Below are 56,076 nucleotides of genomic sequence, written 5' to 3'. Positions count from 1 at the left end.
AGGACACCGATCCCGCTCACGAATCCACCATGTCGCAGCTGATCAAGGCGGGCACGCCGGACGCCCTCGGCGAGATCGTCTCCCGCTTCGCCGCGCCGGTCAGCACCCTCGTCCTGATGATGATGGTGCTGCCGATGTCGAAGCAGGCCCCGCGCGACGCCCGCTACGGCCGCCTGCTGATCGCCGTGCTCACTTACTTCCTCTATGTCATCTGGCAGCTGATCGCCCGCGCCCAGATCATCAAGGGCCACCTGCACACCTCCGTGCCCGTGTGGATCCTGCACCTGGTCGTATTCGGTGTGGCCGCCTGGTACTTCTGGAAGCAGAACACGCCGCGTCGCGTTAAGGGAGCCGCGTAATGGCCACCCTCACCGTCAAGCGCGCCGACCGCCTGATCGCCATGAGCGTGCTCGGCACGCTGCTGCTGGTCTGGCTGGTACTGGCGGGTTTCGATTCGCTGCTGCAGTTCGTGCGCCAGCTGGGCAACATCGGCAAGAACGGCTTCTCGCTGTACGACGCCATCGCCTACATCATGCTGACGCTGCCGCGCCGGCTGTATCAGATGTTCAGCAATGCCGCGCTGATCGGCGGCCTGCTCGGCCTGGGCGGACTGGCCGCCACCGGCGAGCTGACCGCCCTCCGCGCGGCAGGCATGTCCAAGCTGCGTATCGCGGGATCGGCGGCGGGCGTCATCGCCGTGCTGACTCTCGCCGTCGTGGTGATGGGCGAAACCGCCGCCCCCTACGGCGACCAGCATGCGCAGGCCATCCAGGTACGCATGCGCTCGAGCAATCTCGGCTCGACCAGCAGCGGCCTGTGGGCGCGCGACGGCGGCAGGATCATCAACGCCAAGTCGGCCATCGCCGTGCAGGACGGTGACCGCACCACCGTGAAACTCGTCGACGTGCGCGTCTACAGCTTCACGCCGGACGGGCAGCTGTCGGTCTTCTCGCATGGCGATAGCGCCACGCATGACGGCAACAAGTGGATCATGAGCAAGGTCCGCACGACGACGCTCGACGACCAGGGTACGCACTCGACCAACCAGGACACGCAGACCTGGGCCTCGCGCCTGAATCCGCATGTGCTGGAGCAGTCGGTGATCCACCCCGAGTATCTGTCCATGGCCGATCTGCGGCGCAACATCCGCTACCTCGACAACAACGGCCAGAACTCGGGCGTGTACGCCGTCGCGTTCTGGGGTCGCGCGCTGTTCGCCCTCAACACGCTGGTGCTGGTGTTGTGCGCCATGCCGTTCGCCTTCGGCTCGCTGCGTTCCGGTGGCCTCGGCAAGCGCCTCTTCATCGGCATCATCCTGGCGATCGGCTGGTACTTCCTGCAGGGTGCGATGGTCAACTTCGGCACCGTCTACGGCATGCCGCCGCTGCTGGCCAACCTGTTACCGACGACGCTGCTGGTCGCAGGCGCCCTCGCCTACTTCAGACGCTTCGGCTAGCGAACCACACCTCAGGACGCCGCCGCGAGCGGCGTCCTGCACACACGCTCGAGCACGGCGTCCATCTCATCGCCACTCATGGGTTTGCGTAGCAGCGCGTCCATGCCCGCCTCGCGTATCGCGCTGACCTCATCCCCCGCCGAACGTGCCGTCACGGCGACGATCGGCAGGCTCGCCATCGCCTCGATACGGCGGACCATCCGGGCGATCTGAAAGCCATCGACCAGCGGGAGGTCGAGATCGAGCAGAAGGACGTCGTAGCGTCCGGCCGACAATTCGCTCATCGCGGCGAGGCCATCGCTCACCGCGGCGACCAGATGGCCGCGCGCCCGGAGCAGGTTCGCGATCACTTCCGAAACCACGGGGTCGTCCTCGACGAGCAGCACGCGCCATCCGCCCGGCGTGCCAACCGACGAAGGCGCGGGCATGCAGGTGTGACCCGCACAGGCGCACGGCTGCATCGGCAGGCTCACCGTGAAACGGGTGCCGCAGCCCGGTTCGCTCGCCACCTCGATCGATCCATCCATCAGCGCGACCAGCTCCTGGCAGATGGCGAGGCCGAGTCCCGATCCTTCCGCGCGCCGCGGGGAGGCACCCTGCTCGAACCGGGAATACAGCCGGGCGCGAAGTTCAGCCGACATGCCCGGCCCGGTGTCGGACACCGTCATGATGAGCGAGCCGGCGCATGCGGACAGCACGACGGATACCCCACCCGCTTCCGTGAACTTCACCGCGTTGTTCACCAGATTCTGCAGTACCTGACGCAGGCGGACCGCGTCGCCGCGCAGCGTCGCGGGCACGGCGGCGTCCACACTGACGGTCAGTGCGAGTCCTTTCTCACGCGCTCTCGTCGCGGCGAGGGCCACCACCTCGTCCGCGACCGATCGCATGGACACGCAGTCCGACTCGAGCACCAGTCGCCGCGATTCGATGCGGGCGATGTCGAGCGCATCGTTGACCAGACGCAACAACGTGTCGCCCGAGCGCCGCACCGCATCGACATAGCCGCGCTGCGCGTCATCGAGCGGCGTACGCGCCAGCAGCTCGGCCATGCCGAGCACGCCGGTCATGGGAGTGCGTATTTCATGACCCAGGGTCGCCATGAATTCCGTCTTCGCCGCGCTCGCCTCCTCGGCCATGCGTCGCTGATGTTCGGCAAGCCGCATGCGCATCGCCTGACGCACACGCCTCCGGGTCCCGCGCAGCACCGCGACGACCGCGGCTGTCGCGAGCAGCGCGTATCCGACCCATGCCCACCAGCGCTGCCATGGCGGCGCTTCCATCACCACGACAAAGGCGGCGGGAAGCGCCGGGCTGAGCTCGTCGCGGCCGGCGCCCGTGATCGACATGGCATACCTGCCTGCCGGCAAACCCTCGAAAACGCGCTCCCCGTCGCTGGCCACCCGAACGGGCGAGGCGTCATCGTCGCGGCGAACCTCGAACCTGACGTGGTTGCGATCCGGGTGGACGAACGAGAGGACGCGCGCGGAGAGACGCGGCTCGCGATCGTCCCACGCCAGGTTCAGGGTGCCGTTTTCGATGGGCAGGACTTCACGTCGACCATGACGCGACACCGTCGCGCCCAGCACGGTAATGGTCGGGCGGCGGACGTGATCGCGCTGCGCGTCGGGACGAAACCCGACGAGGCCGGCGAGCGTCCCGCCATACATGCTGCCGTCGTCGAGCAGCACCGTGGTGGCGTGAGTGAACTCCCCGCTGGCAAGGCCGTCGGCCATGCCGAACGAGCGGAAGCGGCCATGCTCGGGGTCGAAACGCCACACGCCTGTCTGACCGTACAACCAGAGCCGTCCGCCACGGTCACGACGCAGGTTGAGGATCTCGGTGGAGGGGAAGCCTTCGGCGCCACCGATGTGTCTGTCGCGTACGGCGCTCGCGCCCTGCCAGTGGAACCGCTCGAGCGCGTCGGGCCGGACCACCCAGAAGCCGTCGCCGTCCGGTTCGAACGCGTTGATCCTCCCGCGCGCGACGCCTTCGATGAAACGCATCTCTCCCGTCGCGCGCTCCTGCCTGGCCAGGCCGGCCAGGCTCGCCTGCCAGAGATCGCCGTCGACCATTTCGATCTGGCGCGTATCGGCCCAGCCCCTCGGCGTCTCGGCGAAGCGAACGCGCGCTGCATGGCCGAGGTCGGCATCGACCCGGAACAGGCCGGCATCCAGTGCGGCGACGAAGACGTCACCGCGCGGCCCGGAAGCCATGGTGGTGACCGGGCGGTCGATCGTGCTGCGCAGAACGGGCTGGGCGGATCGTCCGCGGCCGACGGTGAGACCGTCCACGGTACCGATCAGCAGCCGCTGCCCCGGCAGCGCGAGCAGCGACTGGATGCGCGGCGCACCGAGTTCAAATCCGGGCGATGTGTGACCGGTCGCCGGATCGAAGCCGCGGATCCACCCACGCAAGCCGCCCACCCACAGGCCTCCCCCTTCGCGCGCCGCGACCGCGGTCACCGTGCGGCCGGGGAAGGTGTGCGGGTCGGTGGCGACATGGGAAAAACGGGTGAAGTCGTCCCACGAAGGGCCCAGATACGCCAGTCCGCCATCGCTCAGCGCGAACCAGAGGCCGTGCTCCCGGTTCTCCAGCATGCCGCGCACGGTGCGGCCAGGGAGACCGCCTGCGGCGGTCCAGGAACCAGCCACGTCATGCATCCGGTCGAAACGGTCGAGCATCGAGAGACCCTGCGCCGACGCGATCCAGAGAATGCCGTGACTGTCGGCCAGCGTGCCGAACACCCTGCCTGCGGCGACACGGCGTTCGCGCACGGGACGCGCGTCGGCGGTCAGACGAAACAGGCCGCGATCGGTGGCGATCCGCAGTTCCGCCGGGCCGCCCCCGATACCCTGCACGCGCACCGGGCTGCCGTCCGTGAACGCGCGTGGCGACACCCTGCCGTCGCTGTCCGCCACGAACAGGCCGGTATCCGCGCCAATCCACAGGCGCCCGTCGTCGGCGACATGCAATGCGTTGACCGCGCCGCCCCGGAGGTCGCCCACTCGCTCCGGGGCGCTCCCGTCGGCGCGCATGCGATCGAGACCTTTCGCCGAACCGACCCAGATAGCGCCATCGGGCGTCTGCGCGATGGCGCGGACGTCGTCGCTGGTCAACCCGTCGCGCCACTGCACGAAGACGCCGGTGTCGGGATCGTAGCGGCCCAGACCCGACTCGGCTCCGCCCATCCAGATCCTGTCGTCATGGTCGACGAAGAGCACCGACAAGCCGCCCGTCGGCATCGCGTGTTCCCGGCGAGGCCCGATGCGCGGGACGGTGAATTCCACGCCGTCGAACCGCGACAACCCGGCGGCGGTGGCCACCCAGATGAATCCGCGCGCATCTTGCACCACGGCCTGCACCTTGCTGCTGGGCAAGCCCTCGTGCAAGCCGTAACTGCGGAACTGGGGGGTGGGGATCGGCGCCGTCGTGAGGCCTGCCGATGTGGGGATGGCCACGCCCATGAGGATCGTGGCCACGAGAATCCATCTCGCGAAGAGCGTGTGGTGCATACGCCGGGTTCCTGGTTCGAACCCGATCATGGCATGCGGCTGAAGCTCTCCGCACGACTTGACGTCCCGACGGACTGTAGGCATGAACCGCTGCGCTTGCCCGTAGAATGGCCGCATGTCACGCCGCCTGCGCCTCCTCATCGCCGCCATCGGCTTCGCCGCCCTCGCCTGGTTGCTGCTGGCGGCGATCGACCGCGGACTGGCGCTGGCCCAGCGTTTCATGGGTTTGCCGGAGGGCTTGCGCTGGCTGCTGGGCATCGCCATCGCGCTGCTCGCGGGGGGCGGCATCGCGGTCGGCTTCTGGTGGCTGCGTCCCCGCAGACCTCGTGGACCGGTGGTCGCACCGGACCGTGCATCGCTGGAAGCGCGCCTGCAGACGCTTCGTGAATCCGGCTCCGAGGTTGAGGAAATTCGCAACGAACTCGGCGAACTCGACCGGCGTCGCGCCAGCGAGAAACTCTACGTCGCGGTCTTCGGCGAGATATCCACGGGCAAGTCGTCGCTCATCGCCGCGCTGATACCGGACGCGCGCCCGGACAGCGACGTGCGCGGCGGCACGACACGTGAGGTGACGCACTTCGAGGGGGCCATGCCTCGCGGTGGGGAATGGACGCTCGCGGACGTCCCCGGTTCGGCCGAAGCGGACGGCGACGCACGCGAACGCATGGCACGCGACGAGGCGTTGCGTGCGCACGCCGTCGTGTACGTCTGCGCCGGCGACCTCACGCGCACGCAGGGCGACGAACTGCGCTGGCTGGGCGACTTCGGCAAGCCGCTGGTGCTTGCGATCAACAAGGCGGACCAGTGGTCGCCGGAAGACCGTGAGCGCATCGTGCGGCAGGTGCGCAGCCAGACGACCGGAATTCCCGACGCCGTCGTCGCGATCAGTGCGGGGGGCGAGGAGCGCTTCACCCGCCGTCTCGCCGATGGCACGACCGAGGACGTCACACGCCGACGCAAGCCTGACGTCGATGCCCTCGTGGATGCCATCGCGCGGCTTGTCGCGCCGGGTGCGCAGGGCCTCGAGGCGCTGCGCGAAAACGCGGTGCTCGCACGTGTACACGAACGTACCGGTGAGTACGAAAAAGCCCACCGAGCCGCGGAAGCCGATCGTATCGTCGCGCGCTACGCGCGACGCGCCATCGTGGGCGCGATGGCCGCCGTCGCACCCGGCACCGACCTCGTGATTCAGGGCGCTCTGGCGGCAGGCCTCGTGCGGACCCTGGCGGACCTGTACGGCGTCAACGTTACCGACGTCGACGTCGACAATCTCCTGCGACAGGCCCGCATGACCTTGCGAACCGGCACATCGATCGTGCTTGCGGTGGCCGGAAACGCGCTCAAGGCGTTTCCGGGGCTGGGAACGCTGGGTGGTGGCGTGCTGCACGCCTTCGCCTATGCCCTGATCTTCGACAGCCTCGGCCGTGCGCTGGCCGCCACGCTTGCCGAACGCCATACCCTCGACCAGGCCGATGCGGGCGAGCGCATGCGTGAGTTGCTCGGCGACGCCAGCGGCTCGCGGCTCCGCCGGCTGGCCGAACTCACCGGCGACGCCTTGCGGGATCGTTAAGTGAACGATGCGTTCGCGACGGGCGGGCTGACAAGCGACGCCCGCTCGGCCACACTGCCTCGTATCGGCCGCGGCGCGGCCCTCGTCCGGAACCGGCTCCCCTCATGCGAAACGCCCGCTTCCTGCCAGCTGTCCTCTTCGCGATCGCGCCTCTGTATGCGCATGGCGCGACCACGGCTTACCGGATCGATCCGGTGCACAGCCAGGTCGTGTTCAACGTCGAGCACAACGGCTTCTCGCGATCCTTTGGCCGACTGAAAGTCACCGAGGGCATCGTGCGCTTCGATCCGGACGACTGGTCGAAGTCCTCGGTCGACGCGACCATCGATCTCGCCTCCGTCGACATGGGCGACGCCGAGTGGAACAAGGCGGTACGTGGTACGTCACTGCTCGACAGCGACCGAGCGAAAACCGCGCATTACGTCAGTGACTCGGTCGAAAAGAAATCCGACGACGAAGGCACCGTCCACGGCAAGCTCACCCTGCGTGGCAAGACGCTGCCCCTCGACCTTCCGTTCCGGGTGAACCGTATCGGCAAGACCATTTACGGCTTGCATACCGTGGCCGGCTTCTCGTCCACCGTGACGCTCGATCGCGCGGCGTACGGAATGACTTCGAACAAGAATTCCATCGGCAACGACGTCAGTGTATGGCTCGAGATCGAAGCCATCCGTGGCGGCGACGCCCAGACCCGCTCCGACAAGGAAACCCCCGATGCCCCTGCGCAGTGACACCTCCCGTTGGAGCACCGTCGCCAAGACCTTTCACTGGGTCATGGCGCTGCTGATCCTCGGCAACGGCGCGTTCGCCCTCTGGATGGACGGCCTGAAGCCGTCGATGCAGAAGATCAATATGTTCGCCCTGCACAAGTCGATCGGACTCACCGTGCTGGCGTTGTTCCTGCTCCGCCTGATGTGGCGCGCGGTGGACCGTCGCCCACCCGATGAGCCGGCACCGCACTGGCAGAAGATCGCCGCGCATGCGGTACATGGCTTGCTCTACCTGCTCATCGTCGCCATCCCGCTGTCGGGCTGGGCGTTCAATTCGGCGCACGGTTTTCCGTTGCAGTACTTCAAGCAGTTCAACCTGCCGGCGCTGGTGGAAAAGAATCCCGGACTGTCCGACACGCTCGGCACCGTCCACGTCTGGTTGTTCTGGTTCCTGCTGGCCGTGCTCGTCGCCCATGTCGGCGGAGCGCTCAAGCACCACCTCATCGACCGCGACGACACACTCCGCCGCATGCTGCCGTTCGGCCGTGCAAAGCGGAACACCTCTACCCCTCCCGGAGATACGCCATGAACCCGATGATCCGCCGCCTGTCCGCCCTCACCGTCGCGCTGGCCCTGCCGTTCGCCGCGTCCGCCGCGGATTACAAGGTCGGCCCCGGCAGCACGCTCGGTTTCAGCGGCAAGTTCCAGGGCCAGCAGTTCGACGGCACGTTCGGCAAGTTCGATGCGGCGATCAGCTACGACGCCGCGAATCTCGCCGCGTCGAAATTCGACGTGACCGTCGATACCGCCACGGCGAAGACAGGCGACAGCGACCGCGACAACGCGCTGCCGGGGTCCGATTTCCTGGACGTCAAGAAGTTCGCCACGGCGCACTACGTCACGACAGGCTTCAGCAAGGACGTCAAGGGCAACGTCATCGCCGACGGCAACCTGACGCTGCACGGCGTGACGAAGCCGGTCGCACTGAAGGTCGTGTTCTCGCCCAACGCCGGCGGCGCACGTCTTTCCGTCACCGGTACCCTGAAGCGCCTGGACTTCGGCGTGGGCAGCGGCGATTACAAGGACACCTCGACCATCGCCGACGAGGTACTGGTCAACGGTTGGCTCAACCTGTTGCCCAAGTAAGGCGACGGTGGGTAGCTTCCGCGATCGCCTGCGCGGTCTCTCCGACCGTTTCCGGCGCGGCGTGCCTCGCGCTGCGGCGACGGACGAGCGCGGCGGCGCCGTCGCGGCGAGCCTGCGCGGACTGCTCGACGATCCGTCGATTCCATCAAGCGTGCGCGATGCGATGGCGGCGGACTTCCGCCGCATCGAAAGCATGCTGGATCGTCTGGAACGCGACGAACTGCATGTCGCCGTGTTCGGCCGCGTGTCCGCGGGAAAGTCGGCGCTGGGCAACGCATTGCTTGGCCGCGAGGCGTTCACCGTCGGCGTGCTGCACGGTACGACGACGGAAGCCGACGCGGCCCGCCTCGACGAGGCCGCCAATGCGGGACTCGTTCTCATCGACACGCCCGGCATCAACGAGCTGGGCGGCGAGGCGCGCGAGAAACTCGCCTTTGAAGTCGCCGAGGTCAGCGACCTCATCGTCTTCGTTGCCGACGGTGACCTCACCCGGGACGAACGGGATGCCTTGCGCACGCTCGCGACCACCCGTCGTCCGCTGCTGGTCGCACTGAACAAGGTCGATCGCTACAGCGACGACGAGCGCGACGGCCTGCTGGAGAGACTGCGCCAGCACACCGCGACACTGGTCCGGCGCGAGGACGTGATCGCCGTGGCGGCCCAGCCGTCCTCCCGGTCGGTCGTCGAACTCGACGCCAGCGGCCACGAGCGACTGTCGTCCGAGCCGCGCCCGCCCGATGTCACGGCGTTGAAATCACGCTTGTTGGCCATCGCCGAACGGGAAGGCAAGACGCTTTCGGCGATCAACGCCGGGCTGTTCGCCGGGCGGCTCACCGACCAGATCAGCGAGCGCGTCGCCGCGACGCGTCGTGAGGTCGCGTCCGGGGTCATCCGCCAGTATTGCGTCGCCAAGGCGGTGGCCGTGGCCCTGAATCCGGTACCGGTGGCCGACCTGCTGCTGGCGGGCGGCCTGGACGCGGCCATGGTCGTGCAGCTCGGCCGGGTCTACGGCCTGCCCCTGACCCGGAGCGAATCCGGAAAACTCGTCGCGACCATTTCGGTGCAGCTGGCCGCACTGATGGGGGCCGTCTGGGGCATGCAGCTGGTCGCCTCGGCACTCAAGGGCCTCAGCGGCGGCGTGTCCGTCGTGGTCACCGCCGCGGCGCAGGGCGCGCTCGGCTGGTACGCGACGGTGCTGATCGGCCGGGCGGCTGAGCATTATCTCATCGCAGGAAAATCATGGGGTGAGCACGGGGCGAAGCGCGCCGTCGCGGAGATCGTGGCCGGACTCGACCGCGATTCCATCCTGCGCGAGGCGCGCGAGGAAATCCTCAGGCGCCTGCACCGGTAGGAGCCAGCCCCGCTGGCGATTCAGCCCGCGAAAGCCCTGACTCGCGCCACATCGAACGGCCAGTCCAGCTCCATCCCGTCGCCCCGGCGCAATACGGGCACACGCGTCCCATACCTGCTCTCCAGCGCCTCATCCTCATCGATCCACACCGACGAAAAATCCGGCAACCGCGCCTGCGCCAACACCTCCAGCGCCTGATCGCAGAGGTGGCAGTCATCTCGCTGGAACAAGGTGAAGTCGGACATGCGCGGGTGTATGGGGCCAGGGGCGTCGCGGCGTAGAATAACCGGCTATCCCCATAGCCAACCTTCCCCAGCCATGGCAGTCAGCGTTTTCGACCTTTTCAAGATCGGCATCGGCCCGTCCTCCTCGCACACGGTGGGCCCCATGCGCGCCGGCGCGCGTTTCGCCGAACACTGGCTGGAGGAAAAAGGTGTACTGGAGCGCGTAGCGCGCGTGCGTTGCGAGCTGTTCGGCTCGCTGGCCATGACCGGACGCGGCCACGGCACCGATAAGGCGGTATTGCTCGGTTTCGAGGGCGAGTGGCCCGATCGCGTCGATCCGGACACCATCCCGGCGACCCTCGAGCGCATCCGCGGAACCCGGCGCATCCGGATCCTCGGTCGCCACGAGATTCCCTTCGACGAAAAGGTCGACCTGGTCTTCAACAAGCGCCAGAAACTGCCGTTCCACACCAACGGCATGCGCTTCTCGGCCTACGATGCGGACGGCAACGAACTGGCCACACGCGACTACTACTCGGTCGGTGGCGGTTTCGTGGTCAATCCGGACGAAGCCGCGGAAGACCGCATCGTCGCCGACACCAGTGAGCAACCCTTCGCCTATTCCACCGGCGACCAGCTGCTCTCGCTGTGCAAGGAGCACAACCTCACGATCGCCCAGCTGGTCATGCGCAACGAGGGCATCTGGCGTCCCGAGGCGGAGACCCGCGCGGGTCTGCTGACCATCTGGAAGGCCATGCAGGACTGCGTGTCCCGCGGCCTGCGTTCGCCCGGCGTGCTTCCGGGCGGTCTGAAGGTCAATCGCCGTGCCCCCGCCATGGCCGCCGAGCTCCGCGCGCAGCCGGAAGCCGCGCTGCGCGATCCGCTCACCATCCTCGACTGGGTCAACCTGTACGCACTGGCGGTCAACGAAGAAAACGCGGCCGGCGGCAGCGTGGTGACGGCGCCGACGAATGGCGCCGCGGGCATCGTCCCGGCGGTGCTGCATTACTACCGCCACTTCTGCCCCAACGCATCGGAAGACGGCGTCATCCAGTTCCTGCTCACCGCAGGCGCCATCGGCATTCTCTATAAGGAAAACGCGTCGATTTCCGGCGCCGAAGTGGGCTGCCAGGGCGAAGTGGGCGTGGCCTGTTCCATGGCGGCCGGCGGTCTGACGGCCGCGCTGGGCGGCAGCGTGACCCAGGTCGAGAATGCCGCGGAGATCGGCATGGAGCACAACCTGGGCCTGACCTGCGACCCGATCGGTGGCCTCGTCCAGATTCCCTGCATCGAGCGCAACGCCATGGGTGCGGTGAAGGCGATCAACGCCAGCCGCATGGCGCTCAAGAGCGACGGCAAGCACCACGTTTCGCTGGACAAGGTCATCGCGACCATGCGCGACACGGGGCGCGACATGAAGGACAAATACAAGGAAACATCGCGCGGCGGTCTGGCCGTCAACGTCATCGAATGCTGACGCGGCCCAGGTAGGAGCGCGCCCCGCGCGCGAAAAGCCAACAAAGCGATGAAGCGGGAAAGTCCCTAGCGAACCGGACAATCCCGCGGCAGCCGGTCGACCGTTTCGACTCTCACCGGCTCGTCTTCGCCCCACCAGTTGGCGACGGCGGTGTAGCAAATTCTCAATTTTCCGCGGCGCGTATCGAAGCGCTGTTTGCTCGTGTACGCAAAGCACGACACCGACGCCAGATGACCCAGTTCGCGCATGGTCATGGCGCAGCGCCGCACGGACTCCACCGGGTCTTCACCGGGGTACAGCGTGAAGTAAAAACCCTTGGCGGTGCGGTCGTAGGACTCGGAATCGATCAGCCGGCCTTTGTCGGTCCACGCCTCATCGGCTGCGGCAATGCCACATACCGTCAAGGCAAAGAACAACATGCCGCTGGCGACCACCTTCGAACGCATCCGAACCCCTTTAGCCCTACCGCGTCGGCCAGTGTATATCGATGCGGCGCCCCGTGTACGTAGGGGAACGATGGCTGACAGTTGCGGCCCGGGCTGTCATTATCCGGCCCTTGTGCCGCCCCGGGGTGGATTCTCGCCGCCCCGTCCGACCGGAGTCTGTATGTCACATCACCATATCCGCCGCGATGTCGGCGCCTTCGCCCTGATGCTCACCGGCCTGGGCTCGATCATCGGCTCGGGCTGGCTCTTCGGCGCCTGGCACGCCGCCCAGCTCGCCGGCCCTGGCGCCGTCTACGCCTGGATCATCGGCGCCGTCATCATTCTCTTCATCGCCCTGACCTACGCGGAACTGGGTGCGATGTTCCCCGAATCCGGCGGTATGGTTCGCTACGGCCACTACTCGCACGGCTCGCTGGTCGGCTTCATCGCCGGCTGGGCCAACTGGATCGCCATCGTCTCGGTCATCCCGGTCGAAGCCGAGGCCTCGGTCCAGTACATGGCGTCATGGCCCTGGGAATGGGCGCAGTGGACCAAGGGCCTGTACGTGGTCACCGCCGGTCACGGTGAGCTGACACCGCCTGGCCTGGCGATCGCCGCGGTGCTGGTGATGGTCTACTTCTTCCTCAACTTCTGGAGCGTGAAGCTGTTCGCCAAGAGCAACACGGCGATCACGGTATTCAAGCTCGTCGTTCCGGCCGCGACCGGTATCGCGCTGATCGCCACGAGCTACAACCCCGGCAACTTCGACATCGGCGCGCATGGCGGCACTCACGCGATCGACATCTCCTCGATCCTGACCGCCGTGGCCATCTCCGGCATCGTCTTCAGCTTCAACGGTTTCCAGAGCCCCGTGAATCTGGCGGGTGAAGCGCGCAATCCCGGCCGCAGTGTGCCGTTCGCGGTGATCGGCTCGATCCTCCTGGCCACCGTGGTCTACGTGCTGTTGCAGGTCGCCTTCATCGGCGCGGTACCGCCCGATCAGCTCGGCAAGGGCTGGGCGGGTCTGGAATACGCTTCGCCGTTCGCCCAGCTCGCCACGGCGCTGATGATCAACTGGATGGCGATCCTGCTGTACGCCGATGCGTTCGTCAGCCCCAGCGGCACCGGCGCCACGTACACCGCCACCACCGCACGCATGATCTACGCGATGGAGCGCAACGGTCAGCTGCCGAAGATCTTCGGCCATATCAACCCGCGCTTCGGTATCCCGCGCCCGGCGATGTGGCTCAACCTCGTCGTGAGCTTCATCTTCCTGTTCTTCTTCCGCGGCTGGGGCACCCTGGCCGCGGTGATCTCGGTGTCGACGATCATTTCGTACCTCACCGGTCCGGTCAGCGTCATGACCCTGCGCCGCACCGCGCCGGAACTGAAGCGTCCGCTGCGCATCGCCGGCCTGCCCATCCTCGCCGCGCTGGCCTTCATCTTCGCGACCGAGCTGCTGTACTGGGCCAAGTGGCCGCTCACCGGCGAGATCATCCTGCTGATGGTCGTGGCCCTGCCGATCTACTTCTACTACACCGCCAAATCGGGCTGGGAAGATTTCAGCCGCCACCTCAGGGGTGCCTGGTGGCTCATCGTCTACCTGCCGGTCCTGGCGCTGGTGTCCTGGGCGGGCAGCAAGACCTTCGGCGGCCGCGACTTCATCCCCTACGGCTACGACCTGGCCGTGGTCGCCGTCATCGGTGTGATCTTCTACTTCTGGGGCGTCGCCTCCGGCTGGCGCACCCCGATGGTCGAGGCCGCGCGCTTCCACCATGACGAGGACTCCGGCGGCGGCCCCGTCCTTCCGCCCAGCGCGGATGAGGCCGAAGCAGTCACCGGTCGCCGGTAACGAAAAAACGCCCCTCGGGGCGTTTTTTTTGATCCCGACTACCGGGCGGAGAAAAACGATCCGACGGGATTAAAGTGCCAGCACATCGCCCAGCAGCGCCTGCGCCGTGATTTCGGGGCCGGCGCCCGGACCCTGGATCACCAGAGGCGTCGCGTGATAGCGCGTTGTCGTCAGCGCGAACTGGTTGTCGGTGCCGGACAGGCGGGACGCGGGATGCTCCGGGCCCACTTCCACGAGGCCTACACGAGCCCGGCCGCGCTGGTTGAGGCGTGCCAGGTAGCGCAGCACCTTGCCGTTGGCTTTCGCCTGCTCGTGCCGGATGCGCAGCGGTTCATCGAGCTCGCCGAGCCGTTCGAGGAACGTGGCGGTATCGAGATCGCGAAGCGCCTCGGGCACGAGGCTCTCAACCTCCACTTCTTCCGTACCCAATGCGAATCCCGCGTTGCGCGCGATGATCAGCAGCTTGCGCGCGACATCCTCGCCCGAAAGGTCCGAGCGGGGGTCGGGCTCGGTAAAGCCCAGCCGCCGCGCGTCCGACAACAACGCCGAAAAAGGGCGGCTGCCGTCGTACTGGTTGAACAGCCAGGACAGCGAACCGGAAAATACGCCTTCCAGTGTCAGCAGGCTGTCGCCGCAGTTGCGCAGGCGCCTTAGCGTGGACAGCACCGGAAGACCGGCGCCCACCGTCGCGGCGTCGCCATAAACGCTGCCGTTCGCGGTTGCGCCCTGAAGCGCACGCCAACCGGACAGATGGCCCCCGGCCAGCGCCTTGTTGGCGGTGACGACGTGGTAACCCGCCGCCAGCCACTCGGCGTGGCGGCTGGCCTCGATCGAACACGCCGTCGCGTCGATGACCACCTTGCGTTCGGCGCCCGTGGCGTCGAGCGCGGCCAGAAGTGGCGCGTTTTCGCGACCATCCCTGCCCCTGGCGAGAAACGCCGCGACATCGGCAGGGACCAGGCCGTCAGCATGCGTGTGCTGACGCTTCGAGTTCGCGGCGCCAACGAGGCGCAGGGAACGCGCCGCCGGTGTCGCGAGCAGGGTCAGCAAGGCACGCCCCACCACGCCGGTGCCGAGCAGGACGACCGCCGTGCGCGGCGCCGTGTCCACGAGGGGAGCGGCGACCACGGCGCTCACGCGCCGACCTTGCGTTTCGAGGTGACCGACGCCACCGCCGCCGCGCGCGCCAGCGCGGCTTCGAGATCCGCCAGCAGGTCGTCACCATCTTCGATGCCGACCGAGAGACGCAGCAGGCTGTCGGAAATACCGGCGACCTTGCGCGCTTCCGGCGCCATCGACGCGTGCGTCATGGAGGCGGGATGAGCGACCAGGCTCTCGACGCCACCCAGCGACTCCGCCAGCGAGAAATAGCGCAGGCCATCGACGAAGGCTTCGATCGCGTCGGTACCGCCGGCGATCTCGAAGCTGAGCATCGCGCCGAAACCTTTCTGCTGGCGCTGCGCCAGCGCGTGGCCGGGGTGCGACGCGAGACCGGGATAGAACACACGCGACACGGCGTCGTGTGCGTCGAGGCGGTCGGCGATACGGCGAGCATTTTCTTCGTGGGCACGAAGGCGTACGGCCAGCGTCCGCACACCACGCAGCGTGAGGAAGCTGTCGAACGGCGACCCCGTGAGCCCGTTGCAGTTGCCCCACCACTTCAGCTGCTCGGCGACCGCCTGGTCCGCGGCGATCACCGCACCGCCGACCACGTCGCTATGTCCGTTGATGTACTTGGTGGTCGAGTGAACGACGATGTCGGCGCCGAGTGTCAACGGCTGCTGCAGGGCGGGCGAGAGGAAGGTGTTATCGACGACGACGAGTGCGCCGACGGCATGCGCGGCCTGCGCGACGTGACGCACGTCGGTGATACGCAGCAGAGGGTTGGACGGCGTTTCCACCCAGACCAGTGCCGGCTTCTCCGCGAGGCCATCCGCAAGCGCGGTCGGATCGGTGAAGTCGACGAAACGCACACGGAAGCGCCCCTTCTTCGCCCAGGCATCGAGCAGGCGCCAGGTGCCGCCGTAGCAATCGTGCGCGGCAAGCACCAGAGCACCGGAGGGTACGAGTTCCAGCGCCAGCGCCACGGCGGACATCCCACTGCCGGTGACGACCGCGCCCGCCCCCTCTTCCAGCTCCGTCAGTGCTTCACCGAGCAGGTCGCGGGTAGGATTGCCGCTGCGTGAGTAGTCATAGGCGCGCTTGCGGCCGAAGCCCTCGAACGCATAGTTGGTCGACAGGTGCAGCGGCGGCACGACGGCGCCGTGCTGAGTGTCGGATTCGATGCCGGCGCGGACGGCGCGGGTACACAGACGGGATTCGTGGGTGGTCATGATTCAGCGGTCTCCGCGACAGTCGTTGAGTGCGTGACGCAGCACGGGAGCGAGCTGCACGGTTTCTTTGAGGAAGGCGTCGTGACCGTACGGCGAGTCCACGACTTCGAGGGTGGCGGTGCCGCCGAGACGGCGCTGCAGTTCGCACAGGTCCGACAGCGGAACGAGGCGATCGGAAGGGAAGCCGACCAGCGTCGTCGGTGCGGAAACCCGTTCCGGCGAGATGTCATGCAGGTCGATGGACTCGGAAAGGGCGAGAAAACGCGACGGGTCGAAACGTTCGACGAAGCGACGGCCGGCATGCTCCAGGTAATCCTCCACGGGGAAGTGGAAGCGGCCGTCGCGCAGTTCGGGGCCGGCGGCGAAACGGCGCGAGAATTCCTCGCTGCCGCGGTACGTCGTCATCGCCAGCTGACGGGCCAGGGCGAGCGCTTCATCCACCCGTCCGGACTCGATGCCGAGGCGGACGATGCCGCGCTGCACGGAGCGCTGCGCCGTGGACAGCGGGTGCGGACGGTGCGCGCCGGCGAGCAGTACCAGCGAACGCAGCTTGTCCGGATGGGCGGCCGCGAAGGCCAGGCCGGTCATCGCGCCGTATGAGGAGCCCACGAAGGCCTGAACGCGACCGATGCCCAGTTCGTCCACCAGCGCGGCCAGCGCGGATGCCTGATCCTCGCTGGAGACCGAGGCCACGTCGTCGCCCAGGTCGCCCGGGACGAGCCAGTCGATCGACAGCACGCGGCATTCGGCGAGGTCGATCGCGGCGCCCTGCCCCACCAGCTCCTGCCACCAGCCAGTGGCGCGGTCGCGTCCGGCACAGACGTCCCGGTCGGCCGAGATGCCGCCCTGCACGATCACCGTCGGCGCATGAGGCGCGCCGCACCACAGGTAACGGACGTCCACATTGACCGTTTCGCTGCCGTACTTCGGGACGAAGGAGACGCGGCGCACGCCACGCTGCTCGGTGAGGTCGGCGGCGCAACGCGGCGCGGCAACACAGGCCGTTTCGGGGAGGGAAATCACGGTGAAGGGCTCGGCTGACATATCCAGATTCCTGCGTTCGGGATCGAGCCCTGCGGGAACACCGGTATGCGGATTGCCGGCCACGGCTACGCGAATGCGTGCCCGCAACGGACATCCCATCTATCGGCTGACGTGCGGAAGCACGACCCGCAGGAGTTGGCACCGTCGCGGAAATCCGCAGGTTGCCCCGGCTTCAAAGGGCCTGTCCCTCAGCCGGTCTCGATGAGTGAAACCGACGATACGCCTCGATCCAAAACGTGTCAACAGCCGTTTAGACGTCCAGATGTCCAGATGTCTGAACGTGTGAGATGTGCGAATCATCGGGGAAACCGTTGGCACAGGCGGGCTGCGGGCTCCGGACTGCAAGCGCATAGCGGATGGCGACGGCACGGGTCAGAGGCTGTGGGATCGTGGACGTGGGGAGAACGTCGCCGGAAAGGCCGGACCCCATCGGGCGCGGGCCGATGGCGTCGCGCTGACGCCCAGCCGGGCCGGGTCACCGGTGGGGAGAGGCGTCGGGCCGCCTCAGCCAAGCCTCCTAACCCCTGCTAGAATAGGGGGTTAGCCTTCACAGCGACCCTGCCCATGTCCTCACACCTCACCGAAACCCGCCGGCGGCGCAGTTTTGCCATCGTCAGCCACCCCGACGCGGGCAAAACGACCCTGACCGAGAAGATCCTGCTGTTCGGCGGCGCGATCCAGATGGCCGGCTCGGTGAAGAGCCGCAAGGCCGCCCGCCACGCGACGTCCGACTGGATGGCGCTGGAAAAGGAGCGCGGCATCTCGGTGACCTCGTCGGTCATGCAGTTCCCCTATGACGACGCCATCGTCAACCTGCTGGACACACCCGGCCACGCGGACTTCTCCGAGGACACCTACCGCGTGCTCACGGCGGTCGACTCGGCGCTGATGGTGATCGACTGCGCCAAGGGCGTCGAGGAGCGCACGATCAAGCTCATGGAAGTCTGTCGGCTGCGCGACACGCCGATCATGACCTTCATCAACAAGCTCGACCGTGAAGGCCGCTCGCCGATCGAACTGCTCGACGAAGTCGAGTCCGTACTCGGGATCGCCTGCGCGCCGGTGACATGGCCGATCGGCATGGGTTCCCGCCTGAAGGGCGTTTACCACGTGGTGCTCGACGAAGTGCACGTGTTCGAGCCGGGCAAGAACTTCACCCGCCAGGACTCGACGATCTTCAAGGGCCTGGACGATCCCGCACTCGCCACGATGATCGGTCAGGCCGCGCTCGACGAACTGCGCGAAGAGCTCGAACTGGTTCTCGGCGCATCGAATCCCTTCGACATCGACGCCTACCTCGCCGGTAAACAGACACCGGTGTTCTTCGGTTCGGCGGTCAACAACTTCGGCGTACAACTGCTGCTCGACTTCTTCGTCGAGCACGCACCCTCGCCGCGCAGCCGCGAGACGCTGACGCGTGAAGTCAAGCCGGAAGAAGAGAAGCTCACGGGCTTCGTTTTCAAGATTCAGGCGAACATGGACCCGGCGCATCGTGACCGCGTCGCTTTCATGCGTGTCTGCTCGGGCACCTACACCGCCGGCATGAAAATGCAGCAGACGCGTACCGGCAAGGAAGTGCGCATCGCCAACGCGCTCACCTTCATGGCATCCGATCGCGAAATCGTGGAGCGGGCGTACCCTGGCGATGTCATCGGCCTGCATAACCATGGCACGATCACCATCGGCGATACCTTCACCGAAGGTGAGCCGCTGTCGTTCACCGGCATCCCGAACTTTGCGCCGGAGCTCTTCCGTCGTGCGCGTCTCCGTGACCCGATGAAGATGAAAGCGCTGCAGAAGGGCCTCGCGCAGCTGTCGGAAGAAGGCGCGACGCAGTTCTTCCGCCCGCTGATGTCGAACGACCTGATTCTCGGCGCGGTCGGCGTGCTGCAGTTCGATGTGGTCGCTTATCGTCTGAAGGACGAGTACAACGTCGACTCGAGTTTCGAGCAGGTCGGTGTGGCGACGGCGCGCTGGATCCATTGCGACGACGCGAAAAAGCTCGAGGAATTCCGCGAGAAGAACGCGGGTAATCTGGCGATCGATGCGGCTGGCGAGCTGGTTTACCTCGCCCCGACGCGGGTCAATCTGCAGCTGGCGCAGGAGCGCTGGCCGGGAGTCCGGTTCTCGGCGACGCGCGAGCATGCGGCGTCGGTCGACGTCTGAGGCTCAATAAAGCTTAGGCTCAATAAAAAAGTCCGGCCTGGCCGGACTTTTTTTATGGCGCGAAAAGGAGGCGTGCTTTCATCCAGCCTCAGACCGGCGACGGATGCAGATACCGGTGAATCGCCTGCACCACCACGGATCCTTCACCCACGCCTGAAGCCACGCGCTTGATCGATCCCGACCGCACATCGCCCACCGCGAACACGCCGCGCAGGGTCGTCGCGAACGGCGAAGGCGTCGCGTAACCATCGGCATCGCGGCCGGTAAGCACGAAACCCTTTCGATCCAGATCCAGGCAGCCGTCCAGCCAGGCCGTATTCGGCTCCGCGCCGATCATCACGAAGAGCGCACCGATCTTCTTGCGCGTCTGTGTGCCGTCGTTGCAGATCCAGCCCACCTCTCGCAGATAGGCATCGCCATCGAGGTGATCCACCTTGCAGTGCGTATGCAGCGTAATGCGCGGCGACTGGTCGATACGCTGCACCAGGTAATCCGACATGGTCGCGGCGAGCCCGCTGCCACGCACGAGGATATGTACGTGCGCCACGGTGCGCGCGAGGAAAACCGCCGCCTGACCCGCGCTGTTGCCGCCGCCGACGATCACCACTTCCTCGCCGGCACAGAGCGTCGCTTCCATCGCCGTCGCCGCGTAATGAATGCCCTGGCCCTCGAAGCGCTCGTAGTCGACGTGATCGAGCTTGCGATAGCGCGCACCCGTCGCGATGACCACGGACTTCGCCGCGACGACGGTGCCGTTGTCGAGCTTGAGACGGAACGGGTGCGCCGAGCAGTCCAGGCCCTGCACTTCACGCGCGATGGCCATGTGCGCACCGAACTTCATGGCCTGTACCTGGGCGCGGCCGGCCAGGGCCTGCCCCGAAATACCGGTGGGAAAGCCGAGGTAGTTTTCGATCTTCGAGCTGGTGCCGGCCTGACCACCCGGCGCCAGCGATTCCAGCACCAGCGTGTCCAGTCCCTCCGACGCGGCGTACACGGCCGCGGCGAGTCCCGCGGGCCCGGCGCCGATGACCGCGACGTCGTGCACGTGATCGGTATCGAGCAGGATGGAGATGCCCAGTTCGTCGGCCAGCTGGGAAGTCGTCGGGCACTTGAGTACCGTTCGATCAGGCAGGATGACGACCGGACACTCCTCCGGATCGAGGCCGAACCCGTCGATCAGGTGGCGCGCGTCTTCATCGATATCCGTGTCCAGCAAGCGGTACGGGTAGCCATTGCGAATCAGGAAGCTGCGCAGGCGCACCGTGTCCGCCGCGTGGGCGGAGCCTGCCAGGATCACGCCGCCCTGCCCGCTCTGAATGAGACCCACGCGGCGCAGGATGAAGGCACGCATGATGATTTCGCCGATATCCGGCTCACCGGACACCAGCTTACGGAACTGTAGGGGATTGAGCCGGACAAGACGCGTATCGACGGCCGTCCGGCCATTGACCATCACCTGGCGCTCGCTGAAGAGGTCGACCTCACCGGTGAACTGGTTCGGACCGTGGACGACGAAGATGTTGGGCGCGCCGTCCTCGTGGAAGTCGTAGACCTCGATACTGCCCTCCAGCACGAAGAAATAATCCACGCGCCGCTGCCCACGCTCGAACAGCAGCGTACCGGCCGGGACCGTCTCTTCCACTCCGTACCTGACCAGCCGCGCCGCCATCTCTTCGCTAAGGTGGGGGAAGGTCTGCTCACGACGGTTCATCGGGCTCGACGGATCGTTTTCTGACGGTATGGCCATGCAGCGGATTCCAGGGGGTTGGGGCCGTATGCCCTCGTGGGAAGATAGCCGATGTGGCACGGGACGATCTTGTATCGGAGCACCATCATGCCTGCGTAGACTCTGCCCGCAAGCCCATCAGGATACTGTTCATGTCCGTGCCGCCCACTGTCGTCAACCGCCCCTCGCTGCCGTTGCGCCTCCTGCGCTCACCGGTCGGTCGCATTCTCGTTTTCGCGGTGACGCTCAGCGCACTGGGCTTCATCGCCGGCCGCATCTACAACGGCATCGGTCTGCCCCGGGGCAGCCTGCCATTCGATCAGGTCACACCCCTGATCGAGGCCTTCCGGCTGCTGCCCATCGTGATCGCCTACTGGCTGCTGGTGCGGACGATCGAGCGACGGCGGATCGACGAGCTCGCGCCACGCAAGGCCATACCGCATCTGGCGCTCGGCCTGATCGGCGGCGCGGCGTTGTTTTCGCTGGTCGTGGGAACCCTCTACGCCCTGGGCGTCTTCGTCGTCGACGGCGTCAACCACGACGTGGCCTGGCTCGGTCCCATCCTGGTCACGGGAGTCGGTGCCGGCGTGGGAGAGGAAATCATCAGCCGCGGCGTGCTCTTCCGCATCGTCGAAGAAGGCCTGGGGACCTGGGCTTCGCTGATCATCTCCGCGGCCTTCTTCGGCGGCGTGCACATCTGGAACCCCGGCGCCACCGCCTGGAGCGCCATCGCCATTGCGCTGGAAGCCGGGCTCCTGTTCGGGCTGCTCTACAACGTGACCCGCTCCCTCTGGCTCTGCATGGGCGTCCACGCCGCCTGGAACATGGCCCAGGGGCCGTTCTACGGCATTCCGGTGTCCGGCTTCGAACAGCACGGCCTGCTGGCCTCCCATATGCAGGGGCCCGAATGGCTCACCGGCGGCGCGTTCGGCGCCGAGGCCTCCGTCGCGGCCCTTTGCATCTGCTCGATGGCGACGGCCGTATGTCTCGCCGTGGCGATCCGCCGCGGCACACTGGTCCCACCGCCGTGGCGTCGCGTCCCGCAGGCTCCAGTCGTGTGACGTATCGCCGATAATCAGTATGACGCCATGGAAGCCCGGCCCGGTTTGGGTGTAGTACCTGAACGGGCCAGACGCGGCACCCTTGTCCCACTACCGGTCTTCGCATGTCCTCTCACGAAAAGAAGCGCAACTGGCTGGCCGACCAGCCCCTTCAGCGCAAGATCGTCTTCGCCATCGGCGCCCTTCTGGCCCTTTTCGTGGCGGCCTGTGTCGCCAACCTGGTGTCGCTCTACCGGGAGAACGACACGCGGGCCTGGTCGACGCATACCTACGTCGTCCTGCTGACCCTGGCCAATACGAGCGACGACGCGCAGGCCCGGCAGGTGGCGGCGCGTGGTTACCTGCTCAACCAGGCGGAAACCGAATGGGCCGACTTCGACCGGGCCGACCGCAAGATAACCCAGGACATCGCCCAGATCCGCCAGCTGACGGTCGACAACCCGCTGCAGCAGGCGCGCCTGGACCGTGCCCAGGAAATGCTCGACCGTTGGAAGACCGAGGTCACCAAAGCGGGACTGGAGCCGATGCGCGCCATCGGCAACGCGGCCACCCCCGAGGCGTCGTTCGCCCGGGACCGCGTTCGTCACGACTACCTCGACCATCGCACGGTGCTGATGAGCGACATTCGCAAGCTGATCGACGAGATGTCGGCCAGCGAGCGGGTTCTGCTGGAGGAGCGGACCAGGGCCCTGGACCACGTACTCGCGGCAACTCAGTACATCGATGTCATTTCGCTGGTGGTCTGCCTTCTGTTCGGCTTCGCCGTGATCCTCATGACTTCCCAGCTGATCACCCGGCCCATCGTGCGGATGACCGAGCTGATGACGCGACTGGCCGGTCATGACCACACCATCGAGGTTCGCCAGCTGAGCCGCCGCGACGAGATCGGCGAGATCGCCCGTGCGCTCCAGGTGTTCAAGGAGATGGCGATCGAAACGGCGGGGCAGAACTGGCTGAAGTCGAGCGTCACCCAGGTGTCGAACCGCCTGCAGGGTGCGACGACCTACCGCGAGTTCGCCGACACGCTGCTCTCCGAGCTGGTTCCCACCCTCAAGGCGGGCGTCGGGGTGTTCTACGTGTTGCGGGAAGAAACCTCGACGCTGGAGATGCTGGGCAGCTACGGCTTCCGCCAGCGACGCCACGTCACCACGTCCTATGCTCTCGGCGAGGGCCTTGTCGGCCAGGCCGCCATCGAGCGCCGGCCCATCGTGCTGCAGGACGTGCCGGACGATTACACGCGCATCCACTCGGGCACCGGCGAAGCGTCGCCGCGCAGCGTGATCCTGGTGCCCGTGCTCTCACGCGACACGTTGCTCGGCGTCCTCGAGATCGCCAGCTTCGATCACCTGTCGTCGGTCCAGGAACGCCTGCTCGACGAACTGATGCCGATCGTCGCCCTGTCGCTGGAAAATCTCTCGCGAGCGCTGCGCACGAGCACGCTGCTCGAGCAGACGCAGAGCCAGGCCGACGAACTGCGCGCCTCGGAAGAAGCGCTGCGCTCGCAGCAGGAGGACCTGCGTTCGACCAACGAAGAACTCAAGAACCGGACGAACGAGCTGCAGGAGCAGTCGCAGCGGCTGGTCGCCTCCGAGGAAGAACTGCGCGTGCAGACGGAAGAACTGCATGCGTCGAACGAGGAACTGCGAGAGAAGAGCCTCACCCTCAACCAGCAGAAGGACTCGCTGCAGGCCCTGCAGAACGAAACCCAGGAAAAGGCCGAAGAGCTCGCGCGCGCCAGCCAGTACAAGTCCGAGTTCCTGGCGAACATGTCGCACGAGCTGCGTACGCCGCTGAACAGCCTGCTGATCCTCTCGCGCAGTCTTGCCGACAACGACGAAGAAAACCTCACCGGCGAGCAGGTCGAGTCGGCCCGGATCATCCACGACGCGGGCTCCAACCTGCTCCGGCTGATCAACGACATCCTCGACCTGTCCAAGGTCGAGGCCGGCAAGATGGAACTGATGGTCGATACGTTCCCGCTGGCCGATCTCTCACGCACCCTGAGCCGGACGTTCAACCACGTCGCGCAGGAGAAGAAGCTCGGCTTCGAGGTGACCGTCGCCCCCGGGCTTCCCGTGTCCATCCGCACCGATGGCGCCAAGCTCGAACAGGTCGCCAACAACCTGCTCAGCAACGCGTTCAAGTTCACCTCCAGCGGCACCGTGGCGCTGCGCATCTCACGCCCCGCCGCCGGGGCGGCGCTGCCGGACGGTCTCGATCCGGCCCACACCATCGCGATCGCCGTGATCGATTCGGGCATCGGCATCCCGGCCGACAAGTTCCAGCGCGTGTTCCACGCTTTCGAGCAGGTCGACGCCAGCACCAGCCGCCAGTACGGCGGCACCGGCCTGGGCCTCGCCATCTCCCGGCGCATCGCGATGCTCCTGGGCGGCGACATCACCCTCGTCAGCGAGCCCGGCAAGGGCAGCACCTTCACCATCTTCCTGCCGGAGACGGCGCCCGAGAGCGATTCGATCGCGGAGCCGATCCCGCTCCAGCAGGCGGCTGCCGAGGCGACGCTCCCGCTGTCGCCCGGCCTGCTCGTGGACAGCATCGATGACGACCGCGGCTCGCTCAATCCAGGCGATACGATCATTCTCGTCGTCGAGGACGACCCGGCCTTCGCGCGCATTCTGGCGGACATGATTCATCGCAAGGGCCACCGTGTGCTGGCGGCGGCGGATGGCGAGACCGGCCTGGCCCTGGCCAACCGTTACCGCCCCACCGGCATCCTGCTCGACGTGATGCTGCCGGGCATGGACGGCTGGACGGTGATCGAGCGCCTCAAGGGCGATGCCGCCACGCGGCACATCCCCGTGCACTTCATCTCGGCCACGGACGATTCCACCCGCGGCCTCGAGCTGGGTGCGGTCGGCTTCCTGACCAAACCGGTCAGCCGCGAATCCATCTCGGACGCTTTCGAGCGCCTGCTGCATTTCGCGGAAGGACGCACCCGCCACCTGCTGGTCGTGGACGACGATGCCAGCGCGCGCGCCGCCGTGCGCACGCTGCTGAAGGACGACTCGGTCGTCATCGACGAAGCTTCCTCCGGCGAGGAAGCACTCGCCATGACCGGCGATACGCCGTACGACTGCATCGTGCTCGATCTCGGCCTGCCCGGCATGTCGGGCATCGAGCTCCTCGAGCGGCTCGCGCGCGGCGGTCATACGCCGCCGGTGGTGGTCTATTCGGGTCGCGACCTCAGTCGCGAGGAAAGCATGAAGATCCGCCAGTACACCGACAGCATCGTGGTCAAGGGCGCCCGCTCGCCCGACCGCCTGCTCGACGAGGTGAGCCTGTTCCTGCACTCGATCCGTCATGGCGGCGGCGCGCGCGACGAAGCGATCACTCCTGCCGGCGGCATGGACGAGGCGGACCTCCGCGGCCGTCGCCTGCTGCTGGTGGACGACGACATGCGCAATCTGTTCGCCCTGTCCAAGGTGCTCCGGGCGAAGGGCGTCGACGTCGTGATGGCACAGGATGGCCAGAAAGCACTCGACACCCTGGACAAGGACGCGGACATCGAACTCGTGCTGATGGACATCATGATGCCGGTGATGGACGGGTACGAGACCATGCGCGCGATCCGCGCGAAGCCGGCGGTCGCGAAGGTGCCGATCATCGCGTTGACCGCGAAGGCCATGCGCGGCGATCGTGAAAAGTGCCTGGAGGCGGGTGCCAACGATTACCTGTCCAAGCCGATCGACGTGGACCGCCTGCTCTCGCTGATTCGCGTGTGGCTGCCGCAGCGCGGCTGATATGGATATCGAAGACATCGAAATCCAGTTGTTCGTGCGCGCGATGCAGCTGCGCCACGGGCACGATTTCAGTGAATACGCGCCCGCCTCGCTCAAGCGGCGGGTGCAGCAGCTCGTGCGCACGCACGATGCGGGCAGCGTCAGCGAGCTTACCCGGCGCTTGCTGCACGAGCCGGGCTTCGTCGCCAGGATCATCGAAGGTCTGTCGGTCCCGGTGTCGGAGATGTTCCGGGACCCCGCGGTCTTTCGCGTCCTGCGCGACAAGGTCTTCCCGGTACTGGCCTCCTATCCCGAGATCAACATCTGGCAGGCCGGCTGCGCGCATGGACAGGAGGTCTATTCGCTGGCCATCCTGCTCGAGGAAGCCGGACTCTACGAGCGCTCGCGCATCTACGCCACGGATTTCAACGACGCGGCGCTGGCGATCGCGGGCGAAGGCATCTACGCGACCCGCGAAGCGCGGGACTGGTCCCGCAACTATCTGGAAGGCGGCGGACAGCGTTCGCTCAGCGACTATTACAGCGCGCGCTACGACTTCATCAAGCTGGACACCCGCCTGCGCCGCAACGTCACCTTCTTCAATCACAACCTGGTGACGGACGAGGTGTTCTGCGAGGCGCATCTGATCCTTTGTCGCAACGTCCTGATCTACTTCACCAACACCTTGCAGGACCGCACGCTGGGCTTGTTCCGCGACAGTCTCGTGCGCGGCGGTTTTCTCTGCCTCGGCACCCGGGAGAACATCGATTTCTCGCCCGCGGCGGCGGGCTTCTCGGACGTCGACAACGCGCTGCGCGTTTACCAGGTGGGCGGTTCCGGTGCGAGGCCGCTGGCGCGATGAGCACGCATCAGGCGATCGTGATGGGTTGCAGCGCCGGTGGCCTGTCGGCGCTGCAACGTGTCCTCCCCGGACTGGACAGACGGCTCGCCGTGCCTGTCGTCATCTGCTGCCATACCGGCTCGGCCGACGTATCGCTTCTGGTCGAATTGCTGGCGCGCGTCAGCCCGCTGCCGGTCGTCGAAGCCCAGGAGCGCGCGCCCGTCGATCCGGGCGTGATCCACGTCGCTCCCGCCGGCTACCACCTGCTGATCGAACCGAACCTGCACTTCTCCCTGAGCATCGACGCCAAGGTCGCCTATGCACGGCCGTCGATCGACGTACTTTTCGAAACCGCCGCGGATGCCTGGCACGATGCCCTCGTCGCCGTGCTGATGACCGGCGCCAACTCGGACGGCGCCAACGGCCTCGTCGCCGTACGCCACGCCGGTGGCTATGCCGTTATTCAGGATCCCCAGACCGCCGAAGCGAAGGTGATGCCATTGACTGGCCTCGAACGCGCGGGAGCGGACGCCTGCCTGCCCCTCGACGCCATCGCCGCGCGACTCAACGAACTATGCCTGACATGAATCCGATCCGACCCAAGATCCTCGTCGTCGACGACACGCCCGCCAACCTCGTCGCCATGCGCCGCTTGCTGGCCCGTGCCGACGCCGACATTTTCGAAGCATCCAGTGGCAACGAGGCGCTTGCGCTGTGTCTCGATCACCAGTTCGCACTGGTGCTGCTCGACGTCAACATGCCCGAGATGGACGGCTTCGAGGTGGCGGAATTCATCTCGGAAAACGACCACCTGAACGAAACGCCGATTATCTTCGTGACCGCCGCCTACGCCGATGACGTCAACCGCATCAAGGGCTATACGGCCGGCGCGGTCGATTACATCGCCAAGCCGATCAACGACGTCATCCTGCAGTCGAAGGTGAAGATCTTCCTCGAGCTGTATCGCGCCCGCGCCTTGCTACAGAGTGCGCTCGACGAACTGTCGACGCGAAACGAGCAGCTGACCAACGAGGTGGCCGAACGCACGCGGATGGAACAGCTGGTTCGCCATCAGGCGACGCATGATGCGCTTACCGGGCTGCCGAACCGCTTGTTGTTCCGCGAACGCCTGGAAGGCGCCATCACGCTCGGCAACGGAGGCGGTGCGACCTTCGCGCTGGCCTATATCGACATCGATGGATTCAAGGGCGTCAATGACGCCAGCGGACACGCCGCCGGCGACGAGCTGCTCAAGGCGATCGCGCTGCGCATCGACGCCCGCACGCGTGGTACGGATACGGTGGCCCGCCTGGGCGGCGACGAGTTCGCCGTGCTGCTGCACGATACGGCGGATGCCGCGGGTGCGCTGACGCGCTGCCAGGCGCTCTGCGATGCCGTGGCTGAGCCTTACACGCTGACCATCGGGGATATTCGTGTTCCCGCCCGCGTTGGCGCCAGCATCGGTGTGACGATGTTCCATCACGGCATGGCGTACGACGAGATCGTGGCGATTGCCGATGGGGCGATGTATGAGGCGAAGCGCAGCGGCAAGAACCGCTGCGTTCTGGCCTGACCGTATCGCCGTCAGGCTGGCTCCCGCTCTCCTGGCGGGAGCAAACCTCGCTGACGATGCTTTTATCGGCCCAGCCCGGCCAGAAACGCTTCCAGCACCGCCCCGCGATACCGCTGCCGGTGCGACAACACCGACAACACCCGCCGGAGGTCCAGGAAAGGGGTTGGCAGAACCACCAGCCGCCCCGTCGCCCTCGCGTCCCCGATCGCCACCTCCGGGAGACACGCGATACCCAGCCCGGCGATCACCGCCTGCTTGATCGACTCGGACTGATCGAGTTCCAGCACGGTTCTTCCTTCAGGCAACTCGGCCAACGCCCGCTCGCTCAGCGCCCGCGTTGCCGAGCCTCGCTCGCGCAGCACCCAGCGTTCGCCGGCGAAATCCTCGCGGCGCAATCGCTTCTTTCCAGCCAGCACGTGATCCGGCCGTGCGCAGACCACCAGCCGGTCGTCTCGCCACGGGCGCGATTCGATCGACGGGTGCGTCACCGGCCCCTCGACGCAACCGATGTCGAAGTCATGGTCGAGCACGCCCTGGGCGATCCGCGCCGTATTGGCGACACCCAGGCGCAAAGAAACGCCCGGATGCGCGGACGCGAACGTCCCCAGCAGATCGCCCACCAGGTAATTGCCGACGGTATTGCTGGCGCCGACACGAATTTCCCCGGCAAGCTCGGCCAGTTCACCGGCGGCCCTGCGACCGAACTCGGCATGCCGCTCGATCAGTTCCTGCGCCAGCGGCAGCAGCTCGCGCCCGCGGTCGTTGATCCGCAACCGCCCCCGCTCGCGAGCGAACAGTTCGGCACCGAGCTGCCGCTCCAGTTCGGCGAGGGCCATGCTCGCGGCCGGTTGACTGAGGAACAGTCGTTCGCTCGCCGCGCGGACACTTCCGGTGGCGGCGATGGCGACGAAAATCTCTAACTGACGAGGGCTGACGGCATACATAAGTTCGACTTATACACCCGATAAGGGATTTTCAATATGCTTATACGTGGTCGATCAGGACAATAGGGACATTGCCAGGAACCCCGCCATGTCCTCCGTCGTCGCTTCGCCCATCGCCCCTTCACGTCTTCCCGGTTTCCTGCTCGCCCTCGCGGTGGCGGCCGTGGCCTTCGCGCTCGGCCGCGCCGTACCGCTCATCGGCGGCGCCGTCTTCGGCATCGTGCTCGGCATCCTGGTCCGCCATTTTGCGCCGCCGGCGGCGCGCTTCCAGCCGGGCATCCGCTTCGCCTCGAAGCAGGTCCTGCAGTGGTCGATCATCGCGCTGGGCTTCGGCCTGAGCCTGACCCAGGTCGCCCATATCGGTCTGGAATCGCTCTCGGTGACGTTGGCCACCGTCGCCGTGGCAGGCCTCTCGGCGTGGCTGCTCGGTCGCATGCTGCATGTCCATGACAAGCTTCAGGTACTGATCGGCATCGGCACCGCGATCTGCGGCGGCTCCGCCATTGCCGCCGTGGTGCCGATCATCAAGCCGGACGAACACGACACCGCCTTCGCCATCTCGACGATCTTCCTGTTCAATCTGGTCGCCGTGCTGCTCTTCCCCCTGCTGGGCCATCTGCTGGGCCTGACGGATCTGGGCTTCGGCCTCTGGGCAGGCACCGCGATCAACGACACCTCGTCGGTCGTCGCCGCCGGCTACAGCTTCAGTCATGCGGCTGGTGACTACGCCACCATCGTCAAGCTAACGCGCGCTACCCTGATCATTCCCATCAGTCTCGGCATCGCCCTCATCGTGGCGTGGCGTCAGAAACGCTCGGGCGCCAGCGACTTCAGTCTCGCGAAGATCTTTCCCTGGTTCATTCTCTGGTTTCTGGTCGCCTCGGGTATCCGCACCGCGGGTCTCGTTCCCGAGGTCGCCCTGCCGGTGATCCACTTCGTCGCGGAATGCCTGATCGTGGTCGCCCTCACCGCCATCGGCCTGTCGGCCGACCTGCGTCGCATGGCATCCACCGGCCCCCGCCCGATCCTTCTCGGACTCGGCGTCTGGGCCGCCGTGGCGCTCACCAGCCTGCTCGTGCAGCACCTGATCGGCCGTTGGTGAAAACACATAGCCAATCGCGCAAGGTCGGTAGCCACTTGGCCAGATGAAAGAGAAGCTCAAATAGCAGCCAGAATCCGCAGATTCAGCGCATGCTGCTGCGCCTGCCACACCGCCAGCCTTCCGGCGTCGATTTCATCCTGACCATCCATGGCGCTGAGCTTGCGCTTCCACCAGCTCCGGTACCGATAGCGCGAGATCTCGCCGGTCACGTCGCTGGCTATGACGCGCCCGCGCACGACCCGGATGATGGCCTCGCCGCCCGCTTCGCTGAGCGTGCCCTGGTCCCAGTTCGTCATGGCGACATCGGGCGCATACGCATCCTTGTCGATCGACAGATACACAGGCTCGCTGCTGCTCGCCTGCATTTTTACGAACGCGTCGACCATGCCTTCGCTGGTAAGGAATGAACGAAAACGCGCACCGAGCCCGAGCTTCAGCGCCCAGATGGTGTCCACGCCCGTCGACCAGTACGTCAGCTTGCCGGCACGCAGTGGCCCGAGGTAGTTCTCCCAGGCATGTCCGCGTCCGATATCGCCCGACGTGATGCCGATCACATGGACATGGCTGACCCGCCGCATCATCGCGACGCGGCGTACCCAGGATCCGCAGTGGACACCGAACGGAAAACGCATGTTGTCCGGATGGTTGTCGAGCACGACGACCTGAAAACTTTCCTTACCGGGGACGCGCTCGACCAGCGGCCAGGTCAGATGATGGAAATCGCCGCTGCCCATGAAGACCGTGCCGTGCTCACGCGGGAGGGTTTCCACCAGGTCGGCCGAGAAGCGACGAAGGCTGGATACCGAACAGCCAAAGCGGATCGGCTCTTCCCACTCCCTCAGCGGAAGCACGAGGCGACCCGGCAATGCGCCGACCGACCCATCGAGGTCAAGTACGATGGGCGTCCGCATCGGAGGCCTCCCATACGCTGTCGGATTCGAAACGATGGGCGAAACGCCGAAGCACGGCGCGCAGCAGCGGATGACGGATGTACACGGCATGCCGGGTCAGGTGGAAACGCGCACCCAACGACGCCTTGACCGCGGGATCCGTCCAGCCGGCGACATAGAACCGGAGGCCGCGCGCCAGGGCGAATTCGAGATTGACGAACCAGCTGACGAAGTACAGATCGAACTCGCGCGCCTGGGGGTACGCGAAGCCTACGTACTTGTCGAGCAACTTGCCATCGTGTTCGTAGCAGAGGTTCCAGCCGATGAGACGGCCGTCGACGCGGTAGGTGAACACCTGCCCGCCCGGATCGCGCAGCACGGCGGCGAAGAAATCGCGTGACAGCTTGTCGAAGTGGACTTCGCTCTGCGCGTGGACGTTTTCGAACAGCGCGTAGTACCCGTCGACGATCTCGTCCGAAGCGAAGGCATCGCCGGTGGGGATCACCGCGATGTCGAGCTTGTCGCGCGAACGAAGCTTGCGACGGAGATTCTTTCGCCGCGACGCGGAGAGCCGGCCGAGGTATTCGTCGACCGAGCCGAAGTCGATGGGCACATAGGCGAGTGCCTGCCCTTCGACGATGATGTAACCGCGGTCGCGCGCGGCATCGACGAAACGCGCGGTCCAGGCACGATCGCGCACGCTGGTCAGCGGCGAATCCACCGCGAGGTCCTTCACGATCAGCAGCGGATGGCTGGCACCGAACGAGCACGCCCACGAGGCGGCCACCGCGGCAGGGTCGTTGCATGCATCGAACAGCGAATATTCGGAGACCGTCGTCCCGGCAAAGCAGGTACGCGGCGTCAGCAGACGCTTCAGCAGCGACTGAAACGGAAAACTGGCCACACGCCGGCGAAGCTCGTCGTCGGCGGTGGTCAGCAGGTCGAACGGAGCCACGAAAAGTGGCGAACCATCCACCGCACGGGTCGGGGTGAACCCGTGCGGTGGATGGCGTTCAAAATGCCCGAGCAAGGCATCCGGCTCGAGCTGGTTCACGAACGCCATCGCGTGGCTGCCGGGTATCAGCCGCGCTTGGCCAGCGTGAGGCACTGGTCGAGCAACGCGATAGCGAGGTCGATTTCTTCGTGGCTGATGTCGAGCGACGGGGCGAACGTGATTACGTTCTTGTACCAGCCACCGACATCGAGCACGAGACCGATCTTCTTGCCTTCGTGAGTGAGACCGCCGGCCAGGCCGATGTCGACCATGCGGTCGAGCAGCGCCTTGTTCGGCGTGAAACCATCGTCCGTGCAGATCTCGGCGCGCAGTGCGAGGCCGAGGCCGTCGACGTCGCCGATCTCCTTGTGACGCTTCTGCAGGTCGCGCAGGCCGTCCAGGAAGTGCTTGCCCTTCTCGGCGACGCGGGTACCGTAGTCGAGCTCATAGCCCATCTTGATCACTTCCAGACCCAGCGCGGTACCGAGCGGGTTGGAGTTGAACGTCGAGTGCGTCGAACCCGGCGGGAAGATCTCGGGGTTGATCAGTTCTTCGCGCGCCCAGATGCCGGACAGCGGATTGAGGCCGTTGGTCAGCGCCTTGCCGAAGACCAGCACGTCGGGGTTGACGCCGAAATGCTCGATCGACCACAGCTTGCCCGTGCGCCAGAAACCCATCTGGATTTCGTCGACGACCATCAGGATGCCGTACTTGTCGAGCACCTTCTTGAGATCGATGAAGAAGTTCTTCGGCGGGATGACGTAACCGCCGGTGCCCTGGATCGGCTCGACGTAGAACGCGGCGTATTCGGCCTCGCCCACCTTCGGATCCCACACGCCGTTGTATTCGGTTTCGAACAGGCGCTCGAACTGACGTACGCACGCATCGGAATATTCTTCCGGCGTCATGCCCTTCGGGCGACGGAACGGGTACGGGAATGGGATGAACTGCGCGCGCTCGCCGAAGTGACCGAAGCGACGACGGTACCGGTAGCTGGAGGTGATCGACGAAGCGCCGAGCGTGCGACCGTGGTAACCGCCTTCGAAGGCGAACATCAGGCTCTTGCCGCCGCGCGCGTTACGCACGAGCTTCAGCGAGTCTTCGACCGCCTGCGCGCCACCCACGTTGAAGTGGCAACGACCGTCGAGGCCGAATTTCTGCCTGGCGTCGACGGCGATGGTCTTGGCGAGCTCGATCTTGCCCTGATGGAGGTACTGACTGGCCACCTGCGGCAGCAGGTCGATCTGCGCCTTCAGCGTGTCGTTCAGGCGCTTGTTGCCGTAGCCGAAGTTGACGGCCGAATACCACATCTGCAGATCGAGGAACGGAATGTTCTCGCTGTCGTAGATGTAGCTGCCTTCCGCGTGACGGAAGATCTTCGGCGGATCCACGTAGTGCACGGTGTCGCCGAACGAGCAGTACTTCGCTTCGTCGGCCAGCAGGGTCGCGTCGTCGATGACGAGCTGCGGGTTCTTGGAAAGGATGTTCATGCAGGCAGTTCCTGGGAGCTCGTCGCGTGAAGGGGAATGACGGTCTGTGCCGGCAGACGACCGGCAAGCAGTTCGGGAAGCAGTTCGCGCGCCTCGTCGAAACTGGCGATAGGCGCATACGGGATACCGGCGGCGCGGCAGTGTTCGATCAGGCGGTTCTTGGCGAAGACGAAGTCGACGCGATCGGCGGCGCAGAAATCGGACGCGCCGTCGCCGATGAGCAGGGTCTTGCCGCCACGGGTATTCGCCGCTTCGACGCGTGCGCACTTGCAGGTACCCGCACGGCAACCGGACACGCTGAACGGCGAGGTGAGGCTCCAGTCGCGCGGACCGCTCTGCAGCAGATGGTTGGCGACGGTCGGCAGCGTGTCGATGCCGTGATTGGCCAGGATCGCGTGGATCGCATGGTCCAGGCCGTCGCTGACGATTTCCATCGGAACGCCGTACTCGATGGTGGCCCTCACGAAGGATGCGAAGCCATGGTCGATGTGAAGACCGTTCAGATGACGAGCGAGCTCGTCACGGCTCATGTCGAGCAGGGCGACCTGCCCCGCCATGCACACGGCGGAGCCGATGACGCCGGCGCGCCAGTCGCGTTCGAGAATCTCCCAGCCCGGACGGCCGTACCGGTCCAGTAGGGAGTCGATCACGTCCTCAACGGCAATCGTTCCGTCGAAGTCGCAGAGGATGTTCCAGGAGGAAGGGCTCGACACGTGGATGGGCCGGTGATCAGGTTGCAGCGCAGGCTAATCGCACATCCTTTCGAAGCCCTTTCCCGGGCGCAAAGCATGCCGTAAGGTGTCCGCCGATATCCTGCGCACGTCCACCGCGGAACGGCATCCCCCCATGCGTCGAACCTGTCTCACCCTCCTCGTCACGTTGCTGGCGGCCGCTTCCGCGCATGCGCAGGACGACGACGGCCCGACCTACGCCTTCGGCGCAGGCGTTCAGCGCATGCCCGCGTGGATGGGCTCAAAAGACCGACGCAACCAGCCGATTCCGTACATCGACATCGATTTGCCCGGCAAGGGCGAGCTTTCGACCGCCGATGGCCTGACCATCGATCTGCTGGCCGGCGAGCACTGGCATGGCGGGATCTACGGGAACTGGCTATGGGGACGTACGCATGACGATCTCGGTCCGCTCGGCGGTAAGGTCGCCTCGCTCTCCCCGCGATTCCAGGGCGGCGGATACCTCGAATACGCGTTCGACAAACACTTCAGCGTCGGCGGGCATGTCGCGCACGACACCGATGGTGCCGGCGCTTATGTCGCGCTGTATGCCGACTACCAGCTACCGGATGTCTGGTACATCCAGCACTCGGTCGAACTGCAGGTCGAAGGCATGAACGGGCCGGCGATGCGACGATTCTTCGGTGTCACGCCCTCCGAAGCGGCCGGCATCGGCACGCGATCGTGGCGTCCCGGGGCCGGCGGGCAGTCGGCCAACCTGGAGTACGACGCCTTCATTCCGACGTCGAAACAGACGGGTTTCGCACTGGCGATATCGTATGGACGGCTATTTGGCGATGCGGCGGCGAGTCCGCTGGTGAAGTCGTACGGATCGCCTCGTCAGGTCACCGAAACACTGGCCTTCGTGTATCACTTCTGAGCCTTCAGGCTCATGCCGGATCCGCGTTGAAATCTTCCCGCTCGATCTGTGTCGGGATGGCGAACAACACACCGAACATGACCAGGTGCGCGCCTGCGGACAGGAGTGCCGACCAGCCCGGTGCCAACGTCTCGTACGGCAGGATGTCGCCCACCAGCACATAGGCGAGATTCCAGCCCCAGTGCACGCCGACCGCGAGCCAGAGCGAACCCGTGCGGGCCACGGCCATCGCATAGGCCAGACCGAAACAGATCAGCCGCAGCCATTCGACCGGACCCTGATCGAGTGTGTACAGGTGATTGAGCGTCTGCAGCAGCGTGGATGCAAGGACGAAAACCCACGGCGCCCACGCCATACGCAGCGCACGGAACAGAAACCCGCGGGTGAGGATGTCGCCTGCCAGCGCCGGCACGAACGTCGCCACGAGCGCCCAGGGAATCGACGACAGGAACGAAACGGCGGCTACGGCAGGTGCCTGCGGTGCCCTGGCCGCATAGACGTTCAGCGCCATGCCGACACAGACAGCGAGGTACTTGGTGAGCAGCGCCAACGCCAGTCCACCGACCAGGAGCACCGGGGCGGTACGGCGCCATTCCAGCGCATACGCGTCATATCCGCGGAACCCCAGCCAGCGGCCGAGCGGCCACGCCGCCAGCACCACGCCCACCGTGAAGGCGGCCTGGACCGGTAAGCTGCCGAGCAGGCGCGCGCCGATGCCTTCAGCGCCCTGGTACAGAACGAACAGGAGCGCGAACGCGATCGCGGCACGCCGACGTTCGTTGAGTGACATGGACCCCCCGGATGATCGGTGACGCAGGGCGGAAGCTTAGGGCCGGAAAGCGTTGCACGCCATAGTCTTTTTGGTTTGCCCTTACGCGTCTCGCTCAGCGGTCGTCGCGGGTCCAGATGGCTGCGTCGGCTTCCGTGACCGGAAAGACGGTGACCGGCTCGTACGCCGGCGGGCAGGTCACCTCGCCGGTGCGCACGTCGAAACGGGCTCCATGGCGAATGCATTCGACCTCGAAGCCGATGACGGGGCCGCCGGCGAGCTCCCCGCCGTCGTGCGTACATACGTCCTCGATGGCATAGAGCTGGCCGTCGATGTTGTATACGGCAATGGCCGTATCGCCGTCCCAGACGACCTTGTGTTCACCCGGCAAAAGCTCGGAGCGGGAGCCGACGCGTACCCAGCCGTTCATGCGCGAAGCTCCTTCACCAGGTATTCGAAACGGAGGTCGTCGCGCTGCGGGACGCCGAAGCGCTCGTCGCCATAGGGGAAGGGCCTGGTCTTGCCGGTACGCACGTAGCCACGTCGCTCGTACCAGGCGATGAGCTCGGCACGGATGTCGATCACGGTCATTTCGATCCGCTCACTGGCCCATTCGTCGCGGGCGAAACGCTCGACTTCTTCGATGACCAGACGGCCGATGCCGGTGCCCTGCGCCGGCGGGTGCACCGAGAACATGCCGAAATAGCAGACCGGGCCCTGGCGCTCGATGTAGCAGGAGGCAAGCACCTGCTCAGCGCGCTCGAACAGCACGAAGCGGCCGTTGGAACCGGTGAGCAGCGCCTCGATCTCGGTCACGTCCGTACGGCGGCCGTGAAGGAAATCGGCTTCGGTGGTCCACCCCGCGCGGCTGGCTTCGCCGCGATAGGCGGACTCGACGAGCGAGGCGATCAGGGCCGCGTCGGCGGGGGTGGCGGTGCGGAAGGTATGGGAGATCATCGCGGGATTGTAATCGCGCGCGGGGCGCGCTCCTACATCAGGAGCTTGCGGACCCTGGCGATCGCCTCGATAAACCCATCCACTTCCGCCTTCGTGTTGTAGAAGGCGAGCGACGCGCGCAACGTGGCCGGCACGCCGAAGAAGTGCATCAGCGGGTGAGCGCAGTGGTGACCTGAGCGCACGGCGACACCCTGCAGATCGAGCAACGTCGCCATGTCGTTGGCATGCGCCCCTTCGATCAGGAAGGAGATGACCGGCTCCTTTTCCTTCGCGTTGCCGAAGATCCGCACGCCTGGCACGGTTTCCAGTGCGTCGACGGCATAGGCCAGCAAGTCCTGCTCATAGGCCTTCAGACGGTCGAAGCCGATGTTTTCGATGTACTCGATAGCTGCCGTAACGCCCGCAAAACCCGCGATATTCGGCGTACCCGCTTCGAAGCGGTGCGGCGGATCGGCGAACACCGTGCCCTCGAAGCGCACCTCGCGGATCATCTCGCCACCGCCGAAGAACGGCGGCATCGCCATCAGGTGCTCGCGCTTCGCCCACAGCGCGCCGGTGCCGGTGGGCGCCAGCATCTTGTGGCCGGTAACCGCGTAGAAATCGCAGCCCAGCGCCTGCACGTCGATCGGGCGATGCGGTGCCGCCTGCGAGCCGTCGACCAGCAGCGGGATGCCGCGCTTACGACATTCACGGGCGATCTCGCGGATCGGGTTGACCGTGCCCAGCACGTTGGACACATGGGTAACGCAGGCCAGCTTAACCTCGGGGGTGAGCAGGTCGAAAAACTTCTCGAGGATGAGCTCCCCGCTGGCATCGATCGGCGCGGCCTTCACCGTCGCCCCGGTGCGCTCGGCGACCAGCTGCCACGGCACGATGTTGGCGTGATGCTCCATCACCGTGGTGACGATGGCGTCTCCCGGCTTCATGCGCGGCATGGCGTAGCTGTACGCCACCAGGTTGATCGCCTGCGTGGTGCCCGAGGTCAGGATGACTTCGTCGCGCGACGGCGCGTTGATGAAACGTGCGAGTGCGTCGCGTGCCGCCTCGTAAGACGCCGTGGCTTCCTCGCCCAGCGCGTGCACGGAGCGCGACACATTGGCGTTGTGCTCGCGGTAGTGACGATCGACCGCCTCGATCACCGACAACGGCTTCTGCCCGGTGTTGGCGTTGTCGAAATAGATCAGCGGCTTGCCGTGGACGGTGCGCGACAGCAGCGGGAAGTCGGCGCGGATGCGCTCGACGTCGAGCGGCAGAATGGCTGACTCGGGCTTGGCGTTCATGGCTGGCTCCGTACTTCGTTAGCCGGCGGACGGACCGGTCGGCAGATGCGCCACCAGCAGGTCGCCGAGGTGTTCGCGCAGGGCCTCGTTCGGCAGCGATTCCAGTGCCGCGCGGCAGAAAGCCAGCGTCAGCAGGCTGCGCGCCTGGGCGAGCGGGATACCGCGCGAACGGAGATAGAAAAGCGAGCGCTCGTCGAGCTGGCCGATGGTCGCCCCATGCGCGGCCTTGACCTCGTCGGCGTAGATCTCGAGCTCCGGCTTGGTGTCGATCTCGGCCGAGCCAGAGAGCAGAAGGTTCTTGTTGCTGAGCGAGGCATCGCTCCCATCGGCGCCTTCAGCGACCACGATGGCGCCGCGGAATACGCCGCGCGAGCGACCGTTGGCGATACCGCGCCACAGGGCGTCCGACGCCGTATCGCGTGCGTTATGACGGACTTCCAGCTGAGTATCGATATGCTGGCGACCGTCGAGTGCGAACACACCGCGCGAATCGAAGCGTGCGTGGTCGCCCGCCAGTTCGGCCGTGAGTTCATGACGCACCAGAGCACCACCCACTTCCAGCGCATGGACGGTTGCGCTCGCGTTCGCGTCAAGACGGACGTGACCGCGACGTACGAGCGTGGTCGCCGTCGACGCCGCCTGCAGCAGCACCACGCCGAGCCGGGCACTCTCACGAACGACGTAGTCGGCGACGACGGTGCCCAGCTGATTCGCTTCACCCATCGAGACGAACTGCTCGACGATGTCGGCCCGGGAACCCTGCCCTGCCTCCACCAGCACGCGAACGTGCCAGGCCGTGTCGGGCTGAACGCCACTGAAGACATGGACGATGTGCAGCGGTTTCGCCACGTCGATGCCGTCGGCGATCCGCAGCACCACGCCATCGGTGGCGAATGCGGCATTCAGATGCGCGAATGCGTCGGCCGCACCACGGCGGTAACGACTGGCCAGCGCGAAGCGCAACGGTTCCGGCTGCTCCGTCAGGGCGGCCGCCAGCGGCGCAAGCGATACACCGTCAACGCGGTTCAGAGCGGACAGGTCGGCACGGAAGACGCCGTCGACGAAGACGATGCGCGCACTGTCGACACCCGGCAGCGCGAACGACGCCGCATCGATGGCTACGTCGCGCGCCACCGCCGCGTCGGCGACGGCGAACGCACGCTGCGAAAGCGCACGCAGCGGAGTGTACTTCCAGGCCTCGTTGCGCCCTTCCGGCAGACCGGCTTCGGCGAATGCCTGCAGGTTGTCGCGGCGCGCGGCGTCGAGCCACGCGATGCCGCTCTCAGGCAGCGCGCTGGCGGCATCCAGCGCCGCCCGCACGAACGGGGACGGCGCCTGGGTCATGCCGGCGCTCCGGTCAGGTCGGCCTTGCGCAATTCCGGATGCGTGTCGGCGAGCCAGGCGTAGCCCTGCTCTTCCAGCTTCAGGGCGAGATTCTTGTCGCCACTCTCGACGATGCGGCCACCGGCCAGCACGTGCACGAAGTCCGGCTCGATGTAGTCGAGCAGGCGCTGGTAGTGCGTCACGACGAGGAACGAGCGATCCGGCGAACGCAGCGCATTGACGCCTTCGGCGACCTGCTTGAGCGCGTCGATGTCGAGACCCGAATCCGTTTCATCGAGAATCGCCAGCTTCGGCTCGAGCACGGCCATCTGGAAGATCTCGTTGCGCTTCTTCTCGCCACCGGAGAAGCCTTCGTTGACGGCGCGGTGGAGCAGTTCGTCGGAGATCTGCATCACTTTCAGCTTCTCGCGTACCAGCTTGAGGAAGCGCATCGAATCCAGCTCATCCTCACCCCGGAACTTCCGCTGCGCATTGAGCGCGGCACGCAGGAAGTAAGTGTTGTTCACACCCGGGATCTCGACGGGATACTGGAACGCCAGGAACACACCGGTCGCGGCGCGCTCTTCCGGCTCGAGTGCCAGCAGGTCGACACCGTTGAACAGCACCGAGCCTGCGGTCACTTCGTAACCTTCGCGGCCGGCCAGCACGTTGCCGAGCGTGGATTTGCCCGCACCGTTCGGACCCATGATGGCGTGCACTTCGCCGGGCTTCACCTCGAGCGAAAGGCCTTTGAGGATCTCCTTGCCTTCGACGCGGGCATGGAGGTTGTCGATCTTGAGCATGTGCATGGCGTGGCTGTCCATCAGGGCGTGAGGTGCGAGAGCGCATCGAGCGCATCGTCGCGGCGTTCCCAGGGCACGAAGATATGATCGTGCAGGAACGCGGAAACCGGGTTGCAGGGAATGCCGCGCTTTGCCAGCGCGGCGGATACGGCGGCCATCATGCCGACCGCGGTGAGGCTGGACTGCACGCGCAGCGTGATCCGGGCCCAGAGCATGCGTTCGTTGCCCGCGCTGTCCTCGTCGACATCGACGATCAGCGTGGTGCCTTCGGCTTCGCGGAACATCATCAGGGCGTCGGCCATGCGCTCGCGCGCCTTCTCGTGCGAGACGTGAAGGAAGCGCTTGGGAATCGGGTCGATATCCGGATCCAGCGCGGCGAGCAGCGCGCGCAGATCGGTCAGGCCCGGAGCGGAACCGGCGATGCCCATCGTCAGCCCACCGCGCCTTCGAGGGAAACCTCGAGCAGCTTTTTGGCTTCCACGGCGAATTCCATCGGCAGTTCGCGGAAGACCTGCTTGCAGAAGCCGTCGACGATCATCGACACGGCATCTTCTTCGCCGATCCCGCGCGACAGGCAGTAGAACAGCTGGTCGTCCGAAATCTTCGAGGTGGTGGCCTCGTGCTCGACGATGGCCGAGGGATTCTTCACTTCCATGTACGGAAAAGTGTGCGCGCCGCACTGCTTGCCGATCAGCAGGGAATCGCACTGCGTGTAATTGCGCGCGCCGTCGGCACCTTTCTCGATCTTTACGAGGCCGCGGTAGCTGTTGGAACTGCGGCCCGCACTGATGCCCTTGGCGACGATCTTCGACTTGGTACCTTTGCCGATGTGAATCATCTTGGTGCCGGTATCGGCCTGCTGGCGATGGTGCGTCAGCGCCACCGAGTAGAACTCGCCCACCGAACGGTCGCCGCGCAGCACGCAGCTCGGGTACTTCCAGGTGATCGCCGAGCCGGTTTCCACCTGGGTCCAGGAAATCTTGGAATCCGCGCCGCGGCAATCGCCGCGCTTGGTCACGAAGTTGTAGATACCGCCCACGCCGTTCTCGTCGCCGGGATACCAGTTCTGCACGGTGGAGTACTTGATCTGCGCGCGCTCGAGCGCGACCAGTTCGACCACCGCCGCATGCAGCTGGTTCTCGTCGCGCATGGGCGCGGTACAACCTTCGAGGTACGAGACATAGGCGTCGTCCTCGACCACGATCAGCGTGCGCTCGAACTGCCCGGTGTTGATCGCGTTGATGCGGAAGTACGTCGACAGCTCCATGGGGCAACGCACACCCCTGGGAATGAAGACGAAACTGCCGTCGGAGAACACCGCGGAATTGAGCGCCGCGAAATAGTTGTCGGCCGTCGGCACCACGCTGCCCAGGTATTGGCGCACCAGGTCGCCGTGTTCGCGGATGGCTTCGGACATCGAGCAGAAGATCACACCGGCTTCGGCCAGTTCCTTGCGGAAGGTGGTGCCGACCGATACGGAATCGAAGACCGCATCCACGGCCACGCCGGCGAGCTTCGCCCGCTCATGCAACGGGACGCCGAGCTTCTCGTAGGTCTCGAGCAACTTCGGATCCACTTCGTCGAGCGACCTGGGGCCCGCCTTGGGCGCCGAGTAGTAGCTGACCGATTGGTAGTCGATCGGCGCGATGTCGAGCTTGGCCCATTCCGGCTCGGGCATGGTCAGCCAGTGCCGGTAAGCGGACAGCCGCCACTCGGTCATCCACTCCGGTTCGCCCTTGATCGCGGAGAGCTGACGGACGATGTCCTCGCTCAGGCCCGGCGGGAGGCTGTCGGATTCGATATCGGTGACGAAACCGGCTTCGTAGCGGCGGTTGAGCGCCTCCACGACTTCGGCGTTGTCGCGCACGGGGTCTGCCACGTCGCGTGTCATGTTCTCACTCTCGTTCATGCGTTCGCCTGCGCGACGGTGGTCGCGTTCTTCGCCGACGCCATGGAGCGGTCGGCCAGCATCTGGGCCAGGGTCAGGGCGCGCAGCACGCCACCGATCGCCCCGGAAACGGAGCGCCAGCTGTCGCTGACGCCGCACTGGGACTGACGTTCGCACTGGCCATGGGCCACGCTGCACTCCGTCATCCCGATCGGCCCTTCCATCGCTTCGACGATGTCGGCCAGGCTGATCGCCTCGGCCGGCCGCGCCAGACGGTAGCCGCCGTTGACGCCGCGAAACGATTCCACCAGCCCGGCGTGTCCCAGCAGCTTGAGCAGCTTGGACACCGTGGGCAACTCCAGGCGCGCCTCCTCCGCGATCTGAGCGGTGCTCAGAACGTCGGCAGGATGGGCGGCGATGCAAGTCATCACCACCGTCGCGTAGTCGGTCAATCGGCTGACACGGAGCATGGGGGAAGGGGGCACAGTCAATACCGGACCAAAATGGTACTGTTTTCCGGCCCTCGATGCAACGCGGAGCGGCTTAGATGAAGAACAACAGCGCAAGCTGTTCCGCGATGTCGACGAAATGCAGACGATGGTGGATACATCGCTCAACTTCTTCCGCGACGACAGTGAGCATGAGCCGTCGACGCGCTTCAATCTGTCGGAACTGGTGAATACGGTGGCCGACGAATTCCGCGGCGTCGGCAACGACGTGAGCTTCCAGTCGTCGGAAAGCGTGCGCCACAAGGCACCCATATGGTGCAAATTACTTCCCCTTTTTGAGGCAAATCGTCTCGGGGTGCGACCTCCAATGTGACTGAATGGGCTGCGACCCAACGGGTTGGCGGTTCGATTCAAGCTGGCACGCATCCTGCTCTGCTCTCCCCAGCCAAACTAAAGGGGAACCGCGGCACATGAAGTGGATCAACGCCATCATCAAGCCGTTTACGCTGGACGACGTCCGCGAAGCGCTCGCCGAGGTCGGCGTACAGGGCATGACCGTCACGGAGGTCAAGGGCTTCGGCCGCCAGCACGGCCACACCGAACTCTACCGCGGCGCCGAATACGTCGTGGACTTCCTGCCCAAGCTGAAGATCGAGATCGCCGTCACCGACGAGCAGCTCGAGCGCGCCGTCGAGGCCATCAGCACCGCGGCACGCACGGGAAAGATCGGCGACGGCAAGATCTTCGTCATCGACCTCGAGCAGGCCATCCGTATCCGCACGCAGGAGGTCGACGGCGATGCGCTTTAAGCTCCCACGCGCGCTCGCCGCGAGCGCTCTCCTTCTTCCCGGCCTGGCCTTTGCGCAGGCCGCCGCCGCACCGGCGAAGCTCGACTCCGGCGATACCGCCTGGATGCTCACGGCGACGATGCTGGTGCTGCTGATGACTATCCCCGGCCTCGCCCTGTTCTACGGCGGCATGGTCCGTGCGAAGAACCTGCTCTCGGTTCTGATGCAGTGCTTCGCCATCACCGCGCTGGTCACCGTGCTCTGGGTCGTCTATGGCTACTCCGCGGCCTTCGACAACACGGGCATGGCGGCGGGCTCCACGAACATCCACTCGTTCATCGGCGGCTTCGGCCACGCGATGCTGGCGGGGCTCAAGCCGGACAGTCTGTACCTCACGATCCCCGAAGGGGTTTTCGTGATGTTCCAGATGACATTCGCGATCATCACGCCCGCGCTCATCGTCGGCGCCATCGCCGAGCGCATGAAGTTCTCCGCGCTGCTGGTCTTCACCGCCCTGTGGTTCACGCTGGTCTATCTGCCGGTCGCGCACATGGTCTGGGGTGGCCCCGGTTCGTTCCTCGGCGACCTCGGCGTGCTCGACTTCGCCGGTGGCACGGTGGTCCACATCAACGCGGGTATCGCCGGTCTCGTCGGCTGCCTGGTGATCGGCAAGCGTCGCGGTTACCCGAACACGCCCATGCCGCCGCACAACCTCGGCTACACCCTGATCGGCGCGAGCATGCTCTGGCTGGGCTGGTTCGGCTTCAACGCCGGCTCGGCTGTCGCGGCTAACGGCAGCGCGGGCATGGCGATGCTGGTGACGCAGATCGCCACCGCCGCCGCGGCGATCGGCTGGACCGCGATCGAATGGCTGACCCATCGCCGTCCAAGCGTGCTGGGTATCGCCTCGGGTGCCGTGGCCGGCCTCGTCGCCATCACGCCCGCCGCCGGTACGTGCGGTCCGGGTGGCGCGCTGGTACTCGGTCTCGTTGCCGGCGTGGTGTGTTTCTTCTGCGCGACCAGGCTGAAGCGTAAGTTCGGCTACGACGATTCGCTGGACGTATTCGGCGTGCATGCCATCGCCGGCATCATCGGTGCGCTGCTCACCGGTCCGCTTGCGGCGCCGGTCCTGGGTGGCTTCGGCACAGTCACCGACCTCGGTGGCCAGTTCTGGATCCAGTGCAAGGGCGTCGGCTTCACCGTCGTCTACAGCGCGGTGTTGAGCTACGTCATCTTCAAGGGCATCGCCGTGACGATGGGTCTGCGCGTGGATGAAGAACAGGAACAGGTGGGCCTGGACATCGCGCTGCACGAGGAGCGCGGTTACAACCTCTCCTGAGCGGTTCTGTCCGTCCGGTGGATGAAGAAAGGCCAGGCAATCGCCTGGCCTTTCCGTTTCCACATCCGTGAGCGATCAGTTCACCCAGTGGCAGCGACGCTCGGTGTGATAGTGGTGATGGTGGTCGTACACGCGTACCGGCTTGCAGACCTGGTGGCGATGATGCACGGGGCGATGCGGAGGAACCGGATGATGGTCATAAGCGTTGGCGGCCAGAGGCGCCATGAAGGCGGCAGCCATCACGAGAATGCCGAGGGCCCGCGAACGCTTGCGGTTGGTGCTTCCGGTGGTGAGCGTCATGTTGCGTTCCTGTTCCAGTGGGCGGGTACACAACGTCGCCGTTCCGGCTGAGCGAGTCAATACGTTCGTAAAAACTGCCATGACGGCATTCAGCAAGGTTGATGCGAAGCGAAGAATCGCAAGTTCTTTCGCTCACTCACAGGCGTCCATCGACGCTGTTCTGAGGCAGCACGGACTTCACGTCGTACACCACCGCACCCGCCTTACCGAACGCGCGAATCTTCTCCGGACCGAACGCACGGAACTCGTCATGCGCCACGGCGACGATGACCGCATCGTAGACGCCCTCTTCGATTGCCTCGATCGTACGCACGCCGTATTCGCGGGCGCACTCTTCGTTATCGACCCACGGATCGTAGACATCGACCCGGGCCATCGACTGCTCCAGATCGCGAACGATGTCGATCACCCGCGTATTGCGCAGGTCCGGGCAGTTTTCCTTGAAGGCGAACCCGAGCACCAGCACGCGTGCATCGACAATGTGCAGGCGCCGCTCGCTCATCAGGCGGATGACGCGGTCGGCCACGTATGTGCCCATGCGGCTGTTGATCCGCCGCGCGGCGAGGATCAGTTCCGGGTGATATCCCGTGACCTCCGCCTTGTGCGTGAGGTAATACGGGTCGACACCGATGCAATGCCCGCCCACCAGACCCGGACGGAACGGCAGGAAGTTCCACTTCGTTCCGGCCGCCTCGAGCACCTCACCCGTGTCGATCCCAAGACGGTTGAAGATCAGGGCCAGTTCGTTGACCAGCGCGATGTTGACGTCGCGCTGTACGTTCTCGATCACCTTGGCCGCTTCGGCGATCCGCACCGACGACGTCTTGTGCGTGCCGGCGGTGATGATCGTGCGGTACAGCGCATCCACGCGGTCGGCGGCTTCCGGCGTCGAGCCCGAGGTGAGCTTGCGGATATCCACCACACGACGGGCGTGGTCGCCGGGATTGATGCGCTCGGGGCTGTAGCCGCAGTGGAAATCCACGTTGAAGGTAAGCCCGGAACCCTCCTCCAGAATCGGCACGCAGATTTCTTCGGTCGTACCCGGATAGACGGTGGATTCGAAGATGACCAGGTCGCCTCGCGTGAGCAGTCCACCGAGCATGCGGCAGGCTTTCTCCAGCGGCTCGAGGTCCGGCCGCTGCGCCTCGTCGATCGGCGTGGGCACGGTGACGATATAGACGTTGCGGTCGGCCAGATCGGTCACGTCACCGGTATAGCGGAGCCGCGCGGCGGCGCTCAGGGCTTCGCCGGTGACTTCCAGGGTGTGGTCGTGGCCAGCGCGCAGCTCGGCGAGGCGTGCCGGTGCGATGTCGAAACCGAGGGTATCGAAGTGCCGGCCGAATTCGACGGCAAGCGGCAGTCCAACGTAACCGAGACCGATGATGCCGATCCGCGGATCAGGAGTAAGAGCCATGAGGCGCCCGGGCTTCCAAAAGAAACGAAGCGTACACGGCGGAGCGGCGGCTTAGTACCACCGCCCCGTCAGGTGCGTCACGGACGAACGGCGGTGACCTCGATTTCGACAAGGAAACTGGGGTTGGCGAGGGCCGCCACCTGCACCGCCGAACGCGACGGCAGGTTGGGCTGGGCCGCCGTGCCGAAGAACTGCGTGTAGCCCGCCATGAAACCGGTGAAGTCCATCTTGCCGCCCTTGGCCGGGTCACCGACCAGGAACGCCTGCATCTTGACCACGTCGCCCATGGTCAGGCCCATGCCCTTGAGCTGCTTCTCGATCGAGGTCAGCACGCCCACCGTCTGCGTCTTGGTGTCGCCATAGGCCTGCGGGCTGTCCTTAGGCGCGCTCGCGTCGGCGACCGGCGCCACCGCGCCGCTGAGGAAGACCAGCGTCTTGCCCGCCGGGATCTCCACGGCGGCCGAAATCGGAAAGGTGCTGTTGGGGATCTTGTGCCGGACCACGTCGGCGGCGAAAGCGGGCGTCGTGGCAAGAAGGGCCAGGATCGGCAGGAAACGGCTTGTCCTGGTCATGCGTCAGTCTTCCTCGGAGTTGTCGGCGGGTGGACGGAATGGCTTCACGTCTTCCGGCTTAAGGGTATCGGCGTAGTGATTGCCGAAGTGCGTGCGCACGTAGTTGACCACGTCGGCGACCTGGGCGTCCGACAGCTGCCTCCCGAACGCGGGCATGCCACCTCGCCCGCTCACGACCATGACGGTGGGATACGCGGCGGCGGCGAGTTTCGGATTGTCAGCCAGTGCCGGGTAGTGCCCGGCACCGACCGCGCCCTTGCCGTCGGGCATGTGGCAGCCCTGGCAGATGTGCGTGAAGATCTGCTGGCCGGTGACGTGCGAGATGTCTTTCGCATCGAGAAAGTCGGCATCGGTGGTCTGCGCTGCCTGCGCGATACCGGCGGACATCAAGGCCGCGACGGCGGTGGCCAGAGCGAAGCCTCTCATGCGCGACCTCCCGCCATCGCCTTGCGATGCAGCTGATCGATGGCCGAGAGCGACGACAGGATCGCGCCCTCCTGCCAGGCAGGAAGATAGGACGCGTGCTCACCGGCAAGCACGATGCGACCGTCGAGCGAACAGAGATCGGCGAAGTGCTTTTCGCGCGTCGCGTCGGTCCAGCCGCCGAAACAGCCGAGCGTGAACGGCACCCGGTGCCAGGCGACCGACATGCCGTTCTCGAATGACGTCTTGTATTGCGAATGGATCTGCGAGCCGTACTCGACGGCCTTGCGGATACGCGCGGCGGGATCGAGCGCGGTGAACTCAAAGGCCTCCATCGCGAACGTATACGAGCCGAGCAGCACACCCTTCTTCGTGCCGATGCCATGGCTCGGATAGGAAATCATGCCGATCGGCGTGTCGGTGACACTGATGCCGCCGTAGATCGCCTCGTCCTCTTCCCAGAATCGACGATCGAACTGCAGACCGATCTTCGACGACGACCAGTACGGCACGGCCGAGATGGCGGCGGCCTTGGCCGGCGATACCTGCACGGGAATCTGACTGAGGATCGACAGAGGAATCGTGCACACGCACCAGTCCGCTTTCGCCTGACGGGGCTGACCGGGCTTTCGCGCATCCTCGTAGGTCACGGTGACGCCGTGCTCGTCCTGAGCGATGGCGGTGACCCTGGCGTTGTACTCGATGTGCTCGCCGACGCGCTGCGTAAAGGCCTTGCCGATCGCATCCATGCCGCCGACCGGCTGCATCATCGTCGTCTGGTATTCGTACTGCGCATTCATCCCCAGACCGGCCCAGAGCTTTGCCTGAAGCACTTCGGAGAGGCCATTGGGTGTCGAAAACTCAGGCTTGCCGTCGACACCACCACCGGCGTGCTTCGCATAACCGCGATGCTCGCTGCTCGCGCGGCCCGCGACGTAGCGAAAGTCCTTGTCGAGGCCGCCGAACTCACGCATGGCCTCGAGCAGGATCTCGCGATCCTCCTTCGTTACCATGTCGTCCAGGCGCCCTTTCCCGGTCGCCTTGGCAAGCAGCTCGGCTATGCCGCCGTGCAGGTCGGCCTGGACTTCGCGCAGCCGTTGCGGCTTGCCGCCGTAGGCTTTCGTACTGTGCAGATAAGCGTTGTGATTCACCTGCACGAATGGTTCGAGCGCAACGCCGAACTGTCGGCAGTAGTCGAGCACGCCATGGTGATGGTAGGGAATGCGCCAGGGACCGGGATTGAAGTACTGGTCCTTGTCGAACCCGCAGGTCTGCGTATGGCCACCCAGTTCGGTGTAGACATCACCGCCGCGGATCGTCCAGTTGCGGCCACCCGCACGTGCGTTGTACTCGAGCACCTGAACCTTGTAGCCCGCCTTGCCCAGCTCGTATGCCGCCACCAGGCCCGCGAGTCCGGCACCGAGAATCAGCACCGTCCCCTTACCCGAACCCTGCAGTGGCGAGGGTCGCCGATACGGCGATTCCTTCGCAAAACCCAGCTGAGTCATGGACTGGTACATCAGTGCGCCGCCCCCGGCCACACCGATCATTCGCAAGAGATCTCGCCGCGTCATGGACGTCGGCCGACAGTCGCCTTCCATCAAGTTTCACCCCCGAGCAGGAACCCCGTTCACGCAGAATAACCACATGTTGCGACGCACAACAACTGGTCAAACGTCACGCACCAATCCGGTGCAATGACACGTCTGCACAAAGGCTCTAAGCTGCCCGCACAGTCCACTGCAAAGATCATCCATGACCGTCTCCGATGACCGTTCCGCAGCCCGCCTTACGTGGGCGCGCCACGCTACCGGCCAAGCCACGCTCGTGCTCGAACCCGCTTCCGCCGATGCCAGCTTTCGCAGCTACTGGCGCGGTTACGTCGACGGACAACCGGTGATCGTGATGGACTCTCCACCGGACAAAGAGAACCCCGCACCATGGGTGGAGATCGGTAAACGTCTTGCCGACGCGGGCCTGCACGTGCCCACGGTGATGGTCGCGGACCTCGGGCAAGGCTTCCTGCTGATCGAAGATCTCGGCACGCGTACGTATCTGCCCGAACTCAGCGACGCGACCGTCGACGCGCTCTACGGGGATGCGCTGGACGCACTGCTCCGCATGCAGTCGCATGTCGATACATCGGGACTGCCGTCGTTCGATCACGCATGGCAGACGATGGAAATGGAAATCATGCCGACTTGGCTGCTCGAACGGCACCTGGGCGTCACGCTTGCCTGTGAGGAATGGGACGTCGTCGAGGGAGCTTTCACCGCGATCCTGCGCACGCTGGCCGAACAGCCTCGTGCGTTCATGCATCGGGACTATCACAGCCGTAACCTGCTGGTCACCACGGAACGCTCGCCCGGCATTATCGATTTCCAGGGCGCCATGTCCGGGCCGATCACCTACGACCTGGCATCGCTGCTGCGCGATGCCTACATCGTCTGGGACAACGAACGCGTGGAGGGCTGGGTCGAGGCGTACCGCCTTCGTCTGCTCGATGCGCGCCTGCTCGATGAGACCGTCGACACCGATCGTTTCCGCCGCTGGTTCGATCTCGCCGGACTGCAGCGCCACATCAAGATCCTGGGCCTGTTCTGCCGCCTCTGCTACCGCGATGGCAAACCGGGCTATCTCGACGACCTCCCCCGCGTCCTGCGCTACGTGCTCGACACCGCACGCCGACATGCGGATGTCGCTCCCCTTGCGGACCTGATCGAAGCGAAGATCGGCGGACGTGACCTGCGTCAGGCGAATCCCGCGTGAGGCATGCACTCATCCTCGCCGCCGGGCTCGGCGAGCGCATGCGGCCACTGACCGATCACACGCCGAAGCCCCTGCTCGACGTACATGGCAAGCCGCTGATCGTGCACCATATCGAGAAGCTGGCGGCGGCGGATGTCCGCTACATCGTGATCAACACCTCCCATCTGGCGGATCGATTCCCCGAGGCACTCGGCGACGGTTCGCGGTGGGGCGTGCGGCTTCGCTATTCGTATGAAGGCCCGACGCCGCTGGAGACGGGCGGCGGCATGCTCAAAGCGCTGCCCTTACTCGGCACCGCGCCGTTTATCGTCGTCAGTGCGGATATCTGGAGCGATATCGACTACGCGGCATTGCCCGCCGAACCGGAAGGCGTCGCGCATCTGGTGATGGTGCCCAACCCGGACTTCCATCCGACGGGCGATTTCGCCCTCGGGGATGGACGTCTATATGGCGATGACGCGCCCGCGTCGGCGCAGCGCCTGACGTTCGGTAACGTAGGTGTCTACCGGCGGGAGATCGTCGAACACGAGACACCGGGCAGGTTCAAACTGCTTCCGATGTATCGGCGCGCGATCGCACAGGGACGCCTTTCTGGCGAAAAATTCGAGGGATTTTGGCGAAATGTCGGCACACCGGCGCAACTCGACGAACTGCGCACGCTACGTTGACCGACCGACGATGCCGGCGAACGAAGAGGGCTATCGCCACCCTCTTCGTCGCGGACGACGTTATTGAACGGTGACGGTGTTCAGTTCACGCAATCGCTCGTGACCCATCGCGAACGCCTGATTGAAGGCGCTGGTGATATCGACGAAGTCATGCGTGCCGGTATTGGCTTCTATTTCTTCACCGACGTGATCGAGAATCCGGTAGCTCGCGCGGTAGACCTGCTCACCGCCGATACCATTGTGTTTCACCGCTTTCGCAACCACTCGGAACTTGCTCTGGTTTTCCACTGCAACTCCTCCCCCCTGTCACGTCTCCGATACTGACCGGGGAAGATGACTGTTGCAAGTGACTTCGGTTTCGTCCCGAAGGCACCCGGTCAACCGCCCGGCGCAGCCGCCGCGGGCGCAGGCGCAGGCGCCACGTTGCCCGCGACCGCTGCCTGCGGTGCCGGCGGCGCCGCGGCGGCAGCGCCACCGGCGGCGTGCTCTTCCTCGGCCGAGTGCAACGTCGCCGCCTGCGGCAGTGTGGCTGGCGGCACCGATGCGACCTCAGGCGACAGCGCGGCCTTGGCCGCGTCGTGCGTCATGACCACGATGCTGATGCGTCGGTTGATCGGCGAGGACGGATCGTTCTTGTCGAACGGCACGGATGCCGCGAGGCCGACGACACGCGCCACCTTGTCCGCCTGCATACCGCCATCCGTGAGCGTGCGACGCGCGGCATTGGCACGGTCGGCCGAAAGCTCCCAGTTACCGTAAGCCTGACTCGCGCGCACGTAAGGCGAGTTATCCGTGTGGCCGGAGATGCTGATCTGATTCGGCACCTGGTTCACGAAGCCGGCCAGTTCGTGGAGGATCTGCACGGTGTACGGTTTCAGCGCACCGCTGCCCGTGTCGAACATCGGGCGATTCTGTTTGTCGACGATCTGAATGCGCAGGCCTTCCGACGTGATATCGAGCAGCAGCTGATCCTTGTACGGGGCCATCGCCTGACTCCTGGCGATCGCCTCGTTGAGGTCCTTCATCAGCTGTTCGAGGCGGCGCTTCTCCTGCGCCTTCGCCAGCTTCTCGGCGTCGGCGGCGGTGGCCGGCCTGGCGAATGCCTGCTGGTCACCCGGCCCCTTGGGCAGGTCCATCGCGCCACCGAGCTTGATCATGCTGGTGCTGGCACCGCCGGGCCCCATCTTGCCCGACGGCGCCATGGTGGACTGCCCCGCCGTCATGCTCGGATTCTTGAAGTATTCCGAGATGGCGGCGCGCTGCTGTTTCGTCCCCGCACCGACGAGCCACATCACGAGGAAGAAGGCCATCATCGCGGTCACGAAGTCCGCGTACGCGACCTTCCACGCTCCACCGTGGTGGCCGTGGCCGCCCGCCTTTTTCTTGCGGACAATGATGACCTGCTTCAACTCGCTCATCGGTACTTACCGTGCGGCCTTCAGGTGCGCTTCCAGATCCTGGAAGGTCGGACGGGTGCCGGACTGCAGCGACTTGCGGGCGAACTCCACCGAGACCATCGGGTTGTAACCGCGAAGGTTGGCAAGCAGCGCCACCTTGACGCACTCGAACGCCTTGCCATCGGTGTTGACGCGCGCTTCCATCGCCGCCGCCAGGGGACCGATGAAGCCATAGCACAGCAGGATGCCGAGGAAGGTGCCCACCAGCGCGCCGGCGATGTGCTCACCGATAACCGCCGCGTCGCCGTCGATCGACTTCATGGTGATGACGATGCCGAGCACCGCCGCCACGATACCGAAGCCAGGCAGCGCATCGGCCATTTTCTGCACGGCATGCGCCGGAGCGGCCGCTTCGTGATGATGCGTCTCCAGCTCGACGTCGAGCAGTTGCTCGAGTTCGTGCGGATCCATGCTGCCGCCGACGATGAGGCGCAGGCAGTCGGTGATGAAGTCGATGAGGTGATGTTCCGCGATGAGACGCGGATACGCCGAGAACAGCGAACTGTTCGCCGGATCCTCGATATGCGCTTCCATGCCGAGCTGCCCTTCCTTACGCATCTTGATGAAGATGTCGTAGAGCAGCGACAGCAGATCGACATAGTCCTGACGGCGGTACTTCGGGCCCTTGAGCAGCGCGATGCCGTCACGGACCGAGCCCTTGACGATGTCCATCGAGTTGGCGCTGATGAAGGCGCCGATGGCGCCGCCGAAGATGATGAGCAGTTCGTACGGCTGCCAGAGCGCACCGATCGAGCCGTGTGAAAGAACGTAGCCGCCCAGTACGGAGACGAGGACGACGATGGACCCGATAATGACCAGCATGACTTGCTTCCTCCTAACCCTGTGCGTATCGGCCGGACCGGCCGATAGTTGAGGAATTCCGTCACAATTACTGCACGTTTTACCCGCCGGATTCGAGTGGTCCGGCGTAGTGCGGAAAGACCAGCCGAATGCGCGTACCGATGCCGGCGTCGCTCTCGATCTCCACCCCGCCGCCGGCCTGCGCCACCGTGCCGTATACCTGCGCCAGGCCCAGGCCTGAGCCACCGGGCTTCGTCGTAAAATACGGCTCGAACAGGCGATGCCGGACTTCCTCCGACATCCCTCCCCCTGTATCGGCCACGGTGATGAAGACCTGACGCGGGGTTTCGCTATCGCGCATCGCGCTCGCAGATACCGGGTCGCCCCGTCGCTCGCCCACTTCGATGACCACGGTGCCGAAGCCCTCCATGGCGTCCCGGGCGTTGAGGCACACATTCATCAGAGCCTGCTCCAGCCCCTGCCGGTCGAGCAACGCGGGCAGTGGTGCCGGCTGGCGAAGCACCTCGATGCCGACCCGGCCGCCAAGGGCATGGCGGGCGAAGTCCGCAAAACCCTCCACCAGGACACCGATATCGACCGGTTCCGCCTGGTAGGGGTGGTTGCGTGCGAAGGCGAGCAGACGACGCGTGAGCGCCGTCGCATGACGCGCACCCTCCATCGCATAAGTCAGCATGCGGCGGTGCCTGGGCAGCAGGTCAGCGGCATCGTCCTCCAGCCCCGAGAGGCTGACGATCACCGTCTGCAGCATGTTGTTGAAGTCGTGCGCGATGCCGCTGACCAGTTGGCCGACCGCCTGCTGTTTCTGCGCCTGACGGGCGCTCGCCTCGGCGAGGTCGCGCGCGTGGGTCGCCATCGCGAGTTGCTCGCTCACGCCGGCGAGCCGGTTTTCGGCGTCGCGGCGCGCTCCGTGCTCGGACTCGAATCGCTCCAGCAGGGAGCCATACCGGCTCGACGCGGTGGCCGAGCGGGCGACTGTCTCGTTGAGACGTTCCTGAAGCAGTTCGTTGATGGACTCGATCGCGGCCTGCAGTTCGACCCTCTCGGTCACGTCCCGACTGATCACGACCAGATGGTCGAGCCGGTCGTCGGCCACGACCCCGGCGACCATCACTTCCCACCAGCGCGACGCCCCGGTCGCCGACGGCCGTGGCGCGACGAAGTCGACGCGCTCGCCGGACAGGGCGCGGTCGAGTACCCGGGTGACCATCGCGTGCGCTTCCGGCGGCCACAGATCGACCCAGCGCGTGCCGATCAGGCGCTCCGGCTCCTCCGATGTCAGCGCCGAGCTGCCCATGCCGGCGATAAAGCGGATCACGCCGTGCCGATCCAGTTCCTTCATGCAGTCGGCGGACGCCTCGACGAATTGCCTGTACAGCCCGTCTTCGCTTGTCATGGCCCGCTCGTTATCCCCTGATCACATTGCCCCGCCGCCCCTATGACGCACCGCGGCGCCGGGGCGTGTCAAGCGAATCGAGAGCGGGAGCGGTCAGACCGTACGGGTGCGGGCCGGCGAATCAGTCGTCCGCGTCGTCCGTCCGGTCGTCGTCGAAGCCGGTCTCGCCTTCGGCAAACGCAGGCGCGCCGTCATCGTCCACGCCCAGCACCAGGCCGAGGGCCTTCTCCGCCGCCTCAGCGGCACTGTCTTCGTCGCGGAAGCTGCGATTCTCGTAGACCGCGAAGTACGACGGGAAGCTGCCGTCCGCCGGATGGGAAGCGATCAGGGCCGTGTAGCGCGAGCCTTCACGGATCGCACTGCTCTTCAGGGTAAAGCCGGGGAATTCGCGCTGTGCCATGTACCGTGACCTCGATGGGGCGGAAAGTCTAACGTAGCCGGAGGGTTGCCGGTTCTCTTGCATCGAAACCCTCAGCAAATCCCACCGATTGTTCAGAAAAAGTCACTTGCCTTGCGGAATTTTGTAGGGTATTTCCTACATCAAGCGTCCTCACATAGACTTCACGAAGGGCGCGAAACAGGGGAACAGGGGCAGTACCGAATGAATCTCACCACCACCACGTCGCCGTCGCGGCGCCTTGCGTGGGCCGTCGCGGCCGTGCTCGCCATTGCCGGCATCGCCGGCCTGGCACTCGCGCCCATGGTCGCCGCCGCGATCCCGCGCACGGCTATCCAGATGGTTTACGCATGGCTCTGTGCTTCCCTCGTGGGCTCCGCTTACGTCGTCGTCACGCTTGCGAACGATGCCGAAGGCGCCACCGAGGATAGGGACGACTTCTGATCTCAGGGATGGGGTGAAAACTGAGGGCTCGCCGGTGGCGGGCCTTTTTTTGTGGTCGTCTTTTTTTGGGGGGGGCTCGGCTTCGCCATCGCGTTTGGCTGTTCGCGAGCGTGTTGTCTCAGGTGGAAGAGCCGGCGGGTGCCACCCTCGCGTCCACGCCTGCGGCGACCCCTCAAGGAGGGCCGCTACCGCGGCCGTGTATCAATGGCCTTCGGCCGGGTCGGGCTCCGACTGGGGGTTTTCGAGTCGGCTATCCCTGCCTCCCCGAAAACGGCCGGTCATCCCTGACCGGCCCCGCTCTCGCGGCCTCTTCCAGTCGGAGCCCTCGCCTGCGGCTACCGGACGCGAGGGTGGCACCCGCCGGCTCTTTCGGACGGTGAGGCAGCGTGGGGTCGAGCGGCGGTGCGCTTCGTTGGTTGGGACCGCTCGCTTGCCTGGGGTGCATGGCCTCGTTCGCCTTAGTGAGGCTGAGGGTTCGCGAACACGGTTCGCTCCTACCGCACGGCGACCGCAATGGTGGGATACATGGCGGCCTGTAGGAGCGCGCCCTGCGCGCGAAAAGCCAACGAAGCGAAGAAGCCAC

At 65.6% G+C, this 56,076-nt stretch carries 54 protein-coding genes and 1 riboswitch (1 of these 55 only partly in view); of the genes, 23 read left to right on the top strand and 31 right to left on the bottom strand.

Features of this window, described 5'->3' with window-relative positions; translation table 11 throughout:
• Together lptF and lptG are read left to right on the top strand one after the other, a co-directional pair.
• Window positions 1-359, top strand: the end of a protein-coding gene (lptF, locus tag B5X73_RS18865; protein WP_043695441.1) for an LPS export ABC transporter permease LptF. Its footprint begins 745 nt before the window's first position; 359 of the gene's 1,104 nt are visible here — the last part of the coding sequence; its start codon lies off the left edge, out of view; its stop codon occupies window positions 357-359.
• Complete coding sequence (gene lptG / locus B5X73_RS18860) at window positions 359-1,456, top strand: LPS export ABC transporter permease LptG (RefSeq protein WP_036110964.1); 1,098 nt, start codon at window positions 359-361, stop codon at window positions 1,454-1,456. Before lptF ends, lptG begins: the two co-directional genes overlap by 1 nt.
• A gap of 11 nt (window positions 1,457-1,467) precedes the next feature.
• Here lptG and B5X73_RS18855 read toward each other — a convergent pair whose 3' ends face one another.
• A complete protein-coding gene (locus tag B5X73_RS18855; RefSeq protein ID WP_176167895.1) occupies window positions 1,468-4,971 on the bottom strand; it encodes a hybrid sensor histidine kinase/response regulator in 3,504 nt (1,167 codons plus the stop codon).
• A 115-nt stretch (window positions 4,972-5,086) separates the two neighbouring features.
• On the opposite strand from B5X73_RS18855, the gene B5X73_RS18850 reads away from it, so the two are divergent.
• From B5X73_RS18850 to B5X73_RS18830, 5 genes are all read left to right on the top strand, one after another.
• Window positions 5,087-6,541: a GTPase gene (locus tag B5X73_RS18850; RefSeq protein WP_079522889.1), complete on the top strand. Its 1,455-nt coding sequence runs from the start codon at window positions 5,087-5,089 to the stop codon at window positions 6,539-6,541.
• Window positions 6,542-6,645: 104 nt separating this feature from the next.
• Complete coding sequence (locus B5X73_RS18845) at window positions 6,646-7,272, top strand: YceI family protein (RefSeq protein WP_079522882.1); 627 nt, start codon at window positions 6,646-6,648, stop codon at window positions 7,270-7,272.
• Window positions 7,256-7,840: a cytochrome b gene (locus B5X73_RS18840; protein ID WP_079522881.1), complete on the top strand. Its 585-nt coding sequence runs from the start codon at window positions 7,256-7,258 to the stop codon at window positions 7,838-7,840. The genes B5X73_RS18845 and B5X73_RS18840 overlap by 17 nt, the downstream gene beginning before the upstream one ends.
• 5 nt (window positions 7,841-7,845) lie before the next feature.
• Window positions 7,846-8,397 carry a YceI family protein gene (locus tag B5X73_RS18835; RefSeq protein ID WP_254857337.1) on the top strand — a complete coding sequence of 184 codons (552 nt, stop codon included), beginning with the start codon at window positions 7,846-7,848 and terminating at the stop codon, window positions 8,395-8,397.
• A 61-nt stretch (window positions 8,398-8,458) separates the two neighbouring features.
• Window positions 8,459-9,748 (top strand): GTP-binding protein, encoded by a 1,290-nt coding sequence (locus tag B5X73_RS18830; RefSeq protein WP_254857336.1) that lies wholly within the window; start codon window positions 8,459-8,461, stop codon window positions 9,746-9,748.
• Window positions 9,749-9,768: 20 nt separating this feature from the next.
• On the opposite strand, the gene B5X73_RS18825 is transcribed toward B5X73_RS18830, so the two are convergent.
• Window positions 9,769-9,993 (bottom strand): glutaredoxin family protein, encoded by a 225-nt coding sequence (locus B5X73_RS18825; protein WP_036110948.1) that lies wholly within the window; start codon window positions 9,991-9,993, stop codon window positions 9,769-9,771.
• A 73-nt stretch (window positions 9,994-10,066) separates the two neighbouring features.
• Between B5X73_RS18825 and B5X73_RS18820 the strand changes: the two genes are divergently transcribed.
• Complete coding sequence (locus B5X73_RS18820; RefSeq protein WP_043695454.1) at window positions 10,067-11,449, top strand: L-serine ammonia-lyase; 1,383 nt, start codon at window positions 10,067-10,069, stop codon at window positions 11,447-11,449.
• A 65-nt stretch (window positions 11,450-11,514) separates the two neighbouring features.
• Here the strand turns inward: B5X73_RS18820 and B5X73_RS18815 are convergent, their stop codons facing one another.
• Entirely contained in the window at window positions 11,515-11,895 is a 381-nt protein-coding gene (locus B5X73_RS18815) for a hypothetical protein (RefSeq protein ID WP_036110945.1), read from the bottom strand.
• A gap of 160 nt (window positions 11,896-12,055) precedes the next feature.
• On the opposite strand from B5X73_RS18815, the gene B5X73_RS18810 reads away from it, so the two are divergent.
• Window positions 12,056-13,726 (top strand): APC family permease, encoded by a 1,671-nt coding sequence (locus tag B5X73_RS18810; RefSeq protein WP_036110943.1) that lies wholly within the window; start codon window positions 12,056-12,058, stop codon window positions 13,724-13,726.
• 69 nt (window positions 13,727-13,795) lie between these two features.
• Here B5X73_RS18810 and B5X73_RS18805 read toward each other — a convergent pair whose 3' ends face one another.
• From B5X73_RS18805 to B5X73_RS18795, 3 genes are read right to left on the bottom strand one after another with little or no spacing between them, the layout of a single operon-like run.
• The gene (locus tag B5X73_RS18805; RefSeq protein ID WP_079522879.1) at window positions 13,796-14,863 is read right to left on the bottom strand and encodes a homoserine dehydrogenase family protein; all 1,068 of its coding nucleotides are present in this window, start codon (window positions 14,861-14,863) and stop codon (window positions 13,796-13,798) included.
• Entirely contained in the window at window positions 14,860-16,059 is a 1,200-nt protein-coding gene (gene metB, locus B5X73_RS18800) for a cystathionine gamma-synthase (protein ID WP_036110939.1), read from the bottom strand. Before metB ends, B5X73_RS18805 begins: the two co-directional genes overlap by 4 nt.
• A gap of 3 nt (window positions 16,060-16,062) precedes the next feature.
• The gene (locus tag B5X73_RS18795; RefSeq protein WP_079522878.1) at window positions 16,063-17,103 is read right to left on the bottom strand and encodes a homoserine O-succinyltransferase MetX; all 1,041 of its coding nucleotides are present in this window, start codon (window positions 17,101-17,103) and stop codon (window positions 16,063-16,065) included.
• A gap of 92 nt (window positions 17,104-17,195) precedes the next feature.
• Window positions 17,196-17,311: riboswitch (SAM riboswitch) on the bottom strand.
• A 356-nt stretch (window positions 17,312-17,667) separates the two neighbouring features.
• Here B5X73_RS18795 and B5X73_RS18790 point away from each other — a divergent pair.
• Complete coding sequence (locus tag B5X73_RS18790) at window positions 17,668-19,269, top strand: peptide chain release factor 3 (RefSeq protein WP_036110937.1); 1,602 nt, start codon at window positions 17,668-17,670, stop codon at window positions 19,267-19,269.
• An 88-nt stretch (window positions 19,270-19,357) separates the two neighbouring features.
• Here the strand turns inward: B5X73_RS18790 and B5X73_RS18785 are convergent, their stop codons facing one another.
• Entirely contained in the window at window positions 19,358-21,016 is a 1,659-nt protein-coding gene (locus tag B5X73_RS18785; RefSeq protein ID WP_079522877.1) for an FAD-dependent oxidoreductase, read from the bottom strand.
• 131 nt (window positions 21,017-21,147) lie between these two features.
• Here B5X73_RS18785 and B5X73_RS18780 point away from each other — a divergent pair, with 131 nt between their 5' ends.
• The 5 genes from B5X73_RS18780 to B5X73_RS18760 all read left to right on the top strand — a co-directional run bounded on the left by B5X73_RS18780 (window position 21,148) and on the right by B5X73_RS18760 (window position 28,207).
• The gene (locus tag B5X73_RS18780; RefSeq protein WP_079522876.1) at window positions 21,148-22,056 is read left to right on the top strand and encodes a CPBP family intramembrane glutamic endopeptidase; all 909 of its coding nucleotides are present in this window, start codon (window positions 21,148-21,150) and stop codon (window positions 22,054-22,056) included.
• Window positions 22,057-22,160: 104 nt separating this feature from the next.
• Entirely contained in the window at window positions 22,161-25,814 is a 3,654-nt protein-coding gene (locus tag B5X73_RS18775) for a response regulator (RefSeq protein ID WP_079522875.1), read from the top strand.
• A 1-nt stretch (window position 25,815) separates the two neighbouring features.
• A complete protein-coding gene (locus B5X73_RS18770) occupies window positions 25,816-26,655 on the top strand; it encodes a CheR family methyltransferase (protein WP_079522874.1) in 840 nt (279 codons plus the stop codon).
• On the top strand, window positions 26,652-27,221 hold the full coding sequence (locus B5X73_RS18765) for a chemotaxis protein CheB (protein ID WP_036110928.1): 570 nt from the start codon (window positions 26,652-26,654) through the stop codon (window positions 27,219-27,221). Before B5X73_RS18770 ends, B5X73_RS18765 begins: the two co-directional genes overlap by 4 nt.
• On the top strand, window positions 27,218-28,207 hold the full coding sequence (locus B5X73_RS18760; protein ID WP_176167894.1) for a diguanylate cyclase domain-containing protein: 990 nt from the start codon (window positions 27,218-27,220) through the stop codon (window positions 28,205-28,207). Before B5X73_RS18765 ends, B5X73_RS18760 begins: the two co-directional genes overlap by 4 nt.
• A gap of 62 nt (window positions 28,208-28,269) precedes the next feature.
• On the opposite strand, the gene B5X73_RS18755 is transcribed toward B5X73_RS18760, so the two are convergent.
• Window positions 28,270-29,151, bottom strand: a complete 882-nt coding sequence (locus B5X73_RS18755) for a LysR substrate-binding domain-containing protein (protein ID WP_079522873.1) — start codon at window positions 29,149-29,151, stop codon at window positions 28,270-28,272.
• Between the two features lie 88 nt (window positions 29,152-29,239).
• On the opposite strand from B5X73_RS18755, the gene B5X73_RS18750 reads away from it, so the two are divergent.
• Window positions 29,240-30,253, top strand: coding sequence for a YeiH family protein (locus B5X73_RS18750; protein WP_079522872.1), 1,014 nt, complete (start codon window positions 29,240-29,242; stop codon window positions 30,251-30,253).
• Between the two features lie 56 nt (window positions 30,254-30,309).
• Here the strand turns inward: B5X73_RS18750 and B5X73_RS18745 are convergent, their stop codons facing one another.
• From B5X73_RS18745 to B5X73_RS18730, 4 genes are read right to left on the bottom strand one after another with little or no spacing between them, the layout of a single operon-like run.
• Window positions 30,310-31,164: an arginase family protein gene (locus B5X73_RS18745; RefSeq protein WP_079522871.1), complete on the bottom strand. Its 855-nt coding sequence runs from the start codon at window positions 31,162-31,164 to the stop codon at window positions 30,310-30,312.
• On the bottom strand, window positions 31,142-32,206 hold the full coding sequence (locus B5X73_RS18740; RefSeq protein WP_079522870.1) for a GNAT family N-acetyltransferase: 1,065 nt from the start codon (window positions 32,204-32,206) through the stop codon (window positions 31,142-31,144). Before B5X73_RS18740 ends, B5X73_RS18745 begins: the two co-directional genes overlap by 23 nt.
• 17 nt (window positions 32,207-32,223) lie before the next feature.
• Window positions 32,224-33,627, bottom strand: coding sequence for an aspartate aminotransferase family protein (locus tag B5X73_RS18735; RefSeq protein WP_043695487.1), 1,404 nt, complete (start codon window positions 33,625-33,627; stop codon window positions 32,224-32,226).
• Window positions 33,624-34,340, bottom strand: a complete 717-nt coding sequence (locus B5X73_RS18730) for an MtnX-like HAD-IB family phosphatase (RefSeq protein WP_036110916.1) — start codon at window positions 34,338-34,340, stop codon at window positions 33,624-33,626. Before B5X73_RS18730 ends, B5X73_RS18735 begins: the two co-directional genes overlap by 4 nt.
• A 133-nt stretch (window positions 34,341-34,473) precedes the next feature.
• Between B5X73_RS18730 and B5X73_RS18725 the strand changes: the two genes are divergently transcribed.
• Window positions 34,474-35,238 (top strand): MipA/OmpV family protein, encoded by a 765-nt coding sequence (locus B5X73_RS18725; protein ID WP_036110915.1) that lies wholly within the window; start codon window positions 34,474-34,476, stop codon window positions 35,236-35,238.
• A 10-nt stretch (window positions 35,239-35,248) separates the two neighbouring features.
• Here the strand turns inward: B5X73_RS18725 and B5X73_RS18720 are convergent, their stop codons facing one another.
• The 9 genes from B5X73_RS18720 to B5X73_RS18680 all read right to left on the bottom strand — a co-directional run bounded on the left by B5X73_RS18720 (window position 35,249) and on the right by B5X73_RS18680 (window position 42,728).
• The gene (locus tag B5X73_RS18720) at window positions 35,249-36,028 is read right to left on the bottom strand and encodes a CPBP family intramembrane glutamic endopeptidase (protein ID WP_043695491.1); all 780 of its coding nucleotides are present in this window, start codon (window positions 36,026-36,028) and stop codon (window positions 35,249-35,251) included.
• Between the two features lie 94 nt (window positions 36,029-36,122).
• Complete coding sequence (locus B5X73_RS18715) at window positions 36,123-36,437, bottom strand: non-heme iron oxygenase ferredoxin subunit (protein ID WP_043695494.1); 315 nt, start codon at window positions 36,435-36,437, stop codon at window positions 36,123-36,125.
• The gene (locus tag B5X73_RS18710; RefSeq protein WP_036110910.1) at window positions 36,434-36,964 is read right to left on the bottom strand and encodes a GNAT family N-acetyltransferase; all 531 of its coding nucleotides are present in this window, start codon (window positions 36,962-36,964) and stop codon (window positions 36,434-36,436) included. Before B5X73_RS18710 ends, B5X73_RS18715 begins: the two co-directional genes overlap by 4 nt.
• 32 nt (window positions 36,965-36,996) lie before the next feature.
• Window positions 36,997-38,244, bottom strand: a complete 1,248-nt coding sequence (locus B5X73_RS18705) for an aminotransferase class V-fold PLP-dependent enzyme (RefSeq protein ID WP_036110908.1) — start codon at window positions 38,242-38,244, stop codon at window positions 36,997-36,999.
• Window positions 38,245-38,262: 18 nt separating this feature from the next.
• Complete coding sequence (gene sufD, locus B5X73_RS18700; protein WP_036110906.1) at window positions 38,263-39,588, bottom strand: Fe-S cluster assembly protein SufD; 1,326 nt, start codon at window positions 39,586-39,588, stop codon at window positions 38,263-38,265.
• A complete protein-coding gene (gene sufC, locus B5X73_RS18695) occupies window positions 39,585-40,370 on the bottom strand; it encodes a Fe-S cluster assembly ATPase SufC (RefSeq protein ID WP_036117178.1) in 786 nt (261 codons plus the stop codon). Before sufC ends, sufD begins: the two co-directional genes overlap by 4 nt.
• A gap of 20 nt (window positions 40,371-40,390) precedes the next feature.
• Window positions 40,391-40,798, bottom strand: a complete 408-nt coding sequence (locus B5X73_RS18690; RefSeq protein ID WP_036110905.1) for an ACT domain-containing protein — start codon at window positions 40,796-40,798, stop codon at window positions 40,391-40,393.
• A 2-nt stretch (window positions 40,799-40,800) separates the two neighbouring features.
• Complete coding sequence (gene sufB, locus B5X73_RS18685; protein WP_090353805.1) at window positions 40,801-42,261, bottom strand: Fe-S cluster assembly protein SufB; 1,461 nt, start codon at window positions 42,259-42,261, stop codon at window positions 40,801-40,803.
• Window positions 42,262-42,275: 14 nt separating this feature from the next.
• Window positions 42,276-42,728, bottom strand: a complete 453-nt coding sequence (locus B5X73_RS18680; RefSeq protein ID WP_079522868.1) for an SUF system Fe-S cluster assembly regulator — start codon at window positions 42,726-42,728, stop codon at window positions 42,276-42,278.
• Here B5X73_RS18680 and B5X73_RS18675 point away from each other — a divergent pair.
• The 3 genes from B5X73_RS18675 (at window position 42,727) to B5X73_RS18665 (ending at window position 44,834) form a co-directional block, all read left to right on the top strand.
• Window positions 42,727-43,080, top strand: a complete 354-nt coding sequence (locus tag B5X73_RS18675) for a hypothetical protein (RefSeq protein WP_079522867.1) — start codon at window positions 42,727-42,729, stop codon at window positions 43,078-43,080. The two genes, B5X73_RS18680 and B5X73_RS18675, sit on opposite strands and share 2 nt — an antisense overlap.
• 97 nt (window positions 43,081-43,177) lie before the next feature.
• A complete protein-coding gene (locus B5X73_RS18670) occupies window positions 43,178-43,516 on the top strand; it encodes a P-II family nitrogen regulator (protein WP_036110894.1) in 339 nt (112 codons plus the stop codon).
• Window positions 43,506-44,834 carry an ammonium transporter gene (locus B5X73_RS18665; protein WP_079522866.1) on the top strand — a complete coding sequence of 443 codons (1,329 nt, stop codon included), beginning with the start codon at window positions 43,506-43,508 and terminating at the stop codon, window positions 44,832-44,834. Before B5X73_RS18670 ends, B5X73_RS18665 begins: the two co-directional genes overlap by 11 nt.
• A gap of 75 nt (window positions 44,835-44,909) precedes the next feature.
• Here B5X73_RS18665 and B5X73_RS18660 read toward each other — a convergent pair whose 3' ends face one another.
• From B5X73_RS18660 to B5X73_RS18640, 5 genes are all read right to left on the bottom strand, one after another.
• A complete protein-coding gene (locus B5X73_RS18660) occupies window positions 44,910-45,134 on the bottom strand; it encodes a hypothetical protein (RefSeq protein ID WP_079522865.1) in 225 nt (74 codons plus the stop codon).
• A 136-nt stretch (window positions 45,135-45,270) separates the two neighbouring features.
• Window positions 45,271-46,548 (bottom strand): nucleotide sugar dehydrogenase, encoded by a 1,278-nt coding sequence (locus tag B5X73_RS18655; RefSeq protein WP_036110886.1) that lies wholly within the window; start codon window positions 46,546-46,548, stop codon window positions 45,271-45,273.
• 77 nt (window positions 46,549-46,625) lie between these two features.
• On the bottom strand, window positions 46,626-47,120 hold the full coding sequence (locus B5X73_RS18650) for a RidA family protein (RefSeq protein ID WP_079522864.1): 495 nt from the start codon (window positions 47,118-47,120) through the stop codon (window positions 46,626-46,628).
• A gap of 3 nt (window positions 47,121-47,123) precedes the next feature.
• Window positions 47,124-47,546 (bottom strand): c-type cytochrome, encoded by a 423-nt coding sequence (locus tag B5X73_RS18645; protein ID WP_079522863.1) that lies wholly within the window; start codon window positions 47,544-47,546, stop codon window positions 47,124-47,126.
• Complete coding sequence (locus tag B5X73_RS18640; RefSeq protein WP_217699794.1) at window positions 47,543-49,144, bottom strand: flavin monoamine oxidase family protein; 1,602 nt, start codon at window positions 49,142-49,144, stop codon at window positions 47,543-47,545. The genes B5X73_RS18645 and B5X73_RS18640 overlap by 4 nt, the downstream gene beginning before the upstream one ends.
• Window positions 49,145-49,298: 154 nt before the next feature.
• On the opposite strand from B5X73_RS18640, the gene B5X73_RS18635 reads away from it, so the two are divergent.
• Window positions 49,299-50,312, top strand: a complete 1,014-nt coding sequence (locus tag B5X73_RS18635) for an aminoglycoside phosphotransferase family protein (RefSeq protein ID WP_079522861.1) — start codon at window positions 49,299-49,301, stop codon at window positions 50,310-50,312.
• Window positions 50,309-50,980, top strand: a complete 672-nt coding sequence (murU, locus tag B5X73_RS18630; protein WP_079522860.1) for an N-acetylmuramate alpha-1-phosphate uridylyltransferase MurU — start codon at window positions 50,309-50,311, stop codon at window positions 50,978-50,980. The genes B5X73_RS18635 and murU overlap by 4 nt, the downstream gene beginning before the upstream one ends.
• 60 nt (window positions 50,981-51,040) lie before the next feature.
• Here the strand turns inward: murU and B5X73_RS18625 are convergent, their stop codons facing one another.
• The 5 genes from B5X73_RS18625 to B5X73_RS18605 all read right to left on the bottom strand — a co-directional run bounded on the left by B5X73_RS18625 (window position 51,041) and on the right by B5X73_RS18605 (window position 55,052).
• Window positions 51,041-51,268 carry a hypothetical protein gene (locus B5X73_RS18625; protein ID WP_036110866.1) on the bottom strand — a complete coding sequence of 76 codons (228 nt, stop codon included), beginning with the start codon at window positions 51,266-51,268 and terminating at the stop codon, window positions 51,041-51,043.
• A gap of 89 nt (window positions 51,269-51,357) precedes the next feature.
• Window positions 51,358-52,398, bottom strand: a complete 1,041-nt coding sequence (motB, locus tag B5X73_RS18620; protein ID WP_079522859.1) for a flagellar motor protein MotB — start codon at window positions 52,396-52,398, stop codon at window positions 51,358-51,360.
• A 6-nt stretch (window positions 52,399-52,404) separates the two neighbouring features.
• Window positions 52,405-53,259 carry a flagellar motor stator protein MotA gene (gene motA, locus B5X73_RS18615; RefSeq protein WP_036110862.1) on the bottom strand — a complete coding sequence of 285 codons (855 nt, stop codon included), beginning with the start codon at window positions 53,257-53,259 and terminating at the stop codon, window positions 52,405-52,407.
• A gap of 79 nt (window positions 53,260-53,338) precedes the next feature.
• Entirely contained in the window at window positions 53,339-54,652 is a 1,314-nt protein-coding gene (locus tag B5X73_RS18610) for a two-component system sensor histidine kinase NtrB (RefSeq protein ID WP_079522858.1), read from the bottom strand.
• A 121-nt stretch (window positions 54,653-54,773) separates the two neighbouring features.
• Window positions 54,774-55,052, bottom strand: a complete 279-nt coding sequence (locus B5X73_RS18605) for a hypothetical protein (protein ID WP_036110859.1) — start codon at window positions 55,050-55,052, stop codon at window positions 54,774-54,776.
• A gap of 201 nt (window positions 55,053-55,253) precedes the next feature.
• Here B5X73_RS18605 and B5X73_RS18600 point away from each other — a divergent pair, with 201 nt between their 5' ends.
• Window positions 55,254-55,493, top strand: a complete 240-nt coding sequence (locus B5X73_RS18600; protein WP_036110855.1) for a hypothetical protein — start codon at window positions 55,254-55,256, stop codon at window positions 55,491-55,493.
• Window positions 55,494-56,076 lie beyond the last annotated feature (583 nt).

Origin of the sequence: Luteibacter sp. 22Crub2.1 (assembly GCF_900167995.1) — a bacterium.
Classification (GTDB): domain Bacteria; phylum Pseudomonadota; class Gammaproteobacteria; order Xanthomonadales; family Rhodanobacteraceae; genus Luteibacter; species Luteibacter mycovicinus.
This window is presented reverse-complemented; position numbering and strand designations above follow the sequence as displayed.

Bases quoted from the DNA above. Each gene is read 5' to 3' on its own strand.
- B5X73_RS18770 (WP_079522874.1), top strand. From the start codon at position 25,816: ATGGATATCGAAGACATCGAAATCCAGTTGTTCGTGCGCGCGATGCAG.
- B5X73_RS18850 (WP_079522889.1), top strand. From the start codon at position 5,087: ATGTCACGCCGCCTGCGCCTCCTCATCGCCGCCATCGGCTTCGCCGCC.
- lptG (WP_036110964.1), top strand. From the start codon at position 359: ATGGCCACCCTCACCGTCAAGCGCGCCGACCGCCTGATCGCCATGAGC.
- B5X73_RS18840 (WP_079522881.1), top strand. From the start codon at position 7,256: ATGCCCCTGCGCAGTGACACCTCCCGTTGGAGCACCGTCGCCAAGACC.
- B5X73_RS18640 (WP_217699794.1), bottom strand. From the start codon at position 49,144: ATGGAAGGCGACTGTCGGCCGACGTCCATGACGCGGCGAGATCTCTTG.
- sufC (WP_036117178.1), bottom strand. From the start codon at position 40,370: ATGCTCAAGATCGACAACCTCCATGCCCGCGTCGAAGGCAAGGAGATC.
- B5X73_RS18610 (WP_079522858.1), bottom strand. From the start codon at position 54,652: ATGACAAGCGAAGACGGGCTGTACAGGCAATTCGTCGAGGCGTCCGCC.
- B5X73_RS18720 (WP_043695491.1), bottom strand. From the start codon at position 36,028: ATGTCACTCAACGAACGTCGGCGTGCCGCGATCGCGTTCGCGCTCCTG.
- sufD (WP_036110906.1), bottom strand. From the start codon at position 39,588: ATGACCCAGGCGCCGTCCCCGTTCGTGCGGGCGGCGCTGGATGCCGCC.
- B5X73_RS18845 (WP_079522882.1), top strand. From the start codon at position 6,646: ATGCGAAACGCCCGCTTCCTGCCAGCTGTCCTCTTCGCGATCGCGCCT.
- B5X73_RS18680 (WP_079522868.1), bottom strand. From the start codon at position 42,728: ATGCTCCGTGTCAGCCGATTGACCGACTACGCGACGGTGGTGATGACT.
- B5X73_RS18825 (WP_036110948.1), bottom strand. From the start codon at position 9,993: ATGTCCGACTTCACCTTGTTCCAGCGAGATGACTGCCACCTCTGCGAT.
- B5X73_RS18795 (WP_079522878.1), bottom strand. From the start codon at position 17,103: ATGTCAGCCGAGCCCTTCACCGTGATTTCCCTCCCCGAAACGGCCTGT.
- B5X73_RS18635 (WP_079522861.1), top strand. From the start codon at position 49,299: ATGACCGTCTCCGATGACCGTTCCGCAGCCCGCCTTACGTGGGCGCGC.
- B5X73_RS18690 (WP_036110905.1), bottom strand. From the start codon at position 40,798: ATGGGCATCGCCGGTTCCGCTCCGGGCCTGACCGATCTGCGCGCGCTG.
- metB (WP_036110939.1), bottom strand. From the start codon at position 16,059: ATGACCACCCACGAATCCCGTCTGTGTACCCGCGCCGTCCGCGCCGGC.
- B5X73_RS18605 (WP_036110859.1), bottom strand. From the start codon at position 55,052: ATGGCACAGCGCGAATTCCCCGGCTTTACCCTGAAGAGCAGTGCGATC.
- B5X73_RS18660 (WP_079522865.1), bottom strand. From the start codon at position 45,134: ATGACGCTCACCACCGGAAGCACCAACCGCAAGCGTTCGCGGGCCCTC.
- B5X73_RS18725 (WP_036110915.1), top strand. From the start codon at position 34,474: ATGCGTCGAACCTGTCTCACCCTCCTCGTCACGTTGCTGGCGGCCGCT.
- motA (WP_036110862.1), bottom strand. From the start codon at position 53,259: ATGCTGGTCATTATCGGGTCCATCGTCGTCCTCGTCTCCGTACTGGGC.
- B5X73_RS18855 (WP_176167895.1), bottom strand. From the start codon at position 4,971: ATGCACCACACGCTCTTCGCGAGATGGATTCTCGTGGCCACGATCCTC.
- sufB (WP_090353805.1), bottom strand. From the start codon at position 42,261: ATGACACGCGACGTGGCAGACCCCGTGCGCGACAACGCCGAAGTCGTG.
- B5X73_RS18775 (WP_079522875.1), top strand. From the start codon at position 22,161: ATGTCCTCTCACGAAAAGAAGCGCAACTGGCTGGCCGACCAGCCCCTT.
- B5X73_RS18670 (WP_036110894.1), top strand. From the start codon at position 43,178: ATGAAGTGGATCAACGCCATCATCAAGCCGTTTACGCTGGACGACGTC.
- B5X73_RS18765 (WP_036110928.1), top strand. From the start codon at position 26,652: ATGAGCACGCATCAGGCGATCGTGATGGGTTGCAGCGCCGGTGGCCTG.
- B5X73_RS18675 (WP_079522867.1), top strand. From the start codon at position 42,727: ATGGGGGAAGGGGGCACAGTCAATACCGGACCAAAATGGTACTGTTTT.
- B5X73_RS18820 (WP_043695454.1), top strand. From the start codon at position 10,067: ATGGCAGTCAGCGTTTTCGACCTTTTCAAGATCGGCATCGGCCCGTCC.
- B5X73_RS18650 (WP_079522864.1), bottom strand. From the start codon at position 47,120: ATGACCAGGACAAGCCGTTTCCTGCCGATCCTGGCCCTTCTTGCCACG.
- B5X73_RS18715 (WP_043695494.1), bottom strand. From the start codon at position 36,437: ATGAACGGCTGGGTACGCGTCGGCTCCCGCTCCGAGCTTTTGCCGGGT.
- B5X73_RS18790 (WP_036110937.1), top strand. From the start codon at position 17,668: ATGTCCTCACACCTCACCGAAACCCGCCGGCGGCGCAGTTTTGCCATC.
- B5X73_RS18645 (WP_079522863.1), bottom strand. From the start codon at position 47,546: ATGAGAGGCTTCGCTCTGGCCACCGCCGTCGCGGCCTTGATGTCCGCC.
- B5X73_RS18815 (WP_036110945.1), bottom strand. From the start codon at position 11,895: ATGCGTTCGAAGGTGGTCGCCAGCGGCATGTTGTTCTTTGCCTTGACG.
- B5X73_RS18785 (WP_079522877.1), bottom strand. From the start codon at position 21,016: ATGGCCATACCGTCAGAAAACGATCCGTCGAGCCCGATGAACCGTCGT.
- B5X73_RS18755 (WP_079522873.1), bottom strand. From the start codon at position 29,151: ATGTATGCCGTCAGCCCTCGTCAGTTAGAGATTTTCGTCGCCATCGCC.
- B5X73_RS18780 (WP_079522876.1), top strand. From the start codon at position 21,148: ATGTCCGTGCCGCCCACTGTCGTCAACCGCCCCTCGCTGCCGTTGCGC.
- B5X73_RS18655 (WP_036110886.1), bottom strand. From the start codon at position 46,548: ATGGCTCTTACTCCTGATCCGCGGATCGGCATCATCGGTCTCGGTTAC.
- B5X73_RS18710 (WP_036110910.1), bottom strand. From the start codon at position 36,964: ATGATCTCCCATACCTTCCGCACCGCCACCCCCGCCGACGCGGCCCTG.
- B5X73_RS18665 (WP_079522866.1), top strand. From the start codon at position 43,506: ATGCGCTTTAAGCTCCCACGCGCGCTCGCCGCGAGCGCTCTCCTTCTT.
- B5X73_RS18600 (WP_036110855.1), top strand. From the start codon at position 55,254: ATGAATCTCACCACCACCACGTCGCCGTCGCGGCGCCTTGCGTGGGCC.
- B5X73_RS18810 (WP_036110943.1), top strand. From the start codon at position 12,056: ATGTCACATCACCATATCCGCCGCGATGTCGGCGCCTTCGCCCTGATG.
- B5X73_RS18740 (WP_079522870.1), bottom strand. From the start codon at position 32,206: ATGGCGTTCGTGAACCAGCTCGAGCCGGATGCCTTGCTCGGGCATTTT.
- B5X73_RS18745 (WP_079522871.1), bottom strand. From the start codon at position 31,164: ATGCGGACGCCCATCGTACTTGACCTCGATGGGTCGGTCGGCGCATTG.
- motB (WP_079522859.1), bottom strand. From the start codon at position 52,398: ATGAGCGAGTTGAAGCAGGTCATCATTGTCCGCAAGAAAAAGGCGGGC.
- B5X73_RS18735 (WP_043695487.1), bottom strand. From the start codon at position 33,627: ATGAACATCCTTTCCAAGAACCCGCAGCTCGTCATCGACGACGCGACC.
- B5X73_RS18750 (WP_079522872.1), top strand. From the start codon at position 29,240: ATGTCCTCCGTCGTCGCTTCGCCCATCGCCCCTTCACGTCTTCCCGGT.
- B5X73_RS18835 (WP_254857337.1), top strand. From the start codon at position 7,846: ATGATCCGCCGCCTGTCCGCCCTCACCGTCGCGCTGGCCCTGCCGTTC.
- B5X73_RS18760 (WP_176167894.1), top strand. From the start codon at position 27,218: ATGAATCCGATCCGACCCAAGATCCTCGTCGTCGACGACACGCCCGCC.
- B5X73_RS18705 (WP_036110908.1), bottom strand. From the start codon at position 38,244: ATGAACGCCAAGCCCGAGTCAGCCATTCTGCCGCTCGACGTCGAGCGC.